This window comes from Sulfitobacter sp. OXR-159 (genome assembly GCF_034377145.1).
GTDB lineage: Bacteria > Pseudomonadota > Alphaproteobacteria > Rhodobacterales > Rhodobacteraceae > Sulfitobacter.
Genome location: NZ_CP139709.1, coordinates 57,672 through 113,899, shown reverse-complemented (window position 1 = coordinate 113,899; position 56,228 = coordinate 57,672). Strand labels below are relative to the sequence as shown.

53 protein-coding genes, 6 pseudogenes and 1 other annotated feature (2 of these 60 cut by a window edge) are annotated in these 56,228 nt (G+C 56.8%); of the genes and pseudogenes, 43 read left to right on the top strand and 16 right to left on the bottom strand.

All coding sequences use genetic code 11. From position 1 onward, the window contains the following. The 8 genes from T8A63_RS19595 to rfbA (T8A63_RS19565) form a co-directional block, all read left to right on the top strand. Positions 1-1,174: the 3' portion of a glycosyltransferase gene (locus tag T8A63_RS19595; RefSeq protein WP_322346139.1), read on the top strand. 32 nt of this gene lie to the left of the window's left edge; 1,174 of the gene's 1,206 nt are visible here — the last part of the coding sequence; its start codon lies beyond the left edge, outside the window; the stop codon is at positions 1,172-1,174. 104 nt (positions 1,175-1,278) lie between these two features. Further along, entirely contained in the window at positions 1,279-1,554 is a 276-nt protein-coding gene (locus T8A63_RS22440; protein WP_416153256.1) for an asparagine synthase-related protein, read from the top strand. Then, the gene (locus T8A63_RS19590) at positions 1,551-2,630 is read left to right on the top strand and encodes a glycosyltransferase family 4 protein (protein ID WP_322346137.1); all 1,080 of its coding nucleotides are present in this window, start codon (positions 1,551-1,553) and stop codon (positions 2,628-2,630) included. The genes T8A63_RS22440 and T8A63_RS19590 overlap by 4 nt, the downstream gene beginning before the upstream one ends. Beyond that, complete coding sequence (locus T8A63_RS19585; protein WP_322346135.1) at positions 2,630-3,700, top strand: EpsG family protein; 1,071 nt, start codon at positions 2,630-2,632, stop codon at positions 3,698-3,700. The genes T8A63_RS19590 and T8A63_RS19585 overlap by 1 nt, the downstream gene beginning before the upstream one ends. Positions 3,701-3,737: 37 nt before the next feature. Further along, the gene (gene rfbC / locus T8A63_RS19580; protein WP_322346132.1) at positions 3,738-4,301 is read left to right on the top strand and encodes a dTDP-4-dehydrorhamnose 3,5-epimerase; all 564 of its coding nucleotides are present in this window, start codon (positions 3,738-3,740) and stop codon (positions 4,299-4,301) included. 5 nt (positions 4,302-4,306) lie between these two features. Then, the gene (gene rfbB / locus T8A63_RS19575; protein ID WP_322346130.1) at positions 4,307-5,353 is read left to right on the top strand and encodes a dTDP-glucose 4,6-dehydratase; all 1,047 of its coding nucleotides are present in this window, start codon (positions 4,307-4,309) and stop codon (positions 5,351-5,353) included. Next, entirely contained in the window at positions 5,350-6,210 is an 861-nt protein-coding gene (gene rfbD / locus T8A63_RS19570; RefSeq protein WP_322346128.1) for a dTDP-4-dehydrorhamnose reductase, read from the top strand. Before rfbB ends, rfbD begins: the two co-directional genes overlap by 4 nt. Further along, positions 6,207-7,079, top strand: coding sequence for a glucose-1-phosphate thymidylyltransferase RfbA (rfbA, locus tag T8A63_RS19565; protein WP_322346126.1), 873 nt, complete (start codon positions 6,207-6,209; stop codon positions 7,077-7,079). Before rfbD ends, rfbA (T8A63_RS19565) begins: the two co-directional genes overlap by 4 nt. A 145-nt stretch (positions 7,080-7,224) precedes the next feature. On the opposite strand, the pseudogene T8A63_RS19560 reads toward rfbA (T8A63_RS19565), so the two are convergent. After that, positions 7,225-7,493 (bottom strand): annotated as a pseudogene (locus T8A63_RS19560) (integrase core domain-containing protein); the annotation flags it as partial. Between the two features lie 49 nt (positions 7,494-7,542). Between T8A63_RS19560 and T8A63_RS19555 the strand changes: the two are divergent. From T8A63_RS19555 to T8A63_RS19545, 3 genes are all read left to right on the top strand, one after another. Next, positions 7,543-8,991 carry a mannose-1-phosphate guanylyltransferase/mannose-6-phosphate isomerase gene (locus T8A63_RS19555; protein ID WP_322346124.1) on the top strand — a complete coding sequence of 483 codons (1,449 nt, stop codon included), beginning with the start codon at positions 7,543-7,545 and terminating at the stop codon, positions 8,989-8,991. Positions 8,992-9,076: 85 nt separating this feature from the next. Further along, positions 9,077-10,252 (top strand): nucleotide sugar dehydrogenase, encoded by a 1,176-nt coding sequence (locus tag T8A63_RS19550; RefSeq protein ID WP_322346122.1) that lies wholly within the window; start codon positions 9,077-9,079, stop codon positions 10,250-10,252. Positions 10,253-10,522: 270 nt separating this feature from the next. Then, positions 10,523-10,921: a VanZ family protein gene (locus T8A63_RS19545; protein WP_322346120.1), complete on the top strand. Its 399-nt coding sequence runs from the start codon at positions 10,523-10,525 to the stop codon at positions 10,919-10,921. A gap of 217 nt (positions 10,922-11,138) precedes the next feature. On the opposite strand, the gene T8A63_RS19540 is transcribed toward T8A63_RS19545, so the two are convergent. Further along, a complete protein-coding gene (locus T8A63_RS19540) occupies positions 11,139-12,182 on the bottom strand; it encodes an IS5 family transposase (RefSeq protein WP_322346119.1) in 1,044 nt (347 codons plus the stop codon). Between the two features lie 570 nt (positions 12,183-12,752). Here T8A63_RS19540 and T8A63_RS19535 point away from each other — a divergent pair. Then, complete coding sequence (locus T8A63_RS19535; RefSeq protein ID WP_322346117.1) at positions 12,753-13,337, top strand: terminase small subunit; 585 nt, start codon at positions 12,753-12,755, stop codon at positions 13,335-13,337. Positions 13,338-13,378: 41 nt separating this feature from the next. On the opposite strand, the gene T8A63_RS19530 is transcribed toward T8A63_RS19535, so the two are convergent. Then, positions 13,379-14,269 (bottom strand): tyrosine-type recombinase/integrase, encoded by an 891-nt coding sequence (locus tag T8A63_RS19530; RefSeq protein ID WP_322346115.1) that lies wholly within the window; start codon positions 14,267-14,269, stop codon positions 13,379-13,381. Between the two features lie 73 nt (positions 14,270-14,342). On the opposite strand from T8A63_RS19530, the gene T8A63_RS19525 reads away from it, so the two are divergent. The 14 genes and pseudogenes from T8A63_RS19525 to T8A63_RS19465 all read left to right on the top strand — a co-directional run bounded on the left by T8A63_RS19525 (position 14,343) and on the right by T8A63_RS19465 (position 23,429). After that, entirely contained in the window at positions 14,343-14,591 is a 249-nt protein-coding gene (locus T8A63_RS19525) for a helix-turn-helix transcriptional regulator (RefSeq protein WP_322346113.1), read from the top strand. Positions 14,592-14,913: 322 nt separating this feature from the next. Then, entirely contained in the window at positions 14,914-15,435 is a 522-nt protein-coding gene (locus T8A63_RS19520) for a hypothetical protein (RefSeq protein ID WP_322346112.1), read from the top strand. Beyond that, complete coding sequence (locus T8A63_RS19515) at positions 15,428-15,937, top strand: hypothetical protein (protein WP_322346110.1); 510 nt, start codon at positions 15,428-15,430, stop codon at positions 15,935-15,937. Before T8A63_RS19520 ends, T8A63_RS19515 begins: the two co-directional genes overlap by 8 nt. Positions 15,938-16,522: 585 nt before the next feature. Next, on the top strand, positions 16,523-17,815 hold the full coding sequence (locus T8A63_RS19510) for an MFS transporter (protein WP_322346108.1): 1,293 nt from the start codon (positions 16,523-16,525) through the stop codon (positions 17,813-17,815). A 232-nt stretch (positions 17,816-18,047) separates the two neighbouring features. Continuing rightward, complete coding sequence (locus tag T8A63_RS19505) at positions 18,048-18,311, top strand: hypothetical protein (protein ID WP_322346383.1); 264 nt, start codon at positions 18,048-18,050, stop codon at positions 18,309-18,311. Continuing rightward, complete coding sequence (locus tag T8A63_RS22435; protein ID WP_416153260.1) at positions 18,298-18,597, top strand: CcdB family protein; 300 nt, start codon at positions 18,298-18,300, stop codon at positions 18,595-18,597. The genes T8A63_RS19505 and T8A63_RS22435 overlap by 14 nt, the downstream gene beginning before the upstream one ends. A gap of 465 nt (positions 18,598-19,062) precedes the next feature. Next, positions 19,063-19,374: a hypothetical protein gene (locus T8A63_RS19500; protein ID WP_322346382.1), complete on the top strand. Its 312-nt coding sequence runs from the start codon at positions 19,063-19,065 to the stop codon at positions 19,372-19,374. A gap of 24 nt (positions 19,375-19,398) precedes the next feature. After that, positions 19,399-20,322, top strand: a pseudogene (locus tag T8A63_RS19495) (sugar phosphate nucleotidyltransferase). 395 nt (positions 20,323-20,717) lie between these two features. Continuing rightward, positions 20,718-20,909, top strand: coding sequence for a hypothetical protein (locus T8A63_RS19490; protein ID WP_322346381.1), 192 nt, complete (start codon positions 20,718-20,720; stop codon positions 20,907-20,909). Between the two features lie 9 nt (positions 20,910-20,918). Then, positions 20,919-21,305 carry a VanZ family protein gene (locus T8A63_RS19485; RefSeq protein WP_322346379.1) on the top strand — a complete coding sequence of 129 codons (387 nt, stop codon included), beginning with the start codon at positions 20,919-20,921 and terminating at the stop codon, positions 21,303-21,305. Between the two features lie 131 nt (positions 21,306-21,436). Continuing rightward, entirely contained in the window at positions 21,437-22,027 is a 591-nt protein-coding gene (locus T8A63_RS19480; RefSeq protein ID WP_322346377.1) for a hypothetical protein, read from the top strand. Positions 22,028-22,154: 127 nt separating this feature from the next. Continuing rightward, on the top strand, positions 22,155-22,598 hold the full coding sequence (locus T8A63_RS19475; RefSeq protein ID WP_322346375.1) for a hypothetical protein: 444 nt from the start codon (positions 22,155-22,157) through the stop codon (positions 22,596-22,598). A 292-nt stretch (positions 22,599-22,890) separates the two neighbouring features. Continuing rightward, positions 22,891-23,133 (top strand): type II toxin-antitoxin system CcdA family antitoxin, encoded by a 243-nt coding sequence (locus T8A63_RS19470; RefSeq protein ID WP_322346373.1) that lies wholly within the window; start codon positions 22,891-22,893, stop codon positions 23,131-23,133. After that, positions 23,133-23,429, top strand: a complete 297-nt coding sequence (locus tag T8A63_RS19465) for a CcdB family protein (protein ID WP_322346371.1) — start codon at positions 23,133-23,135, stop codon at positions 23,427-23,429. The genes T8A63_RS19470 and T8A63_RS19465 overlap by 1 nt, the downstream gene beginning before the upstream one ends. Positions 23,430-23,476: 47 nt before the next feature. Here the strand turns inward: T8A63_RS19465 and T8A63_RS19460 are convergent, their stop codons facing one another. After that, positions 23,477-24,235 (bottom strand): alpha/beta hydrolase, encoded by a 759-nt coding sequence (locus tag T8A63_RS19460; protein WP_322346369.1) that lies wholly within the window; start codon positions 24,233-24,235, stop codon positions 23,477-23,479. A gap of 71 nt (positions 24,236-24,306) precedes the next feature. Next, positions 24,307-25,203 (bottom strand): LysR family transcriptional regulator, encoded by an 897-nt coding sequence (locus T8A63_RS19455; protein WP_322346367.1) that lies wholly within the window; start codon positions 25,201-25,203, stop codon positions 24,307-24,309. A 131-nt stretch (positions 25,204-25,334) separates the two neighbouring features. Between T8A63_RS19455 and T8A63_RS19450 the strand changes: the two genes are divergently transcribed. From T8A63_RS19450 to T8A63_RS19440, 3 genes are read left to right on the top strand one after another with little or no spacing between them, the layout of a single operon-like run. Next, complete coding sequence (locus T8A63_RS19450; RefSeq protein WP_209219519.1) at positions 25,335-25,847, top strand: TRAP transporter small permease subunit; 513 nt, start codon at positions 25,335-25,337, stop codon at positions 25,845-25,847. After that, positions 25,844-27,154: a TRAP transporter large permease gene (locus T8A63_RS19445; protein ID WP_322346364.1), complete on the top strand. Its 1,311-nt coding sequence runs from the start codon at positions 25,844-25,846 to the stop codon at positions 27,152-27,154. Before T8A63_RS19450 ends, T8A63_RS19445 begins: the two co-directional genes overlap by 4 nt. A gap of 28 nt (positions 27,155-27,182) precedes the next feature. Further along, positions 27,183-28,295 carry a C4-dicarboxylate TRAP transporter substrate-binding protein gene (locus T8A63_RS19440; protein WP_322346362.1) on the top strand — a complete coding sequence of 371 codons (1,113 nt, stop codon included), beginning with the start codon at positions 27,183-27,185 and terminating at the stop codon, positions 28,293-28,295. A gap of 43 nt (positions 28,296-28,338) precedes the next feature. Here the strand turns inward: T8A63_RS19440 and T8A63_RS19435 are convergent, their stop codons facing one another. Then, complete coding sequence (locus tag T8A63_RS19435; RefSeq protein WP_322346360.1) at positions 28,339-28,614, bottom strand: amidohydrolase family protein; 276 nt, start codon at positions 28,612-28,614, stop codon at positions 28,339-28,341. Positions 28,615-28,676: 62 nt separating this feature from the next. On the opposite strand from T8A63_RS19435, the gene T8A63_RS19430 reads away from it, so the two are divergent. Next, positions 28,677-29,447, top strand: a complete 771-nt coding sequence (locus tag T8A63_RS19430) for an SDR family oxidoreductase (RefSeq protein ID WP_322346358.1) — start codon at positions 28,677-28,679, stop codon at positions 29,445-29,447. A 312-nt stretch (positions 29,448-29,759) separates the two neighbouring features. Here T8A63_RS19430 and rfbA (T8A63_RS19425) read toward each other — a convergent pair whose 3' ends face one another. The 6 genes and pseudogenes from rfbA (T8A63_RS19425) to T8A63_RS19400 form a co-directional block, all read right to left on the bottom strand. Continuing rightward, the gene (gene rfbA, locus T8A63_RS19425) at positions 29,760-30,629 is read right to left on the bottom strand and encodes a glucose-1-phosphate thymidylyltransferase RfbA (protein WP_322346356.1); all 870 of its coding nucleotides are present in this window, start codon (positions 30,627-30,629) and stop codon (positions 29,760-29,762) included. Next, positions 30,626-31,246: a dTDP-4-dehydrorhamnose 3,5-epimerase family protein gene (locus T8A63_RS19420; RefSeq protein WP_322346355.1), complete on the bottom strand. Its 621-nt coding sequence runs from the start codon at positions 31,244-31,246 to the stop codon at positions 30,626-30,628. The genes rfbA (T8A63_RS19425) and T8A63_RS19420 overlap by 4 nt, the downstream gene beginning before the upstream one ends. A gap of 66 nt (positions 31,247-31,312) precedes the next feature. Then, positions 31,313-31,937 (bottom strand): annotated as a pseudogene (locus T8A63_RS19415) (SDR family NAD(P)-dependent oxidoreductase). Beyond that, entirely contained in the window at positions 31,934-33,250 is a 1,317-nt protein-coding gene (locus T8A63_RS19410) for a TRAP transporter large permease (protein WP_067261229.1), read from the bottom strand. The pseudogene T8A63_RS19415 and the gene T8A63_RS19410 overlap by 4 nt, the downstream one beginning before the upstream one ends. A 4-nt stretch (positions 33,251-33,254) precedes the next feature. Next, positions 33,255-33,734: a TRAP transporter small permease gene (locus T8A63_RS19405; RefSeq protein WP_322346353.1), complete on the bottom strand. Its 480-nt coding sequence runs from the start codon at positions 33,732-33,734 to the stop codon at positions 33,255-33,257. 53 nt (positions 33,735-33,787) lie between these two features. Beyond that, complete coding sequence (locus tag T8A63_RS19400) at positions 33,788-34,792, bottom strand: DctP family TRAP transporter solute-binding subunit (protein WP_322346350.1); 1,005 nt, start codon at positions 34,790-34,792, stop codon at positions 33,788-33,790. Between the two features lie 117 nt (positions 34,793-34,909). Between T8A63_RS19400 and T8A63_RS19395 the strand changes: the two genes are divergently transcribed. The 7 genes from T8A63_RS19395 (at position 34,910) to T8A63_RS19360 (ending at position 42,489) form a co-directional block, all read left to right on the top strand. After that, positions 34,910-35,746: an IclR family transcriptional regulator gene (locus T8A63_RS19395; protein ID WP_322346348.1), complete on the top strand. Its 837-nt coding sequence runs from the start codon at positions 34,910-34,912 to the stop codon at positions 35,744-35,746. Beyond that, on the top strand, positions 35,746-36,915 hold the full coding sequence (locus tag T8A63_RS19390) for an acetyl-CoA acetyltransferase (protein WP_322346387.1): 1,170 nt from the start codon (positions 35,746-35,748) through the stop codon (positions 36,913-36,915). Before T8A63_RS19395 ends, T8A63_RS19390 begins: the two co-directional genes overlap by 1 nt. Further along, entirely contained in the window at positions 36,915-38,480 is a 1,566-nt protein-coding gene (locus T8A63_RS19385) for an acyl-CoA synthetase (protein ID WP_322346346.1), read from the top strand. The genes T8A63_RS19390 and T8A63_RS19385 overlap by 1 nt, the downstream gene beginning before the upstream one ends. Continuing rightward, positions 38,473-39,288: a hypothetical protein gene (locus T8A63_RS19380; protein WP_322346345.1), complete on the top strand. Its 816-nt coding sequence runs from the start codon at positions 38,473-38,475 to the stop codon at positions 39,286-39,288. The genes T8A63_RS19385 and T8A63_RS19380 overlap by 8 nt, the downstream gene beginning before the upstream one ends. A gap of 445 nt (positions 39,289-39,733) precedes the next feature. Next, positions 39,734-40,744, top strand: coding sequence for an IS30 family transposase (locus T8A63_RS19370; RefSeq protein WP_280322806.1), 1,011 nt, complete (start codon positions 39,734-39,736; stop codon positions 40,742-40,744). Positions 40,745-40,857: 113 nt separating this feature from the next. After that, complete coding sequence (locus T8A63_RS19365; protein ID WP_322346342.1) at positions 40,858-42,204, top strand: ISNCY family transposase; 1,347 nt, start codon at positions 40,858-40,860, stop codon at positions 42,202-42,204. Between the two features lie 15 nt (positions 42,205-42,219). After that, positions 42,220-42,489, top strand: a complete 270-nt coding sequence (locus T8A63_RS19360) for a hypothetical protein (protein WP_088636303.1) — start codon at positions 42,220-42,222, stop codon at positions 42,487-42,489. Between the two features lie 690 nt (positions 42,490-43,179). Here the strand turns inward: T8A63_RS19360 and T8A63_RS19355 are convergent. Next, a pseudogene (locus T8A63_RS19355) lies at positions 43,180-44,229 on the bottom strand (IS110 family transposase). A 94-nt stretch (positions 44,230-44,323) separates the two neighbouring features. Here T8A63_RS19355 and T8A63_RS19350 point away from each other — a divergent pair. Next, complete coding sequence (locus T8A63_RS19350; protein WP_322346340.1) at positions 44,324-45,241, top strand: IS30 family transposase; 918 nt, start codon at positions 44,324-44,326, stop codon at positions 45,239-45,241. 639 nt (positions 45,242-45,880) lie between these two features. Here T8A63_RS19350 and T8A63_RS19345 read toward each other — a convergent pair. Continuing rightward, positions 45,881-46,306, bottom strand: a complete 426-nt coding sequence (locus T8A63_RS19345) for a hypothetical protein (RefSeq protein ID WP_322346392.1) — start codon at positions 46,304-46,306, stop codon at positions 45,881-45,883. Then, positions 46,218-47,058: pseudogene (locus T8A63_RS19340) on the bottom strand (IS3 family transposase); the annotation flags it as partial. The gene T8A63_RS19345 and the pseudogene T8A63_RS19340, both read right to left, overlap by 89 nt. Next, positions 46,681-46,794 (bottom strand) — a sequence feature (AL1L pseudoknot). Its footprint overlaps the pseudogene before it by 114 nt. Positions 47,059-47,106: 48 nt before the next feature. Here T8A63_RS19340 and T8A63_RS19335 point away from each other — a divergent pair. Continuing rightward, positions 47,107-47,235, top strand: a pseudogene (locus T8A63_RS19335) (transposase domain-containing protein); the annotation flags it as partial. Between the two features lie 390 nt (positions 47,236-47,625). On the opposite strand, the gene T8A63_RS19330 reads toward T8A63_RS19335, so the two are convergent. Continuing rightward, entirely contained in the window at positions 47,626-49,290 is a 1,665-nt protein-coding gene (locus T8A63_RS19330) for a hypothetical protein (protein ID WP_322346338.1), read from the bottom strand. 809 nt (positions 49,291-50,099) lie between these two features. On the opposite strand from T8A63_RS19330, the gene T8A63_RS19325 reads away from it, so the two are divergent. The 4 genes from T8A63_RS19325 to T8A63_RS19310 all read left to right on the top strand — a co-directional run. Then, positions 50,100-51,830 carry a type I secretion system permease/ATPase gene (locus T8A63_RS19325; protein ID WP_322346337.1) on the top strand — a complete coding sequence of 577 codons (1,731 nt, stop codon included), beginning with the start codon at positions 50,100-50,102 and terminating at the stop codon, positions 51,828-51,830. Between the two features lie 110 nt (positions 51,831-51,940). After that, entirely contained in the window at positions 51,941-53,269 is a 1,329-nt protein-coding gene (locus T8A63_RS19320; RefSeq protein ID WP_322346336.1) for an HlyD family type I secretion periplasmic adaptor subunit, read from the top strand. A gap of 50 nt (positions 53,270-53,319) precedes the next feature. Continuing rightward, complete coding sequence (locus tag T8A63_RS19315; protein WP_322346334.1) at positions 53,320-54,336, top strand: class I SAM-dependent methyltransferase; 1,017 nt, start codon at positions 53,320-53,322, stop codon at positions 54,334-54,336. A 1-nt stretch (position 54,337) separates the two neighbouring features. After that, positions 54,338-56,228, top strand: partial view of a glycosyltransferase gene (locus T8A63_RS19310; protein ID WP_322346332.1) — the 5' portion only. The gene runs 494 nt beyond the window's last position; the window shows 1,891 of its 2,385 coding nt (coding positions 1-1,891); it begins with the start codon at positions 54,338-54,340; the stop codon falls past the right edge of the window.

Genomic DNA, 56,228 nt, shown 5'->3' with positions numbered 1-56,228 from the left:
CTTGTTGGAGCCACTGGGGCAGAGTCAAGTCTTTGCATATCTACGAGGCCTGTCACGCTCACATGCCATCACACTCGTCACCTATGAAAAGCTCGAAGACTGGGCCGATACGGAGGCGATGAGACAAGCGCGTGCAGACTGTGTTGCGCATGGTATCCGCTGGCTGCCGCAAAAGTTTCGACCAGCTCCGAAAATCATTGCTCCTACACTCAGTATGATTCGGATGATTTGGCTAGTGCGCCGGGAAGTGCAACGTGAAAAGATAAATTTGATACACGCCAGATCGTATATCCCAGCCGCGGTCGCGCTGGTCGTCAACCGACTAACCGGGGTGCCATTCCTCTTCGACATGCGCGCCCTTTGGCCGGAAGAGCTGATCACTTCGGGCAGGTTGCGAAGAGGTTCATTGATCCACCGTGTCATCGCACGAACTGAAAGGGCTTGCCTGGCAAAGTCGGCTGGAATAATATCACTAACACATGCGGCAGCTAAATATCTCAGAACTGTTTACCCTAGAGAACTTGTAAACCAGCGCCTCGTCGTAATCCCTACCTGTGCTGATCTAGACCGCTTCGCTCCTCCAGTAAGCAAGCGCACGGGCCCAACTGTGCACGGCTGCATTGGTACCGTCCTGTCGGGCTGGTTCCAAACGGATTGGCTGGCCAACTGGATACGCGTAGCCGCAACTCGCGATCCAAAGGCGCGGTTCACAATTGTGACCCGCGATGATCCAGGAAGGGTCCGCAGGACGCTCGATCCGGAGAGCGAATTCGTGGATCGGTTGAGTATTGGCCCGCGGCTTTCTAAGGAGATGCCGGACGCCGTGGTCGGTCACAATCTTTCGATAATGTTCTATGCAGGCGGTGAAGTTTCTGAACTTGGGCGCTCGCCAACGCGGATGGCCGAGGTGCTAGGTTGCGGACTCCCTGTTGTGGTGAATGAAGGTGTCGGAGACGTCGCCGATATAGTCCGGAAATTCAATGTCGGCGTGATCGCGGAAGACGCAAGCGCCCCGGCCATGGACGCGGCATTCGACGCGCTCCAATCGCTGATGCAAGATCCTGGCCTCCCTGCGCGGTGCCGTGCCACGGCCGAGACTTTATTCTCTCTTGAGTCGGGAACCGAGGCCTATCGCGAAATCTATGCGTCGATCTTAAACGTGAAAGAAGCCTGACGTGCAGCCGACTGGACTTCCTTGCTCCGTACAAGGCGTTGACATTCAACTGCTATGGCGAAGGGTCTGCGAATGAGAATTCGCAATGGTGAGAGTAAATTGAAATGGCGGCAGGTCTTTCACCAGCATGCGCCCCCAGCATCATCGGCCATCCGAAGGTAGGCTTTCCAATACCGCTCAGTCTTTGGTTGCGCGGCCCTTTACGAGACTGGGCCGTAGACCTTACGTCGGACAAACGCCTAGCTAAGGACGGACTGTTCAGCGCCGATATCGTCCGCAAGACTTGGCCAAAGCATCACCCGAGAAGCAGGGATTGGCCAGTCCCGCTCACAATTAAATCACTTTTCCGCGCTTGGTTCACAGGGCAGGTCGAGATATGAACATCCTACTATTGTCACGTTATACTCGTATGGGGGCATCCAGTCGTTTGCGCACGATGCAGTATCTACCTGCGTTAGAGCGTGAAGGATTCAACGTTCAAGTCGCTCCTTTTTTTGACGATACTTATCTACACGCGCTGTACTCAGGACAAAGGAAACACACTTCTGCAGCGACATACCTCTTCAAAAGGATCAGGCAACTTCGGATGCATCCGACTCCCGATATGTTATGGATTGAGAAAGAGGCATTGCCATGGATCCCATGGCTGTTTGAACGGGTAGTTTTACCTCGAGGAGTACCGGTTGTTAGTGATTACGACGACGCGGTTTTTCATCGTTACGATAAGCACAGAATAAGAGCTGTACGAACCATTTTAGGCAGGAAGATCGAAAATGTAATGTCAGCTTCGGCCCTTGTGATGGCCGGCAACTCGTATTTAAGCGATTACGCACGACAAAGTGGAGCCAGGCAGGTTAAAACCGTTCCGACTATTGTCGATATCGATGCCTACCAGATTGGCCTGCATACTGTTAGCAAGAACAAACTAAGCGTAGGCTGGATCGGCACCCCACAGACTTGGCAGGCACTCGCCCACCCAATTCACGATATTCTGACACCATTGCTTAAAGAACGAGACGCGATGTTTCTTGCCGTTGGGGCTGGTATGAAGCCGGAAGTCTGTGGAACTCTCCAAATTCAGCCTTGGACAGAAGACACCGAGGTACAATCGATCCAGAAAATGGATATCGGCGTCATGCCGCTCCCCGATACACCCTGGACGCGCGGCAAGTGTGGATACAAGCTCATCCAATACATGGCGTGCGGGTTACCAGTCGTGGCCTCGCCGGTTGGTGTGAACCGTGATCTTGTCGAGCATGGGGTGAACGGCTTTCTTGCTGAAAGTGACGACGAATGGTGTGCAGCGATCAAAGCTCTGCTGAATGATCCAGACTTGCGTCGACGGATGGGGGAAGCCGGCCGGCAAAAGGTTGAAGCGCGGTATTCCTTGCAGGTCTGGGGTCCGCGTGTGGCACTGATGCTGCGCAGGGTCATAGAAAACAGAGCCACCATCTAATGGTCTATTTCGGCCTCGCCAATATGTTATTCCTCTTGCGCTACGCACTGAACAACGTGGGGGGGAGGGGGCGTCGGGAGGTTTACTACGTCGTTCTTCTGTCGCTTTTTCTGTTCTCGGCCTTCCGGTTCCAAGTTGGCTGCGACTGGTCAGGTTATTATTATCAATACTTGGGTGCAACGGATATAGATTGGCAGCTAATTACGGCTCGCGAGCCAGCTTGGTGGGCTCTCCTTGGTTCGATCAAAGCACTAGGTTTTCCATATCCAGTAGCTAATATTGCCTCCAGCGCCATTTTTTTTATTGGGATCCACGTATTGGCGCGCCGGCAACTTGACCCGCTGGGTTTTCTGGTGTTGTTGTTTCCGATACTGATTATCAATATGCCGATGTCTGGCATCCGGCAAGGGGCTGCCATAGGGCTAATTTGTATCGCCTTTACAGCCTTTATTGATCGGCGTAGGAACTGGTTTGCGATTTGGGTGTTCGTCGCCGCAGGATTCCATTCAAGTGCTTTGGTCTTTCTGCTTCTATTTCCGCTAGCTACCGGGCGTTATACCAAGTCGCGATTGAGCATGGCCGTGGTTCTCGCTATCCCGGGTGTGGCTCTACTTGCTGGTGGAGAAAGTGCAGAGATCGCGACTTCCCGGTACATCGGATCTGGCGCGGAAGCCTTCGGCGCTGTGTTCCGGGTTGGCATCCTTGGACTGTCTGCGCTCTATTTTTTCTGGTTCGTTCGGAAAAAATGGATGCCCAATTTCTCGTATGACTATAGTCTTGTGAGCATTGGCGCGATCGGCATGATGCTGACGTTTCTTCTCCTCCCAGTCTCGACAATCATCGCCGACAGGTTTGGTTATTATTTCATCCCCATCCAAACGATGATCTTTGCGCGGCTACCGTATTTACCCTTTAAATTTAATCCCTCCTTGCATACTTCTTTGCCGTATCTAGGCCTTCTTGTGGTCTTTTTCGTCTGGACACAGATCTCCGGACATTTCAATCAATGTTACATCCCCTATCAAAGTTGGATTTTTGGTTTCCCGGGTGGCGATCTTCTTGATTCATGATATCCACGCGCCACGGTTGCAGAAAACAGGTTATTAAATGATAGAAAGTCATCATACGGACTTGCCGGGAGTATTGATTATTCAACCTGACCGATTCGGTGATCATCGAGGTTTCTTTGCAGAAACCTACAGCCAGCGCGTTTATGCTGAATTGGGAATCAATGAAAATTTTGTACAGGACAACCACTCGTTGTCTGCTGAGACTGGTACGGTGCGGGGGCTACATTTCCAAGGCCCGCCGCGCGCGCAGGCAAAGTTGGTCCGTTGCGGGCGGGGTGCGATCTTTGATGTCGCCGTTGATATCCGGAAAGGTAGTGAGACCTATGGCAAATGGGTTGGCTATGAATTGAGCGCTGAGAATGGCGCGCAACTGTTTATCCCTGCGGGTTTCGCCCATGGTTTTGCCACGCTGCAGCCCGATAGCGAGATCATCTACAAATGCTCGGATTATTACGCGCCAGAAACCGAGGTCGCGCTACGCTGGAATGATCCTGCCATTGGCATCAAGTGGCCCGTACAGGGCGCTGCGATCCTTAGTGATAAGGATTCTGTAGCACCCGTTCTGGCCGATCTAGAAAGCCCGTTTTTTTGGGAAGGGTAAAAAATATGAAAGTTCTTGTCACCGGCGGTGCAGGGTTCATCGGATCAGCGGTGGTACGCCAGGCTATCGCGGCAGGTCATGAAGTAGTTAATCTCGATGCGCTGACCTATGCTGCTTGCATCGAAAATGTCGCCTCCGTAGCCGACAATCCGCTTTATATTTTTGAACATGCCGATATTCGCGATCGAGCGGCCCTAGAGCGGATATTTGCAAAGCATCAGCCTGACGCTGTAATGCATCTGGCCGCCGAAAGCCATGTTGACCGCTCGATCGACGGACCCGGTGCCTTTATTGAGACCAACATCACCGGCACCTATAACATGCTCGAGGAAGCCCGCGCCTATTGGGTCAGTCAAGGCCATTCCGAGAGCTTCCGTTTCCATCATATCTCGACCGATGAGGTCTTCGGTTCGCTACCCGACGATCCTGCGGTGAAATTTACCGAGACTACGCCCTACGATCCGCGTTCGCCCTATTCCGCGTCAAAAGCTGCCAGTGACCACCTAGTGCGCGCCTGGCATGAAACCTACGGTCTGCCAGTAGTCCTAAGCAACTGCTCGAACAACTATGGCCCTTATCATTTCCCGGAAAAACTGGTGCCAGTGATCATCCTCAATGCGTTGGCCGGAAAACCGCTGCCGATCTATGGCAACGGTTCTAACATTCGCGATTGGCTCTATGTCGAGGACCACGCTGATGCACTGCTAACAGTGCTGAGCAATGGCGAGATCGGTCGGAGCTATAACATCGGCGGCGAGAATGAGCGCAGCAATCTTGACCTAGTGCAGACTCTCTGCGCAATTCTCGACGAGCTGCGCCCGGCCAACCGCCCTTATGCAGAACTTATTACCTATGTGGCTGACCGGCCAGGCCACGATGCGCGCTATGCGATTGATCCAAGCCGGATCCGCGACGAGCTTGGCTGGCGGCCTTCAGTAACTGTGGAAGAAGGTTTGCGGCGCACGGTGCAGTGGTATCTCGATAACGAAGAATGGTGGCGCGCGCTGCAAGACCGAGCCGGCGTGGGCGAGCGGCTTGGGGTCTCCGCGTGAAGTTTCTGGTTTTTGGCGAAAGTGGCCAAGTTGCGCGCGAGTTGCAGCGTCTGGGTAGAGATACGGTGATAGCTTTGTCCCGGGCAAATGCGGATTTAAGCAACACTGAGGCCTGCGCTGCAGTGATCGCAACCACCGATGCTGATGCTGTGATCAATGCTGCTGCCTACACTGCTGTGGACCGAGCAGAGGAGGAAGAGGGGCTGGCCCTGCGTATTAATGGAATAGCTCCCGGTGCCATGGCACTTGCCGCGGCCGCGCGCGGTTTGCCGTTCGTGCATATTTCCACTGACTATGTCTTTGACGGCAGCGGTGATCAGCCTTTTGGGGTTGCTGATGCTACCGGCCCACTGGGGGCCTACGGGCGAACGAAACTGGCGGGAGAAAAAGCGGTCCGCGCTGCCGGTGGCGCCTACGCGATCTTTCGGACTTCATGGGTTGTCTCTTCGCATGGGAATAATTTTGTCAAAACCATGCTGCGGCTCGGCGCTGAGCGCGATGCGTTGAACATTGTCGCTGATCAGATCGGCGGGCCCACCCCGGCGGCTGCCATTGCAAGGTCATGCTTTGCAACGGCACGGCAATTACGTGACGATCCGAGCAAAACCGGCACGTACCACCTTTCGGGTGGTTCTGAACTTAGTTGGGCGGATTTTGCCCGCGCCATTTTCGAGGTCTCGGGGATCGACTGCACGGTCAACGACATCCCAAGTAGTACCTATCCGACCCCGGCCAAGCGGCCGCTGAATTCACGGCTCGACAACAGCCGCACGCAAGAGATTTTTGGTTTGGCGCGCCCCGACTGGCGCGAGGGCCTTAATGACATTTTAAAAGATTTGGGAGCATTAGCATCATGAGTACGCGCAAGGGGATCATCTTGTCTGGTGGGTCTGGGACGAGGCTTTATCCAGTTACCATGGGTGTTTCAAAACAACTCCTGCCAGTTTACGATAAGCCTATGGTCTATTACCCTCTCAGCGTGCTGATGCTGGCGGATATTCGTGAGATCGCAGTGATCACAACCCCGCAGGATCAAGAGCAGTTTCGACGCACACTCGGCGACGGCAGCCAATGGGGCCTCTCACTTACCTACATCACCCAGCCGAGCCCCGATGGACTGGCCCAGGCCTTTATCTTGGCAGAAGAATTCCTCGACGGTGCGCCCTCGGCGCTGGTTCTTGGAGATAACATCTTCTATGGCCACGGCCTGCCAGGAATGCTCGCAAAGGCTGACGCAAAGCTAAGCGGCGGTACGGTATTTGGCTACCAGGTTTCCGATCCGGAGCGCTACGGGGTCGTGGATTTCGATGCCGAGGGCCGAGCTAGGTCAATTATTGAAAAGCCTGAAGTGCCGCCTTCGAACTTCGCCGTGACGGGGCTCTATTTTCTCGACGGTAGCGCTCCAGATCGCGCCCGACGGGTGACACCGAGCGCGCGAGGCGAGTTGGAAATTACCTCGTTGCTGGAAATGTACCTGCAAGAAGGCGCGCTTTCGGTTGAACGGATGGGACGTGGTTTTGCTTGGCTCGATACGGGTACTCATGAGAGCCTACTTGATGCGGGCACTTTTGTGCGTACTCTAGAAAAACGACAGGGCCAGCAGGCTGGTTGTTTAGAGGAGATCGCCTACCAACAGGGTTGGATCAACGAGGCTGAATTGGAAGCGCGCGCCGAAATGTTCCAAAAGAACGACTACGGGACCTATCTCAGGCGACTTCTCAAGTAGGCGATCCGGGTAGGGTTCGATCACAGGCCAATTCAATCTAATCTCTTCTCCTCCGGGTAGGGCGTTTCAAGAAAGAAAACGCTCTGCCGCGACATCTGAAGTAGACCGGACCCCGTTTCATCGTACACCCAAACGGTATCAGCTTTAGCCTTTTTGAATTCGCAGGGCGACGCCATTTTACCCCGCTGTGTGGGTTGTCGCCGTTATAGTCCTCGATCCAATCTCCTATCAAACAAAAAAGGCTTCGGCATTGGGTAGTGGGTTCACGCGCACCTAATCGCGCTTGAGCGTGTTTACGAAGGCCTTGGACATGCCGTTGGATTGCGGGGTGGCGTGAAGCATCACTTCAGACCGAGCTGGCGATCAAAGACGCGGTTTTTTTGCCGTGTAGGAGCTGCCATTGTCGTATAAGATCAGACAGCTACTTCCATTCACCGCTGACCGTCTCCTAAAGGAGATTTAGATGACCCATATCGTTCACCCGATCCTTCTGGCTGGCGGTTCCGGTACGCGGCTTTGGCCTCTGTCGCGCAAAAGCTACCCCAAGCAATTTGCGAAACTGATGGGTGAAGAAAGCCTGTTTCAGGCTTCGGCCCAGCGGTTGTCCGGTGGCGGGTTCGCCGCACCAGTAATCCTGACGGGGTCAGATTTCCGTTTTATCGTGACCGAGCAGTTGGCGGCGGTTGAGATTGCGCCTGCGGGCATTCTTATTGAGCCGGAAGGGCGCAACACCGCTCCGGCGATCCTTGCTGCAGCTTTGAGCCTCGCTGCCCGCGCGCCTGAAGCGCTTATGCTTGTGGCACCGTCCGATCATGTGATCCCTGATCCGGATGCTTTCCGGGCCGCCGTGCAGGCCGCGACGCCAGCGGCGCAGGACGGCCAGCTTGTGACATTCGGCATCCGCCCCGACCGGGCCGAGACCGGCTATGGTTGGCTGGAGATGAGCCAGGCACCCGCCGCTGATTTTGGGCCCATCCCGCAGCCCTTGAAGTGCTTTGTTGAAAAGCCTGACCGTGCGACTGCTGAGACAATGCTAAACGGCGGGCAGCACCTGTGGAACGCCGGGATCTTCCTGTTCTCGGTCAAGACGATCATCGCGGCCTTTGAGGCACATGCGCCCGACATGTTGGCGCAGGTCCGGATGGCGGTAGAGCAGGCGGAACAGGACCTCGGTTTTACTCGGCTCGCGCCAGAGCCTTGGGGTCAGATCGAAGACATCTCCATCGACTATGCGGTCATGGAAAAGGCCGATAACCTCACCGTGGTGCCCTATGGCGGGGCGTGGTCGGACCTTGGTGGATGGGATGCGGTCTGGCGCGAAACCGGCCCGGATGAGACCGGCGTGGTCGTGTCGGATTCCGCCACGGCGATTGACTGCGAGAACACCCTACTGCGGGCCGAAGACCCCCAGCAACAGTTGGTGGGCATCGGTCTGAGCGACATCATCGCAGTGGCCATGCCTGATGCGGTTCTGGTGGCCCATAAAGATCGCGCGCAAGACGTGAAAAAAGCCGTTGCCGCGCTCAAGGCCAAGGGGGCTACCCAAGCCGAAACCCTGCCGCGCGATTATCGGCCTTGGGGTTGGTTCGAAAGCCTTGTGGTCGGATCGCGCTTTCAGGTTAAACGGATCGTGGTCCACCCCGGCGCAGCGCTCAGCCTGCAAAGCCATCACCACCGATCCGAACACTGGATCGTAGTGGAGGGAACAGCCCGGGTAACCGTCGGTGACGAAGTAAAGCTCGTGACAGAAAACCAGTCGGTCTATATCCCCCTCGGCGCCACACACCGGATGGAAAACCCAGGAAAGGTGCCAATGGTGCTGATTGAAGTGCAGACTGGCAGCTATCTGGGTGAAGACGACATCATTCGCTACGAAGACGTCTACGCGCGAGGGCAGGGCGCTAAGGGGTAAATATCCCAATGCCGCCTTTCGGAATGACGTCCAAAGATAAACTAAAGTGAGCCGAAGTGTTTCCGGCTCCAAGTAGGGAATACCCATGTCAGATACTAAGATCGCTGTCGCAGGCATCGGATATGTCGGGCTGTCCAACGCGGTCCTTCTGGCGCAAAATAATCAGGTTGCGGCGGTAGATGTAGACCCAGAACGGGTCGCGCAGGTAAATGCGGGGCAATGTCCCATCGTCGATGCCGAGCTCGAAGGTTTCCTGCGCGATAAAGCGCTTCGGCTGACTGCGACCACCGATGCGGCCAAAGCCTATGCGGGGGCGGATTTCGTGGTGGTGGCCACGCCGACCAATTATGACCCAGTCGAAAATTATTTCGACACGTCTAGCGTCGAGGCGGTGATCCGCGCTGTTATTGACGTCAACGATCACGCGACGATTGTAATTAAGTCTACGGTCCCCGTTGGCTATACCGCTCAAATTTCGGCGCAGATCGGCGGCGATCGGATCATCTTTAGCCCTGAATTCCTGCGCGAGGGCAGGGCGCTGCACGACAACCTACACCCGTCGCGGATCATCGTCGGGGAGCGCTCGGCCCGGGCTGAGACCTTTGCCCAGCTCTTGGCCGAAGGCGCGCTGCGCAAAGACATACCGGTTCTCTACACGAATGCCTCTGAGGCTGAGGCGATCAAACTCTTTGCGAATACGTACCTCGCCATGCGCGTGGCCTATTTCAACGAACTCGACAGCTATGCGATGAGCCACGGCATGGACAGCCGGCAGATTATCGAAGGGGTCAGCCTCGATCCACGGATCGGCGCGCATTACAACAACCCCTCTTTCGGCTACGGCGGGTATTGCCTGCCGAAAGACAGCAAGCAGCTCTTGGCGAATTACTCCGAAGTGCCGCAGAACATGATCCGCGCCATCGTCGACGCCAACCGCACCCGCAAGGATTTTATCGCCGACCAGATCCTCGCCCGACGCCCCAGCCGCGTCGGCGTCTATCGGCTGGTGATGAAGGCTGGATCGGATAATTTCCGACAGAGCTCGATCCAGGGCGTGATGAAGCGGATCAAGGCCAAGGGGATCGAAGTTGTAGTCTATGAGCCTGAGATGGCCGAAGAGGAATTCTTTGGCTCGAAAGTGACGCGCAACCTCGTCCGTTTTAAAGAAGAGTGCGATGTCATCTTAGCGAACCGTCGAACGCGCGATCTTGATGACGTTTCGGAAAAAGTCTTTACCCGCGATCTATTCGGGGCTGACTGATGTAAGCACTTTTTACGGTAGGCCGGGATAGGGCGTAGCGGAGTTGGCAGCAATATAAAGGCCCCCCCCCGGATGCGGCGCTCCCTGCCATAAGCTAAACTTTGATGGCATATCTGTCTTGGTCTGACCATGATCGTCACAATGGGGCAGATTTCCGCTAAACGCGAAAATCGCAGTGGCCTGACTAGCAAGCTTACCGCATGTAGCCGTTATGGAATAGCTCGCTAAGCGCTCGTCGCAAGTGACGTCAACAAAGTTCAGGTATTTAAGATGGTTGATTTTCAAACGGCTCCGCTCGACCCTAAGCGCCGCCGGTTGGTCGCGATTTGGCTGACGTTTGGCCTTTCAGCCTGCATTGCCGTAGTGACCCTGATCCCATCGAATGCCGCGCCAGACGTGCCAGGGGGTGACAAAGTGCATCACGTCTTGGCCTTTATGGCTTTGACATTGCCTTCTGCAGCCTTCTACCCGAAAGCACTTCTTCGTGTCGTGCTCGCTGCGGCGTTCTATGCAGGTCTCATCGAGGTCATCCAGCCCTTCGTTGGCCGGTCAGGGGAGATAGCTGACTTCCTGGCGGACCTCCTTGGGATTGCGATCGGAGCAATTATTGGTCTTTTGCTGCATTGGGGAAGCGGATGTTCGTTCATGCTGCGTCGCCAGCGGGATTGATCTTGAGCCCCCAAGAGCAACCTCTCGGCCTCAATTAATTTTCTTTAGGGCACCTCGATTATTGAACAATTTTTGGTAGTTTGGCGGCGCGGGCGGCCTGAAGCAGGATCGTGGCTTTCGTCTGGCAATTGGCAGAGCCTCGCAACCGCTGTATTGCGGCCTTCAAGCCTTGTTTGTCATGCTTTGACGCGTGATCGGTTCTTGGATCGCCCGGTATTCACGCCGGACACGGGTTGATGCGGCGCAGTTGAACGAGGCGTCGCATGTTATATGCGAGGTTCTTCATCCCGATCCTAGCCTTGGCTCGCACCAGACCAATGCTACGCACAAGGGTGCCACCCATGTCGTTGGTCTGTGCGCCGAATACATGTTCCACCCGGACCCGAACGGTGGATTTGGTCCGATTGCTGCCCTTGGCCTGATCTGTGAGAGGTTTGCCGCGTTTCCCCTTACGGTGGATGTGACTTTTCAGCTTCCGCGCGCGCAATTTCGCCTCCGTCTCCTCGGACCGATAGGCCGCATCCGCCCACACACCGGAGCCGGTATTGCCTCGCATCAGCAGGTGATCCACCGCTTGACTGTCATGCAGCGCGGCATCGCTGACGTGATAGCGCCGGACCAGCTTGTGCTTTCGGTCGACGTTCACATGGTTCTTGTAGCCGTAATGGCTCTTGCCGTGCTTTTTCGTCCAGCGCGCGTCCACGTCCTTCTGGCTGCGCTTGGCGGGCTTGTTTTCCCAATGCTCGGGGTTCTCGCCCTTCTTGATTGACGCGTTCTCGTCGCGCGTGTTGTGATTGCGCGGCACCGCCACAATAGAGGCATCAAGAATTTGCCCACCCCGAGCGATATACCCCTGCCGCGCCAAATACCCGTCAAATTGACGAAACAGCTCTTCCACCTTGCCCGCCTGCGCCAGCGCATCGCGATACAGCCACACCGTCTTTGCATCCGGCACCTGGTCCGCAAGGCTAAGTCCCAGAAACCTCATAAAGGACAGCCGGTCACGGACCTGATATTCGATCTGATCGTCCGACAGGTTGTAGAGTGCGCTCAGCACCAGCGTCTTGAACATCAGCACAGTGTCCATCGGCTTGCGGCCTGCGCGCGACTTGCGCTCCGCATCAGGCTTGCGCCAAACCTCATCCAAAATAGAACGAAACTCCTCCCACGGCACGACCGCATCGATCTCAACCAATGGGTCCTTCTTCGCGTCAAGGCTCGCATAGCGGTCGGAAAGATCAAAGAAACCCATCTGCGTCATTGCCGTCTCCCTTGTGCCGGTTCGTCCCATCAAAGATAACGCAGCACCGGGGTTGGGGCAATTTTTAGAGGTGCCCTTTACTGTAGAGACTGCATAACGAAGGTTCGATGGGCCCGATACATCGAGGATTTGGCTGGCTGTCGATATAGCTCAGTATGATCAGCGTCGTTGGTTGCGCCGGAACGACAATCACTGAACCACGCCGGGCTCTTGGCATTCGATCGTTCGGACTATCTGTAGGGTTTGCCCCAATCTAGGATTAGCCGTCTCTTGCCTGCTGCTAACACGTAATGTAGTGTGCGGGCAGATCGCGAGCGCATGATGTGCTTCGGTCGCCTGTAAACTGGGCGCCGACACATCAACGGGGTGCCCTATTCTGTGGAGCGCCATAATGATCAAAACTTACGGTTTGCCGCCCAATACAATATCGGCAGCGGACGTCCTCTCCCATACATCAGTGGACCGCGGTGTCATCTCGAACTGTACCGGTAAATCTGCGATGACCCTTTGCCGGAATGCACAGCGATTTGATAAAATGCCCGATGGTCTCGCGATCGGAGGGTCTTCGACATGAGCATGCAGGCAAGTGACCTTGTCATACCTGACGTAGCGCTTTGGGCGATGCGGCATCGGTTGACACCCCAACAAGCGATTTTCGTTGAAGCCTACCGCCAGGACTTTGACCCAGTGAAAGCGCTTCGCATTGCGGGCTTTTCTGGGCGGAATAAAAAAGCGCTCGCCATGAAGCTGCTGAACCAGCGGAATATCCAAGCGGCTCTCAAGGCCCGCAACGAAGAGCTACATTGCCGCGCTGAGGAAATGCGGGAGGCAGCTTTGGAATGGATTCGGGACATGCTTGAGGCGAATCTTGCTGATATTTTCGATCCAAATGAACGCCCTAGACCTGTTGCCGACTGGCCGGTCATATGGCGGAAGGGCCTCGTCCATTCAGTGAAGGTTCAATCGAAACCGGGCCACAGTGCGACGTTCGAGTTTCAAATCAAGATAAGTGATAGGCTTCGGTTTCTTGAACTCTTGATGCGCCATCTCGGGATGCTCGGTCCTCGCATTAAGCGCAACGAGGATAAGAAACTTTTGGCAGCAGCGCAGGCGGCGCAAAAGAACGCGGATCGGATGGCGCTTCGGAAACCATAAGAGTGGCCGCTCCCGATATCCAGGGCATGGTCAAAAGAGGGTCATGCCTCCCAAACATTTTGCTCAGCATATTCCAAGTAGCGGGCGAGAACATTTACGGACTTCCAGCCACCGGCCCGCATAATGGCTGCGGTATCGAAGCCTTTGCGCAAGAGATCTTGCGCGGCACCGACCCGCATTGAGTGGCCGCTGAACGCGCGGACGTCTTCAGCGGGGTAGCCGGCTTGCTTTGCGGCGGTCTTAACCACCGTCTTGACGGTGGTATCGCTGAGACTGCGGTCTACCGGGCGTTCTTGATAAATCGGGCAGAAAAGCCACTCAATGCTCGGGCCGCGCCAGGCCTGCCAATCCAATACGCGCTGCGCCGTGTCGATAGACGTAAATGCAACACGGCCTTGACCTTCTTGGTCTGCTTTGCTGCGGCGGATCAGCACCCGCAGGGTACCATCGGCCCGCAGCGTAATATCCTCGTCGCGCAATGCGACCAGTTCTGATCTGCGGGTCATCAGTTCATAACCTAGAGACAGCATGGCCGTGTTGCGCAGTCCCCAAGGGGTTTTGGGTTGAACGGCGAGAAAACGTTTTAGGTGCGATGCTGTCAATCCGCGCGCCTGCTGCGGACGCACCGGTTTTGCGCGTCGAACGCGCCGGTAAGCGAGATTGATTGCTTCGTCATGCGTCGGATCTGCAAGCCCCAACAGCCGATGAATCTTGCGGATCGCATATAGGCGACGCCTTACCGTTGACGGTGCCCGGTGCTGGCCTTCGGCTTCCAAGAACGCGCAGACCTGCCCAACGCTTGCAGGAAAGGGATCAATCCGCTCTTCGGCACACCAGGTGACATAGGCTTGCACATCACAATGATATGCGCGCATCGTTGCATCAGAATACGCCCCATCGAGAGTTTCTAATGCTTTGCTCCACTCCACCATACCCGACCCCACCATACCCGATCTCCCATAAGATTCGCTTGGTTATGATAAAAAATATATCATAACTATCGCTATGTCAATTACAGGTCAGCAAATACGGACAGCGCGGGCGGCGCTGAATTGGTCGGTTAAAGATCTCGCCGATGCTACGGGTGTCGGTACCGCGACGATTGTGCGCTATGAGTTGGCGGAGGCCGGCGTGCCGAAGTCCCGCAAAAACAATCTTGAGATACTACGTACTTGTTTCGAGGCTGCCGGGATCGAATTTATCGGCGCCCCCGATGACGCGCCCGGCTTACGGTTCCATCCTTTAAATTCCTGAACTTACCCTGAATGAGTTCAGGGTCAGATTTCTGAGTTGTCCGCAAAAAGGGTTGCGGACGGCTGCGTCTATATCTAGTGTTTGAAGCACATACCGTGCGCATGATGTGCTAGGTCCGATTTCCGCTCAGCGGAGGTGATGTGCAAGATGCCAGTGCCTCCGCTCATTGCAGGGACGCACCAATGCGCATTTCCGGTTCCCCAACGACAATTTTTGTCTGCATAGCACCTACGCGTGCGCCGCCTGGCGTGTTGGTTTGGTCTTTTGCCCCTCGGCAAAGGCCACTTTCAAGAAAACCCAACCCGCCGGAAGGAACCCAGAGATGACTAAAAAGCCCACATCTGTACACCAGAAACGCCAACCCGTCGCGCTTGGGGGGAGCAGAGCGTACCTTGAAGAGATCGAAAGCGAATTCCACGACGTTCTTCAGGCCCGCAGCGCGTTGGAGCGCCGTCGTGCCAGTGAGGTTGCTATCCTGGAAATGGAGCTCAAGCAGCACCGCCGCATGCGCGATACGCGCCTTATGGCATTAGTCCGCGATATGGCGGCGGGCTATTTTTCCACAGGGCAGTTCGTGGTCCGGCCCTATGCTGAAGAACGGTATTTGAAACTCGCCCGAGACCTCGTGGGTGAGGATCCAACGCGCCAGATGAAAGCGGCGGAAAAGCTAGAAGCTGCAGGAACGACGCTGGATGAGCTCTACGCGCGTGCCTATCAAACTCTCGCGGAGGACTTGAGCCATCATGAAAAGTGCATCGCAGGCTTGGAAAAGCGCCGCCGCGAGCTTTTGGACGATTTCGAAGCTCTCCGGGTTATCGCCCCACGGATGCGGTCCAATGGATAAGCGCGACCAAACCGAAGCGGCGCGCGCTGACCCATCCCAAAATGCCCGACGGCACGGGTTAACAGCGCCCGTGCCAACCCAGCAAACGCTGACAATCTACCGCGAGATCCTCAACAATCCCGAACAATGTGCGGCAAGCTACGCGAACCCTAAAGTGACCCGTTTGGCATGGGAGTTCGCGGAGGCCGAGGCCCAGGTCAAGCGCACCAGCGCCGCTGAGCGCGAGCATCTTTTCGGCAGCGCGAGAGCAGACGCCGTTACAAACGACGATTTCCGAAAGGTGGTGCTGGACGTCCCGACATTGCGGGAGATCGTTTTCTCGCAAACGACGGATGTCGCGGCTGCGGTCGCAGCCGCACAGGAGGCAGCATATTGGAAAGCCTATTGGAAAAAGGCAGACCTGCTAAAGCGCTATCGTCGCGAGGCTGAGACTAGAAGAAAGAAAGCGCAGGCCGCTTTTACCAAGGCGCTGGTGAAAGACGATCCTTACCCGCCTGATTGAGTCGGGAGGTTTGCTGGTTAGAGGGGCGCAACCGGGTCCCCGACCTGCCGTAACAAAGCAGCATCTGCTTTCGTTATGGCGCGCTATTTGACAATTGAGAACGATTTAGTCTCGGGGCGCGGAGAGCCTGCGCCCCGAGGCCGCGCGGTATCAGTCTTGGTATCTGGCGCTTGGTCCTCCTGCGAGGGAAGGGGCGATTTCGGTAAAGTCGCCGATAATGTACAAGCCTCTCCCTACGAGATGTTCGCGCGCGCTGGTCTCCCACGCCCGCGTGCCTGCTCTTTGAGAAACAGCTCATGGGTTTGAATTGGGCTGTGACGGGTTTGGAAAACCAAGAGGCAGCTTGCAGCTTGGTGGGCTTTTTTAAGGCTGAGCGACAGCGCAAGCATGATCGCGTTTTCTCCTGATCTCTTTAACGCGACAGCTTCGTGCCTGGAATCGCTGATCAAGCCTGACGTTCGACGACTCTCGGAAAAGGTCTTCGGCCTTCAAGCCGTGGCGGGTGCGGCCCGCAGCGTAGCTGCTGCGTCAGAACCTGTTTTTTGGGGATGTTAAACGCGACAGCTGAACGATATCCATGCCCTCATGATGAGACATTTGCTTCCGTTGACGGCCCTTTTAATGGGGTCATCATTTCTTCTGTTTGCTGGGGGGGTAAACAGTTTGATCTTACCAATCCGAGGCGAGGCCGAAGGATTTACGGCTGCCTCGCTGGGTTTGCTGGGAACCGGATGGGCCGTCGGCTATGTGATGGGATGTTTGCGCACGCCTGCACTGGTGGCCCGTGTAGGACATATTCGAGCGTTTGGCGCCATGTGCGCAATCGCAGCTATCGCCGTTCTGCTCTCGCTCGTCCTTATCACGCCATGGGTCTGGATCCCGGTGCGTGCCTTGTCCGGCTTTTGTTTCGCCGGTGCGGCCATGATCGTGGAAAGTTGGTTGAACGAGCGCGCTGACGCGAAGTCGCGCGGGCGGGTTTTCGGACTCTATACAATGGTCAACCTCTCGGCTACGACTGCCGGGCAGATGGTGCTCACACTGGGGGATACCAACGGCTATTTTTTCTTCGTGCTCGCGGCAATGGTTTATTGTTTGGCCCTGTTGCCGACCGCAATAAGCGCCACCACGACGCCTCGGCCTTTGACTCAAGCCAAGCTTGCGTTAGGCCGGCTTTGGAAGAACTCCCCCATTGCCGTCTTTGCTGTATTGATGGTCGGCGTCTCCAATGCTTCTTTCGGCACTTTGGCCGCGGTTTATGGGGCGCGCATCGGATTGTCTCTAAACGAAATCGCCCTGTTTGCGAGTATCCCGATTCTGGCTGGCGCTGCATCTCAGATCCCCGTCGGCATCGCCTCAGATCGCTATGATCGCCGTAAAGTTCTGATCGCCGTGACAGTCTTTGCCATTCTGGCGGACGGATTGTTCTTGTCCGTCGGGGTGCCGCAGCCCGCTCTGGCGCTGGTAATGTCCGCCCTGTTCGGAGCAACGGTCTATGCCATGTATCCTATCATTGTGGCACATGCGAACGACCACGCTGAACCTGGGTCCTTTATTCAGGTCAGCGGGGGGCTGTTGCTCGTATTTGGGATTGGTTCGATTGTCGGACCCACCGTGGCCGGTGTTGCGATGACCAGATTTGGTGCCTCTACGCTCTTTGCGGTAACGGGAACTGTCCATTTGTCCTTGATCCTGTTCGCGCTTTTGCGGCTTAGGATTGCGCCAGCTGTGGCCTCAAAGGACAAGGTGGCCTTTCAGGCAAAACCCCTCGTACGCGCGTCCACACCAGAGACGGCGGCGCTTGGAGCAGATCAAGAAGAGCTTAATGCTGGCCAGTCAGCGGCGTTTGCGGATGGCCCTTCTTCGCAATCGAAGGATTAGAGATGCTGCCAACAGACAGACCTCTCCCTTCTCAGAGGGGTCTACCGACAGATTGAGTTGCTCGAGTTTCCCGAAACGGGGAAATGCTCGCCTTGAAGTAGAAACATGCCGCGTCATCATGAGCGCTGCATCTGAAAACTGTGGTGAGGCGTGTCGTGGCTACCACACTCGTAACTTGCGGCGCACTTACAGAGGCGCTATATTGTTAGTGCGCAGTAAGACTGGAGATTGCATGAGTAACCTGACCATAAGACTGGACCCCGATGAGAAGTCCCAGCTGAAGGCTTGGGCAAAGGTCAAAGGTGTAAGCACGACCGATTACATCAAAGCCCTTGTCGCCGCAGATATGGCAGCGGGAAGTCCACAAGAACGTGCTGCTGCTTGGTTTCGCGAAAATGAATCCGCGATCGCTGCGGAAGCAGACCTGGTCACAAATAACGGGGTCCCGGGCTCTCATCTGGCTTTGAACCACCCATGGCCTAATGCAGAAGTTTGACGTTTTCGAGATCGCTGGCGATCTTTACCTCGTTGTTCAAGCAGACCATCTATTGGAGCTGAATACGGTCGTTCTGGTGCCGGTCTTGCCCCGTGACGCGCTTCCGGCTCTGACGAAATTTACCGTGGATGTGACAATTGCCGGCAGTCCCTTTCGTGTCCGTACCCACATGCCTCTCACAGTACAGGCAAATCGATTACGGCACCTTGACCCGGTGCATCAGCTCTCTGCGGAGGAGGGGCACCGCGTTATGGATGGCCTTTACGCTATTCTTTGGGGACTCTAGGCAGCAGCCGAACCCCGCATGGTAGATATCTTGAAAGGTTTCGGATTTGGGGCTGTTGCTCGGTTGCTATTAGAGCTTGCGGTTTGCGCGCGGGGGCGGTGAATGCCCCAGGGGACGGTTTGGCCGTATCAGGAGCGTAACAGCAACTTTAGCCGCTCTGGCGCTTCTCCACATTAATTGCCAGACCTTAACACCGTTCCCGAAACGGCCCCCGGCTCACCTTGAAGTTGCGCTACTCCAATTCCCCTAGAACCCTCACTTTCTGCAAGGGCGAGAAAGGCGGCGCGCCGAAGCTCCGTTTCCGTGCAGCATCAGGACCATGACGAAATCATCCAATTCATAGTGCTCGTAGGCTAAGCCCGGCAAATGTCTGTGGCGCGGGCCAAACGCCTGATAACGCCTCCTCTCAAGCGGCCCTGATCTGAGACCAAGCAGCGGCTTAGCTGTTTACCTAACGATAGGGCTGTGGCCAGCCCGTTCGTGCGCGATCTCGACCGCGAGACCTATGACACGAACACCCAGCCTATGCTCAGCCATATCAACGTCGGCACCGGGGTCGATGTGTCAATCATGGAACTGGCGCAGATGGTCGCTTGGGTCACCGGCTTTAAGGGGCGCATTACCAATGATCCCAGCAAGCCAGACGGCACCCTCCGCAAGCCGATGGACATAAATCGTCTGGCGAATATGGGATGGCGTGCCTCAATTGACCTCGAAAAGGGGCTGCAGGAAACCTATGACTGGTTTACCCACGATCAGGATGCCATCCGCCACTGACCTTTTCCCGACAGGATATTTTCAATGGCCCATATTGTTCACCCGATCCTCTTGGCTGGTGGTTCCGGCAAACGGCTTTGGCCGCTATCGCGCAAGAGCGATCCCAAGCAATTTGCGAAACGGATTGGCGAAGAAAGCCTGTTTCAAGCTTCGGCCCAGCGGTTGTCCGGTAAGGGTTTCGCTGCTCCGGTGATCCTGACGGGGTCTAATTTTCCGTTTTCTCGTGACCGAGCAATTGGCGGCGGTCGAGATCGCGCCTGCAAGCATTCTTATTGAGCCGGAAGGGCGCAACACCGCCCCGGCGATCCTTGCGGCAGCTTTGAGTCTTGCCGCCCGCGCGCCTGAAGCGCTGATTCTCGTGGCACCGTCCGATCACGTGATCCCTGATCCGATTCCGCCACGGCGATTGACTGCGAGAACACCCTGCTGCGTGCTGAAGAGCCGCAGCAACAGCTGGTCGGTATCGGTCTGAGTGACATCATTGCGGTCGCCATGCCTGATGCGGTTCTGGTGGCCCATAAAGACCGTGCGCAAGACGTGAAAAAAGCCGTTGCCGCGCTCAAAGCCAAGGGTGCTGCGCAAGCCGAAACCCTGCCGCGCGATTACCGACCCTGGGGTTGGTTCGAAAGCCTCGTAGTCGGCTCGCGCTTTCAGGTTAAACGAATCGTGGTCCACCCGGGTGCGGCGCTCAGCCTGCAAAGCCATCACCACCGATCCGAATGCTGGATCGTAGTGGAGGGAACAGCTCGGGTAACCGTTGGTGACGAAGTAGAACTCGTGACCGAGAACCAATCGGTCTATATCTCCCTCGGCGCCCCGCACCGGATGAAGAACCCTGGTAAGGTGCCGATGGTGCTGATTGAAGTGCAGACCGGCAGCCATCTGGGCGAGGATGATATTATTCGCTACGAAGATGTCTATGCACGGAGGCAGGGGGCGAAGGGATAGACATCCTATTGCCGTCTCCACGTCATGGGTTGGGTCGGGTAGACGCAGCAGCTGGTGGACCTTCCGGATGGCGTAGATGCGACGGCGTACAGTTGAGGGGGCAAGGTCCGACCCTTGTTCGATCAGAAACGCGCAGACCGTATCAACGCTGCCAGGAAAGGCAGCCCGATGGTATTGCGAACACCATAGGATATATGTCTCGATATCTGAATAGTAGGCGCGCATGGTACAAGGCGCATACGCCCCTTCGAGGCGCTTGAGCTCTGCGCACCAATCGGGGATAATATCTGTATGAATAATTTTGGACATGATTGTCCATATAGTGGACATTTTGTGCGCAGTCAATGATAACTGGTTTGCAAATTCGCGCGGCTAGAAGCGCACTGCGGTGGTCGGTGGAAGATCTCGCGAACTCAGCAGGTATTGCTGGAAAGACAGTTCGGCGAATTGAGGCGATCGATGCTGTTCCTGAAAGCACCCTAAAGACGGTTTCCAAGGTCAAATCTTCCCTTGAAGCCGCTGGCATCGAATTTATCGGCACGCCTGAGGATGGCCCGGGCATCCGCATACGCACCCCGAAACGATAGGCGATCGCCATGTTTCCTTCTCACGCAATGGCCTCCAATTGGAAGCGCCGGCGGACGATTTCGATCTGGCTAACAATCGGCTTGGCACTGAGCATTGCCACGCTGACGCTGGTCCCCCTACACGTACCCACAGATGTTCCTGGAACCGACAAGGCGCATCATATCTTGGCTTTCGCGGCATTGGTTCTGCCGAGTACGGCTTGCTACCCCAAAGCCCTTTTTCGAGTGGTTCTTGCGGCCATACTCTATGGGGCGCTGATTGAGATTATACAGCCCTATGTCGGGCGGCACGGTGAGTTCGCTGATTTTCTCTCAGACGTTCTTGGGGTGGGTGTTGGTGCGGCCATGGGCTTTGTTTTGCGCAAGATCTTCATGCGCCGAGACGCCAACACCTAGGATTTCCGCCCTGATTGTCCTCGGGTATGGAAGCCGATGGTTCGCTAGACTTTACAACATCGAGTAGCGGGTTTGAGATTTTCTTGAACATGTAGTAGTGTCGCGTATCAGTGACCAGTCGGAGATGCGACATGTCTAATGATATTTCGGCGCTGCCTGCGCCCCTCGACGCACAGCAAGAACTGCTCGACCAGATCCCGCGCCTTCCAATTCTTCCTGGCGAGAATGCAGCTGCTTTTGAGGATCTGCGGCAGGCGCTCCTGTCTGAACTCAATCCGTCCTCTCCTTATCAAATGTCTCTTGCCGAAAATCTGATCGCCTTGGAATGGGAGATCCACCGGCACCGTTCCCTAAGCGAAGGATTGTTGCGCAAACATTTTCGGGAGGCCGCGCAGGAAGTATGGGAGAAAGATTTGCTAGGAGCGTTTTCCCAGTTCGGAGAGGCTTCGAGCGAAGCAAAGGATTTTGCTGAAGGGCTTTTGGACCCGCTCTCTGAGCAATCGGCGACGTCTCTGGCTTGGTTAGAGGAACGGAATATCGGTGTCAGCGAGATTGCCGCAGCCGCTTATGAAAACGCAGGCAGGGCGCTCGTCCCACATGAGACAAAGCTGGCCGATCTCGAAATTCGCCGCCGCCGGCTGCGCGAAGACTACGATAGACTGAAAGTCGCCAACACCAGGCCGATCGAAGACGCACAATTCGTGGCTGGCCATGGCGACTGATCGTCAGATCAGAGCGAACCGGGCTAACGCCCGGCGAAGCTCTGGCCCGAAGTCGGCAGTGGGGAAGCGTAAGGTCTCGCAGAATGCACGGCGTCATGGGTTAACCACACCTCCCCCGTGGGACCAGGTGACCCGCTGGTACCGTATTATCGTGGGCGATGTTACAGCCCAGCCGAACTTTTCTGGCGGGGAGCCGTTCGAACAGGCAGCCATCCGGTTGGCTGAAGCAGAATCCCGCCTTGAGCGCATCACCAAAGCCGAACGCGATTATTTTCTGGAGATGCATGATCGGGCGGAGCAGGGGGCCGGCGGGATGTCTCGGCTGGAGCGACTCGTGACGCGGTTTGAAGGGAAGGAGCTCGACTACGAAGATGAGGATGTACTGCTCATGTTCGCGGAGAATCCTAAAGGGAATGCATTCCATTCAGGTGCGGCCCGGGTACTAGCCCGCTCAAGCCCCACGAGACCTGCCGCAATGCGGAAGACCCTGAAAACCTTACAGCGGTACCGGCGGGATGCCGAGAGCGCCCGACGAACGGCATTAAAGGCGTGGATCAGGGCGCAAACATGATTTCCAGAAACAAAGCCAAATTCAACCAGAGATTGCTGTAGGGCCGAATTCGACTTTAAGTCACTGATATAACTTTATAAAATTAAAATTTCCAAATTGTATTGAGGACGAACCCCCGATAACGTGCAACATCAGGAGCGTGCGGGTCGATCCGCCCAACGAGGCTCAGAGATGGGTAAAAAACGCGCCTCCTGCAACCCGCCCGGGCATTCGCGCGACTAGGGAGGTGATCCCAGGCCCATTGCATTACACACCAGTCATGTGTATTTTATGTGCGACGTAGGAGAACGATATGCAGACCACAGCCGAAAAGCAGCGCACAAACATTACCCTTACGGCAGAAAATCTCTCTGCCGCCCGGGAATTAGGCTTGAATGTCTCGGCGATCAGCGATGCTGCTGTCGGAGAAGCGGTGCGTGCGGCGCGGGCTGCGGCTTGGGCATCAGACAACGCGGCGGCGATTTCAGAGCGGCGTGCTTGGATTGAGACCAATGGGATGCCGCTGGCGGACGTACAGGTGTTGCGACTCGGCTGATGGCGCAGTTCCACGTCTACCAAGTATCTGGCGGTCGGCTTGTGCTCGACCTTCAGACGGATTTCATCGACACAGGTTCCCGCGTCGTCGCACCTTTGATCCCGATTGCAGGCGGGCCAGGGGTTATAGGACGCCTGGAGCCGGTATTCGAAATTAACGGCGATGCCTATGCCCTGCACACTGCAGAGATGGCGGCGATCCCCTCTGCGTTGCTCAAAGGTCCTCCCATCGCGGACCTTTCCGCATCAGACTATGAAATCCGCGGAGCCCTCGACATGGTCTTTTCGGGGTTCTGAGCGGGCCAATTTGACCAGCCTTCTCCTCCGCGCGCTATCTGATCCGGTTAGGCTAAGAACCCAGCAATCCGCCGCGCGATCTCGCCCCGCTCATAATCCAGCGTCGCTACATGGTAAGACCGCTCTAGCCAAGACAGCCGTATCTCACTTGACCCCACCGAAGTCGCGATACGCAGCGCGTTTTGTGGGTCGACAACATTGTCGCTTCGCGACTGCATAATCTGGATCGGCTGCCGTATCAGCGGCAGCAAGGCGCCGGTCGCATTCGTCAGCAGGAACCGCTCCTTTAGCGTATCGCGTGGGATCCGATCATAGCAGATTTCGGTCATCCCGGGTTCGGCGATGTCGGAGCCGATGCCGGCGATGAACGCTGGCCCGTTTGTTTCGTAAAGCGGCGCCACAACCTCGGGGCGGTAGAGACCGGTTGAGCCATTGATGCTGACCACGCCCTGTGTATTATCGGGCATTCTGGCGGCGAGGTTGAGCGATAGTGTCGCGCCCAAGGATAGCCCGCCGACGATCACTCGCGAGCAGCGTGTGGAGAGGGTGGCGAGAGCGTCCTCTGCAGAGGCGACCCAATCCGCTTGGCCGGTTTTTGCCAAGGCGGCAGGGGTTTCGCCATGTCCCGCAAGACGCGGGCAATATACCGTCGCGCCGCTGGTCTCATGTACTTTTTCCGCGACTTCTCGCACGCTCTGCGGCGTGCTGGTGAAGCCGTGGAAAAAGAGAAATCCGGTATCGCTGCCTTCGAGAAGAAAAGGCTGCGCCTCGGGCAGGTCGAAGGGGGCGATCGGGGTCTGTTTCATAGGCGCATAAGATCGCGCTATCCCCGCGTTACGCAAATACACTTGTGGTATCGTCCGATAACCGAACGCGATCAACCAAGCGGTGGGAAGTGGTTGCGGAACTGACGCAACAGCCCGGTATCTGCCTTGATGCTCCATGCCATCGAGATCGTCGCCTCTGCATCTAGCCCTGCTATCGGCACCAGTTCTAACGCTGCGGGCAGGCTCTCGGCCATGGTCATGGGGAAAAGCGTCACCCCGCGGCGTTCGGCCACGCGTTGCAAAATCACCTGCACGTCCCAAGCCTCATCCACCACCACGGGGGAAAGGCCCGCGCGATCGCAAGCGCTGTCTAGCAGCGCGCGCCATGAGCGCCAGTTTTCTCGCAGCCCCATGACGAAGGGCATCTCTGACAACTCAGTGACGTGCGAAGGGGCTTCGCCGGCGGGGGCGACCACACCGATGCGCGAACTCCAGACGGGCATTTGGTCGATCCCCGGTGCGCCAACGGTGGGATGAGAGAGCAAAAATCCAAGGTCGATCGCACCGGACTTCAAGTTTTTCAGCATGTTATCCGTGGACATGACATGCATCTCGACCTGCACGCCGGGGACGCTGCGGTGGAAGGCATCCAGCGCTTCCGAGATTTGCCGTGAGGTGGCGAGGGCGGAATAGCCCACGATGATATGCCCACGGGCCCCGGCAGCATTCTGGCGTGAAGCGCGGATTGTCCGCTCGAACTGCGCGACCGTCTGGCGCGCATCGTCGAGGAAAACGACGCCTTCCGGTGTGGGGATCACGCGCGGCCCGCTGCGATCGAATATCCGAAACCCCAAATCCACCTCAGTGTCTTTCACGGCTTTCGAAATGGCCGGCTGCGCGATATTGAGCATCTCGGCTGCGGCGCGGAAGCCTTGGGCATCGGCCACGGCCAAAGCGTATCGCAGATGTCGGAGGTCGAGCCTTGTGGGTTTCCTGCCGTCATTCATTGATGCTTCCGTGTTGATCGCGTTTCGTTATCACTCGATCAACCATCGCTATTTGTCAACTGACCCTTCAGCGGTGAGGTTGAATCGGAATTACGGGCCCGGTTCCCGTCTTGGTATGGGGAGGAGGCCCGATGCTGACGCTGTTCAACAGATTATGCTCTTGGCTGATGTTTATCGGCGGCTTCGGTGTCATCGCGATGATGCTGAACATCGTGGCCGATGTCGTCGCTAAACTGGTGTGGAACGCGCCGATCCAAGGCACTGTCGAGATGTCGTCCTACTACTATATGGTCGCGCTGGTCATGCTTCCGATGGCCTTTGTCGAGATGCAGGACCAGCAAATCTCCGTCGATCTGTTGTTCAATCACTTCCCCGCATGGCTTCAGAAACTCGCGTTGCTCTTTAGCTGCCTGGCCGCCGCCGCGATCTTGGCCGTAATGACATGGCGCACCGGGCTGGACGCCATGCGCGCCCTGCGTGTGGGCGAAGTCGTGATGGGCGGACGTGAAGTCATTGTTTGGCCTTCGCGTATGGTTTTGCCGCTCGGCTTCGGCCTTGCCAGTCTCGCCGCGTTGCTGCGGGGTCTGCTGGTGCTGCGCGGGCAGCCTGTCACCCAGTCCGACCTCGATGGGGGCATGTCATGAGCAATCTTGTTATCGGCTGGATCGGTGTGGGCGCGCTGTTCGGCCTGCTGGCCTTTCGGATGTCCATCGGGACCGCCCTTATGGCGGTATCTTTCGTGGGCATTACCGTGATGTTCAACCTACAAGCCGCGTTCGGCATCGTCAGCGCCATGCCCTTCAACTTGATCGGAGACTGGTCACTGACGGCAATCCCGATGTTTCTCTTCATGGGGTTCATCGCCGCCAATACCGGGCTGACGGCGGGCGCGTTCGATTTGCTGCGCGTGATGCTGGCGCGGGTGCCGGGTGGACTGGCTTCGGCCAGTGTTGGCGCTTGCGGGCTCTTCGCGGCCGCTTCTGGCTCTTCCATCGCGACGACCGCTGCAATGTCGAAAATTGCCGTGCCTGAAATGCTAAGGGCGAAATACCACCCCTCGCTGGCCACCGGCGTGGTCGCGGCTTCGGGCACGCTTGGCTCTCTCATTCCGCCGTCGATCCTCATGGTGCTCTACGGCATTTTCACCGAGCAATCGATCGGCCAGCTCTTCATCGCGGGCGTCATTCCCGGTGTACTCTCAGCTTTCGTATATATGGCGATGATCACCGTTCGCGCCACGGTCACGCCCCAGCTGGCCCCGCCCGTGGTCGAACGGATCGACCGGGCGCAAGTGCTGGGCCTGCTATGGTCCGTTTGGCCATTTCCTGTGCTGGTGCTCGGCGTCTTGGGTGGCATCTTCGGCGGTTTCTTCACCCCGACTGAGGCCGGCGCCGTGGGCGCGTTCCTTGCCGCGACGGTTGCTTTGCTGCGCCGCTCGCTGACCCGCAAAGCGCTGGCCGAGGCGATCCGCCAGACGACGCTGGCGACCTCTTCGATCTTCTTTCTCTCCATCGGCGCGGTGATGTTCACCCGTTTCATGGGGCTGTCGGGCGTACCGCGCGCCCTGACGGATATGATGCTGTCGGTTTCGGACAATCAGATCGTGATCATCCTGATGATTGCCGCGCTCTTCGTCATCTTGGGCATGGTCATCGACTCCATCGGTCTCATTCTGCTGACGCTACCGATCCTGCTACCGGTGCTTGAGGCCGCAGACATCAACCTCATTTGGTTCGGCATCATCTGCATCAAGCTTTTGGAGATCGGGCTGGTGACACCGCCGGTCGGCCTGAACCTCTATGTCCTGCACAGCGCGCTCTCTGGCGAGGTAAAGCTGCGCGACATCATCTCGGGCACGACATGGTTCATCGCCATGGACATCGTGACGCTTTTTATCCTGATTGCCTTTCCCGCGATCAGCCTGTTCCTGCCCTCACTCATGGCGCAGTAACGCTTTTTTAACCGGAGGAGACGACAACATGAAACTCAACACATCCATACTGGCCCTCGCGGTCTGCGGCCTCGGCACTGCGGCCGCAGCCCAGAACGCGAACCACTTCTTTGCGGAACGCCATTCGATGGTGCGCGGTCCTTACGTGGAATTTGCCGAACGTGTGGCCGCAGAAACCAATGGGGAGGTGAATCTCACCGTCTTCGCTGGCGGCTCCTTGCTGCCGCCGGCCGCTTCACTGCAAGGCGTGCGCGATGGTGTGGCACAGGTGACATATCACGCCGGCACCTATACGCCGTCCGAACTGCCTGTCGCGAACCTGATCGGCAACTTCGCCTTCTACAACACCGACCCGATGGTCATGGCTTTCGCCTCGACCGAGTTTGGCCTCACCAACGAAGCCGCCTTGGCCGAGTGGAAAGAGAATGGCGTGGTCTTCGGTGGAGGATACTCGACCTCTGAATATTACATGATGTGCAACACGCCCGTCGCCACCTATGAGGATATCCAAGGTAAACGCCTGCGCATGGCCGGGGGCGCCTGGTCGCGTTTTGCCGAACATGTGGGCGCCGTGCCCGTGTCGATCCCCTCAAGCGAGATGTACACCGGCCTCGATACAGGCTCGCTCGATTGCGCCGTGGCGGCCGCTGACGCGCTCGATTCCTTTTCGCTTTCCGATGTGGTGACCCATCTGAACATGCTGGCTGTGGGGAACTATTATGCGGGCTTTGAATGGGGCTATAACCCGACGTTCTGGCAGGGTCTGTCGCAAGAATCGCGCGACGTTTTGTTTGACCAAATGGCCTATTATTTGGCGCAGCACCGGGTTGAGTTCGACAAGGACGTCGACAAAGCGGTATCTGCTGCGAAAGAAGGCGGTATGGAAATTTTCGAGCCCGACCAAGCCCTTAAAGACGCGCTGGCGGAATTCGTCAAAGCGGACGAAGCCGTGCTGATCGAAAACGCCAAAAGCCGCGGGATCGAGAACCCGGAGGCTCTGCTGGAAGACTATAAGCGCATTGTGGACCGCTGGGCCGAACTGCTGGCCGATGTGGATCACACCGATACCGACGCGCTCGCGGCTCTGGCAAAAAGCGAGATCTATGACAAGCTGGACCGTGCAAACTACGGCATGAACTAAGCTTTAGAGCGCAGAAGGGTAGGGGGCGCTGCAATGGTGCCCCTTATCCCGCCCGCATCGGCAACCAACGCCCGCGCGGCGCTTCGGCAACCAGCGCACGATCCCTGACCAATAGCTCACCCCGAGAGAGCACATGGCGCGGCATGCCTTTGACGGTAGTGCCTTCGAAGGGATTGTACCCGGTGTTGTCATGCAGATCATCGGCGCCGTAGGTGTAAGAAGCTTCAGGATCCCAAATCGCTAGATCAGCATCGAAGCCTTCGGCAATCGCGCCTTTGCCATCCAGACCAAAGGCTCGCGCAGGCGCGGTGGCGGTCACTTTGGCGCCGAGGTCGACCGGCTGATCGCGCGACAGGAAAAACGATTGAAGGAATTGAACTGATGGATCTCGAACTCAACGGCAAACGCGCGCTTGTGCTGGGGGCCAACCGGGGCCTCAGCATGGCGATTGCCAAGTCTCTGGCCGCCGAGGGCGCGACCGTCTTTGCCGCCGCGCGCAGCCGCGACAAGATCGCCGACTGGGCGCAAGGCATGGAGAACGTCCACCCCTTTGAATGCGACCTGTCGGACCTTGCCCAGGTCGACGCACTGGCCGATCAGCTGCTGTCGGACGGTGGCGCGGACATTACGGTCAACAACGGCGGCGGCCCGCCCCCGGGCACTGCTCAGGCGGCCGAGCGCGGCCAGTGGCTTGCGCATTTCGAGGCGATGGCGGCCAACCTGTTTCACCTCAACACACGGCTCCTGCCCGAGATGAAGGCACGCGGCTGGGGCCGGATCATCTCGATCACCTTCTCGGGGGTGGAGCAGCCGATCCCGAACCTTGCGCTCAGCAACGGCATCCGCTCGGCGGTGGTGGGCTGGTCGAAGATGCTGGCCAACGAGGTCGCGGGCAACGGGATCACCGTCAACGTGGTCATGCCCGGGCGCATCCACACGCAGCGGGTGGACGAGCTCGACGCCGCCGCGGCAAAGCGCACCGACAGCGACGTAGCCGAGGTGGCCGCCAGGTCCCGCGCCACGATCCCGGTGGGCCGCTACGGCAAACCAGAAGAATTTGCCGATGTAGTCACCTTCCTCGCCTCGGGGCGGGCAGGCTACGTCACCGGGTCGCGCATCCGCATTGACGGCGGCGCGATTAAAGGAGTTTGATCAGGATCGAGCAACGAGAGCAAAGCGCCAAGAAGTGCTTAGGTCGCATTGGTTGCTATATAAAGGGTGCCCACCCGAGGCCTGTTCGCATCAAAAGGGGCCTGTCTAGCGCGCGCAGCGGTACGCCATCGCGCTAGACAGGCCGCCGTCAAGATCTCACTACTTGCGCGCGTAAACGTCCTCGTAGCGAATGATGTCATCCTGACCCAGGTAGGACCGGGCCTGTACTTCGATCCGTCATGTTGACCGAAGCGGACCATCGAAGAAACGCACCTGCAAACCAACCGCGGCGCGCGATTGAGGAGCGCAGGCTTACTTCAACGTGGCAAGATAGCTGCCATAGTCATTCTTAGTGAACATCTCGGCGCGCTCTGCGAGGGCCTCTTGGCTGATCCACCCATTTTTAAAGGCGATCTCTTCCAGACAACCGGTTTGCAAACCCTGTCGTTCGGTCAACGTACGGACGAAATTTCCCGCGTCCAACAGGCTGCCATGGGTGCCGGTATCCAGCCAAACATAGCCGCGCCCCATGCGTTCGACCTGCAGTTTGCCCGCCTGTAGATACATCTCAAGCAGCGAAGTGATCTCCAATTCGCCGCGCGCTGATGGCTGAACCTCTGCTGCATGTTTCGGGGCATCGCCGTCAAGGAAATAGAGACCCGTCACAGCGTACTTCGAGGGCGGCACATCGGGTTTTTCGATGATCTCTCGGGCTATGCCATTAGCGTCAAAGCCGACGACCCCGTAACGTTTTGGGTCAGAGACGTGATAGCCAAACACCGTGCTCCCTTCGATGCGCGCATCTGCGGCGGTCAGCATGTCAGGCAGCCCGTGGCCGAAAAAGATGTTGTCGCCGAGCACCATTGCAGAAGGCGCACCGGCCAGAAAGTCTTCAGCCAGCAGATAGGCTTGCGCTAAACCGTCGGGGCTCTCCTGCACGATGTAGGTCAGTTTGATCCCCCACTGGCTGCCATCGCCGAGCGTTCGGATGAACTGCTCTTGATCCTGCGGCGTAGTGATCATGGCGATGTCACGGATGCCCCCGAGCATGAGGACCGACAGCGGGTAGTAAATCATCGGCTTGTCGTAGATCGGCAGGAGTTGCTTCGAAATTCCCATAGTGATCGGGTAGAGCCTTGTACCAGACCCTCCAGCGAGAATGATGCCTTTGCGTTTACTCATGATCGGCCTCCAAGGTCTGTAAGTATATCTGTAAGCGGCTCACGCCAGTCGGAGCGTGGGATGCCGAAAACCGGCTGTGTGGCGCAACAATCCAGACGAGACTTTAGCGACCTTTGGGCGGGATCGAATGATCGGAAGAGACGATGCCCGTTTCCATGCAATCCAACCCCGTCTCCCCGAAAATTTCTCGAGCGAAATCGGCCCAGCTGACATCCGGTGCGCCGGAGAAATGATCGGTGCTGCTTTTTGGCCGGATAGTCTATCGACCGTCGCGCAATGGTATCACAGGCCGCCGCAATCTCGGCAGCGCCGGTGAGGCGGCCAATCTGGTCGGCGACAATGTTGAGGGCGTCTCGCTCTGCCCCGAGACGCGGGGCCTGAGAATGCCACCCACGTACTGCTCCCATGGCGGCAGAGAGCGAATGATTGTCCTGCGCGAAATCTAAAGCGATTCCATGTTCCGCCAGTATCTTGCGGTTCCAGCTGTCTGAAAAGAACCCTCGTGCAACCCCGAATTTTGCGGGCTTTGAAAAGGGAGCTTCTGGCACGCCGGTTTGGATAACTTCCACAATAGCGTTCCCCTTGACGACTTCTCGTTGTCTCCTAGCAAGCACCATAGTTCTTGTCAGATGACACAACCATAATCGTCGCCAAGTAGCATCTGTTAACGCAAAAGTTCCCAGTTAGCCCCGCAGCGCAGGCAAACCCACGCCCGTGGCGTCGAACCCGCCGTCGGATGCAACGACCTGCCCAGTTACATAGCTCGCGCGTTCGCTTGCAAGGAAACATATGACGTCCGCGATTTCGCGCGGATCCCGACTTCGCCAAGTTCTGCCGCTTGCTGTTTGGTCAGATGTATCACCGCGGCCTTGGACGTGCCATAGGCGATCCGTAGGGTCGAGGCGCGCAGGCCAGAGATCGAGGCAATGTTGATGATGGCACCACCGCGCGTAGAAAGTAGTGGAAGGCAGGTTTGGGACATTAAAAATACGCGCCAAGGTTGGTATCCATGACACGACGCCAGTGGGAAAAGTCCGTCTCGGCCAGAGGCCCGAAGTCGGCGACGCCCGCGTTGTTAACCAGAATGTCGAGGCGGCCGAAGGTCTGTTTAATCTCTGCGATGGCCTGCGCGACTTGCTGTGGGATTGAAACATCGCAGGTGATAGGGAGGGAGGCCGCGGCCTCTGCCAGTTCTTCCGCATCGCGGTCGAGCATGACGACGCGGCGGCCTTCGGCGTGGAAAAACGCGGCAGTGGCAAGGCCGATGCCGCGGGCGGCACCGGTAATCAGGGCAACGGTATCGTTCATTTCAGCACCTCAGGCAGGAAGAGAGAGAGGGCAGGGATCGCTGCCACGATGGCAAGGCCGATGACGCTGATCGCGAGGAACGGTAAAGCGGCGCGGGCGATATGCTCCAAGGGTTGACGTGTGATGTTCGCGGCGACGTAGAGGTTGATCCCGACGGGCGGAGTGATAAGGCCGATGGCGAGGTTCACCATCACCAGCACGCCGAACCAGACCGGATCCCAGCCAAGTTCGCGCACCACGGGCAGGAAGATCGGCAGGGAGATGAACATCACGGTGACCGGGTCCATGAACATGCCCGCGATTAAGAGGATCAGCATGATGACCATCAAGATCACCCCGCCATTGTCCGACAGGCTGAGCAATTGGCCTGAGTATTGGCCAACGAGGTCTTCGACCGTCACGACCCATCCGAACAGGCTGGCATAGGCGACGACCAACATGACGACGGCGGAGGAGGAAGCAGCCTCGGTCAGGGCGTCGTAAAGGGCGCGGATGGAGAGCGTTCGATAGGCAAAAGCGCCCACGGCGATGGCATAGACGGTGGCGACGAGGGCGGCTTCGGTCGGGGTGAAGATGCCGGAGTAGATACCGCCAAGGATGACAACCGGGGTCATCAGGCCCCAGAATGACTCGCGGAAGCTTTGCCCAAGATCGCGCCAATAGCCTTTACTGGGCGGCGCGGGGGAGAGTTTGTCCAACTCCGCTCGGTTGGTCGATTTGATGAAGGGTAGAATGATCAGCATTAGCACGCCCATGAAGAGGCCCGGAATGATCGCGGCGATAAACAGTGCGGAAATGGAGGTCTCGGCGATAACGCCATAGATCACAAGGCCGATGGAGGGCGGGATGACGATGGAGAAGGCTGCGCCCGTGCAGACCAAAGCGGCGGCGGCAGCGCGGGGATAGCCGTCTTCTTGCATGCCCTTGATGATCATCGGGCCGATGGCCGCGACGGAGGCCGGGCCCGAGCCCGACACTGCCCCCCAGAAGAGGCAGACCACGGTGCCGACGACACCCATGCCGCCGGGCAGGTTGCCGATGAGGATGCGAAAGAAACGGATCATCCGCTCTGCGATGCCGAGGGTGCCCATCAAAGTCCCGGCGAGGATGAAGAAGGGAATGGCGAGCAGGGCGTATTTCGCGATGCCGGTGGCGATCAGATCGCCCGCAAGGTCAAAGCCAAAGCCGATCTGCCACATGGCATACATGGCCGAAAGGCCGAGCGCGAAGGCCACGGGCACGCGCAGGGCCATCAGCAGGAAGAAGGCGATGATCATCTGGGTGCCGGCACCCATGCCAAAGATATCTAACATTGGACTATGCTCGCGGTTCTTGTCGCGTCGCGCGCCATATTTCTGCGGCATGTTGCAGGTAACGGATGATGATCAAGGCAAAGCCTAAGGGCAGGCCGATCTGATACCACCACGCGGGCACGCCGAGCGCATAGCTGCGGATGCCGCTGCCGATCTGGTTCATTAAGGTGGCCCAAGAGAACCATGCCGAAGCCGCCAGCAGCAGAACCGAAAGGATCACCGACAGCAGGAACACGGCCCGGGCCGCGGGGCGGGGTAGGAAATCCTGAACGATCGTGACCGCCAAATGCTGCCCCCGCCGCGCAGCAATCGCGGCGCCAAAGACGGTGAGCAGCAGAAAGCCGTTGGTCAGCAGCTCTTCCGAGGCGGCGAAGGAATAATGCGTGGCGTAGCGGACCACCACATTAATGAAACCGATCAGCGTCATGCCAAGAAACAGCACGGCGCAGACGATCTTTTCAAATTCGTTCAGCAGAAATCGCATGGCTCTGACCCTCCCGGATCGGCGCGGCTCCGGAGCAGGGCCGCGCCGAGGCTTTAGTTCGCGGGTGTCGCGGCGATGGCGTCTTGGAAGCTACCGACAATGTCGGTGCCCACCTTGGCGGCCCAAGTGTCGAAGGCGGGTTTGGTTGCTTCGCGGAAGGCGGCCAGTTCCTCTTCGGAGGGCTCGTAGACCTCCATCCCCTTGTCACGCAGGAAGGCAACGCCTTTGGCGGTGCCTTCGCGGGTGATCTCGCGCTGGTATTCCATGGCTTCGGTCGCTGCTGCGCGCATCTGCTCTTGGGTCGCCTCGTCCAGATCGCCCCAGACTTGGGTCGAAACGCCGAGGAAGATCGGGTCATAGGAGTAGTGCCAAGCGGTCAGGTGTTTTTGCACCTCAAAGACCTGCTGTGGAATGATCACGGCCCCAATCGGGTTTTCCTGACCATCGACCACGCCCTGTTGAAGCGCGGTCATCGTCTCGCCCCATTGCATCTGCTGCGGGTTGGCGCCGAGCGCGTTCATTACGTCGATATACATCGGCCCGGCGACGCGCATGTTCAGCCCCTTCATATCTTCGGGGGTCTTGATCGGGCGGACGTTGTTGGTGACCTCGCGAAAACCGTTCTCACCCCAAGCCAGCACTTCGATGCCCTTTTCGCGCAGGATGTCTTCGAGCAGTTTCGCCGGTTCGCCTTGGGTGGTCGCGTCTACCTGATCGTAGTTGGCATAGAGATAGGGGAGCGAGAACACGGCCATCTCGGGCACCAAGGGGGTCACGTTGATCGCCGAGGTGACGACGAGGTCAAGCGCCCCGCGGCCCACCATCTCGGCCTGTTTCATCTGGTCGCCGCCAGAGAGCTGCGCATTGGGGAAGACGCGCACGTCATAGGCGCCATCGGTTTTCTCGGACAGAAGTTCGCCGAATTTTTCGGCCCCCTTGTGCCAAGTTGTGGTGTCGCCGGTGTTATGCGACAGGCGCAGGGTGTCGGCGCTGACCGCGCCGGAGAAGACGGCGGTTGCAAATATTGCGGCGAAACCCGCCTTTGAAATCATTTTCATAATAGTTCCTCCCTCATTGAGCCATAATGTGGAACAGAGTTCGGCGGTTCGGGCAAGATATTTCTTGCATTCAATGCAGGAATGCGCAGTTCTTTCCGTCGAAGCCCCGGAATTCCGATGCAAGAGGTCCATATTATGAACGTCGGAGATCAGGCGACCCCCGCCAGCGGCAGTCAAGCGGTGGATCGTGCCCTTGCGCTTTTGCAGATCACCGGGCGCGCAGCGGGGCGGGGCGCGTCTTTGTCGGAGTTGATCGAGGCCTCGGGTCTGGGCAAGCCCACAGTGCGGCGACTGATGCTTGCGCTGATCCGGCGCGGTCTGGTGGAGCAGGATAGCGCCTCGCGGCTCTATTTTCTGGGGGAGGAAAGCTATGTCCTTGGCACGCTCGCGACCCCGCGCCATGGGCTGTTGGAGATTGCGGCGGATGCGGCCGTGCGGCTTGCGCAGGTGAGCGGTGATACGGCCTTCGTCAACATGCGGCGCGGCTCGGCCGCGGTTTGTTTGCACCGCGAAGACGGCGCTTTTCCGATCCGAACCCATGCGCTTGAGACCGGCGCGCAGCACCCTTTGGGCATCGGCGCGGGCTCCCTCGCGATGCTGAGCGCGCTGCCGGATGCGGAAGTCGAGATGGTGCTCAAAGACAATGCCGAACGGATGGCCAGCGATTACCCGGATTATGACGCCGACCTTCTGCGCAGTGACGTCGCGCGAACACGGGAGCGGGGTTTTGCGCTGAACCCCGGGCGGATCGTGCCGGGCAGTTGGGGCATTGGTGTGGCCCTTTGCCGCCCCGACGGATCCGTGGCGGGGGCCATGTCGATCGCCGCGATTGAAAGCCGAATGCTGCCGCCGCGCGATGGCGAACTGGCGGAATTGTTAAAGCGCGAAGCGCGGGCAATTGAAATCCGGTTGGCGCGCAGGATGCCGCAGCCGGTACTGGAGGAGGATGAATGATGACGGACCCCTATATCGTGGGCTGGGCCCATAGCGCCTTTGGCAAAAGCGAAGCGCCCGATACCGAAGCGCTGATGGCCGAGGTGACCGGACCGGCCTTGACCCATGCGGGCGTCGATGCCGAAGACGTGGATGGCATCTTTGTCGGTGTCTTCAATAACGGCTTCTCGGATCAGGATTTTCAGGGCGCGCTCGTCGGCATGGGGAATGAGGCTTTGGCCCGCGTCCCCGCCACCCGCTATGAAAACGCTTGCGCCACCGGATCCGCCGCCTTGCACGGGGCGATGGATTTCATCGCCAGTGGTCGGGGCAAGATCGCTTTGGTTGTCGGGGCCGAGAAGATGACCGCCACGCCGGGCGCAGAGGTGGGGGACATCCTGCTCGGCGCCTCTTACCGGGCAGAGGAAGCGGGCGTTGGCGGTGGTTTTGCCGGGCTTTTTGGGCAGATCGCGGGCAGCTATTTCCAGCGCTACGGCGATCAGTCCGAAGCGCTCGCGATGATCGCCGCGAAGAACCATCACAACGGAATGCAAAACCCGCTTGCCCATATGCAGCGGGATTTCGATCTGGCCTTTTGCAATACGGTGTCCGAGAAGAACCCCCTCGTGGCCGGCCCCCTGCGGCGCATGGATTGCTCGCTGGTCTCAGACGGGGCGGCGGCGATGGTCGTGGCGGCACCCGAGGTGGCGGCCCAGTTGCAGCGCGCCATCCGTTTCCGCGCCCGCAGCCATACCAACGAACCGCTGGCGCTGTCGCGGCGGGACATCACCCGTTTTGACGGCGCGCGCCGGGCGTGGGCGCAGGCCTTCGCGGCAAGTGGCCTGACGCTGGACGATCTGAGCCTCGTGGAGACCCACGACTGTTTTACCGTGGCGGAGCTGCTGGAATACGAGGCGATGGGTTTGACCGAGCCGGGTCAAGGCAGCCGCGCCATTCGCGAGGGCTGGACCGCCAGGGAGGGGCGCCTGCCGGTGAACCCCTCGGGCGGGTTGAAGTCGAAGGGCCATCCGATTGGGGCCACGGGCGTGTCGATGCACGTCATGGCGGCGATGCAGTTGATGGGCGAGGCGGGCGGCATGCAGATCCCCGATGCCGAGCTTGCCGGGGTCTTTAACATGGGCGGGGCGGCGGTTGCCTCCTATGCCTCGATCCTCGAGCGGGTGGCGTGATGCAGCCTGTTTCTACCCGCGTCATGAACCTCTCGCAGTTTTTGACAGACTCCGCGCGGCGTCAGCCTGAGGAGATCGGGCTGGTCTGGGGCGAAGATACTTGGGCTTGGTCCGAGTTGGAGGCCCGCGCCACCGCCTTCGCCGCCGCCCTGCATGGCCGTTACGGCATGCGCAAGGGTGACCGCTTGTTGGTGCAATCCGCCAACTGCAACCAGATGTTCGAGGCGGCTTTTGCCTGCTGGAAACTTGGTTGCGTTTGGGTGCCCGCCAACTTCCGCCAAACGCCGGAAGAGGTCGCCTGGCTCGCCATGTCTTCGGGGGCCAAAGGGCTGTTGGCGGGGGCCGAGTTCGCCGGGCATATCGCGGCCTGCAAGGATGTCGAATTCACCGTCACGATCGGCGGTGAGGGGGAGGGCGATTACGACGCGCTCGTGACGGAGTTCGCGGAGGTGCCGGTTGCCGTGGCCGCGGTGGATCGCGACGATCCCGCGTGGTTCTTCTTTACCTCCGGCACGACCGGCAAGCCCAAGGCGGCGGTGTTGACCCATGGCCAGCTGGCATTTGTGATCACGAACCATCTGTGCGACCTGATGCCGGGGACGGGGCCGGATGATGCGTCCATCGTGGTCGCGCCGCTGTCGCATGGGGCGGGTATTCATCAATTGACGCAGGTGGCCCATGGGGTGAAAACCATTCTCCCCGGTGGGGCTAGGTTCGACCCCACCGAAGTTTGGCGTTTGGTGGCCAAATGGCGCGTGACGAATGCCTTTACCGTGCCGACGATTGTGAAGATGCTGGTCGAACATCCTTCGGTTCACGAACACGACCACTCCAGCCTGCGCTACATGATCTATGCCGGTGCGCCGATGTACCGCGCCGACCAAATCCGTGCGATCGAGGTTCTGGGCCCTGTTCTGGTGCAGTATTTCGGTTTGGGCGAGGTGACGGGAAATATCACCGTGCTGCCGCCCGCGCACCACTCTGCCGACGATGCCGTGATGCGGATCGGAACCTGTGGCTTTGCCCGCACGGGGATGCAGGTTCAGGTGCAGGATGCCATGGGGCAAGAGATCGCAACGGGCGAGACCGGTGAGGTTGCCGTTATTGGCCCGGCGGTTTTTGCGGGTTACCACAACAACCCCGAAGCCAATGCCAAAGCCTTCCGCGACGGCTGGTTCCTGACCGGTGATCTCGGGCATATGGACGCCGAAGGCTTTCTTTATCTCACCGATCGCGCGTCGGACATGTATATTTCAGGCGGGTCCAACATCTACCCGCGCGAGATCGAGGAGAAAATCCTGCAGCACCCGGCCATCAGCGAATGCGCCGTACTGGGAATGCCGGACCCGACATGGGGCGAGGTCGGGATCGCGGTTTGCGTCGCCGAGGGTGCCGCGCCTGAGGCCGATGCGTTGCTGGCGTGGCTGGGGGATAAGGTGCCGCGCTACAAAATGCCGAAAACTGTGGTCTTCTGGGATGAGATGCCGAAATCGGGCTATGGCAAGATCACCAAGAAGTTAATCCGCGCCGAACTGGCCGAACGTGGCGCGCTTGCGGATGTCTGAGACACCAATGGTGCAACACCCCGGTCCGACAGAGGCGGCGCGTGTCAGTGCGCTGCCCTGCCGGGCGGTGCATCGCCGGGTGACATTGCCTGCGGGGGCGACGCTTTTTGAGGCGATGACGGAAGCGGCGGATGGCGCGGGCGCGTGGTTCGACCTGACTGATCTGCCTGTCGAAAAGCTCACCTTCGTGCGCCCCGCAACCTCGCCGGATGATCGCCATGTGGCGTGGTACAGCGCGGAGACGGAGTTGCGAGATGCCGTAATCGAACGGGCCGGTGCGCATCTAGGGCGGCGGAATGGCGCGGCATTCGCGCATATTCACGGGATGTGGCGGGCGGAAGACGGAGCCTGTCATGCGGGGCATCTCTTGGCGGAGAAGGCGGTCCTATCTGAGGATCATACCGTGGATGTTTGGCTGCTCGAAGGCGCCATGCTCGAAACCGCGCCGAATGCCGAGACAGAGTTCACCCTGTTTCGTCCCGTCGCTACAGGACAGGTGGACAACCCGAACGCTGTGCTTGGAGTGATCCGGCCCAACGAAGTGATCGAAGACGGCATAGAGAAATGCGCGGCGGTTTTTGGCTCGTCTGCCAGCGCGGTGAAAGGCCTGGGGAGTTTCGTCGGCACGCAATTGCAGGGGCAGCCAGCATTGATGGATATTGCGACCGAAGTACTTTTGTTTGGGGAAAATGGACGCTGCGCGATTTCCGTAGGGCTTCAGGGGTCGCCGGTGAGGGGGGAACTCACAGCGCGTGCTAACCGGGTCTGCGTGACCTTCGAGGTGCTTTTGCTGTCGCAGGCGGAGTGAGCAGATTCGCCGAAATGAAAATGCAGGCCGTGTGGTCGTCGCGGCAAGCAGGCAAAAGTCAACTGCGCGAAGCGGTCATTCCGTCGCGAGAAAGCCGATGATGTCGCCTAGAAACTGAACTCATTTCTCAAGCTGTTCGACCTCAACAAACTCATTGGGCTTATACGCTTGCTCAATCGACCCCGGCTCCACGATCACTGCACGGATCCCGCCAATCTGTTAGAACACCTTGCCTTCGAAATTATATGAGACCTTGCTGCACCATGCTGAAAGAAGAGCGGCGAGCGGGGGTGTTTGGTGTGTTGGGTGCATTGTGTCACGTAAAGCACCGGTTGGCGATTTAGTACCATAATTCATATTATTGGAGTTAAAGATGTAGCAAGGTGGATTCACAAACGAAGTGCAAAATATGTACGAATACAGAGAGTTGCATGGAGTATGAAGAATGGGAACCCACTACTGTCACCTGAAGCTGGACGAACGTCGCAAGCTTGCAAAGTGGCTTGAAGCCAAAATGCCGATTTCAGAGATCGCGGATCGACTGGGTCGCGACCCGTCCACGATCTACCGAGACATTAAGCGTAATCGGTACACGGACAACGAACTGCTTGAGCTAAATGGGTATCACGCGCTCGTCGCTCAGGACAAATATGAGCAGCGCCGTGCGATCCATCGCAAGATGATCATCCACCCTGATTTGAAAGCCGCTATCGAAAACCGCCTGAAGGCTGGCTGGTCGCCCGAACAGATAGCCGGCAGGATGCGGCTCGAACGGCACCCGATCCGCGTGAGTCACGAGACGATCTATCGCTTTGCCTATTCCAAAGACGGTCGCGAGGAACAGTTCTACCGCCATCTCCCTGAGCATCGTCGCCACCGTCGGCCGCGTGGTTACCGCAGGCACAACAGAACCCACATATTTGACAGTCAAAGCCTGTCACACAGGCCTGAGCGTGTCTCAAAACGCTTAGAATTCGGCCATTGGGAGTGCGACTTGATGATGTTCCGCAAGGAGCATGGGAAGGTAAACGTGACGTCACTGGTGGAGCGCGTCAGCCGCTATGCCGTCGTGATGCGTAATGAAGATCGCCAATCCAAACCGATCATGGAGTCTCTGATCAACGGGTTGGCTCCCCTGCCCGCCGATGCGCGCCAGTCGATTACCTTCGACCGCGGCACCGAGTTCTCGGCCTGGAAATATCTCAAGGCCGGGATCGGAGCGGATGCCTGGTTCTGTGACCCGCAAGCGCCCTATCAGAAAGGCACTGTTGAGAATACGAACAACAGGCTGCGTCGATACCTTCCAAGATCAACCGCACCGACGGCGCTGACAAATCGATATTTGAGGTCGATTTGCCACCGCCTCAACGCAACGCCGCGCAAGTGCCTTGGCTACCGGACGCCCGCTGAGGTCTTTGAAAGCAACCTGATGGAAATACAGAACCGGTTGGAGTAAAACGACATATCAAGAACTGCACTTCACCGTGAGTTCACACAAAGCAGTAATGTCACCCATCGGCAAAGCAGAAGTGTCACTCTCCTTGCATACGGTAGCGAGGATTAGTGGACATGGGATGGGTGACGATGAGTGAGCGCGAGTTGAACCGCGTTGAGGTTTTGGCGCAGGTCGACGATGGTCGGCTGACGGTAGCTAATGCGGCGAACATGTTGGATCTGACACGGCGGCAAGTGTTTCGGCTTTTAAAGCGATACCGCCAGGACGGCGCCTCAGCGATCCGGCATAAGTCGCGTGGGCGCGCGCCGAACAACCAAATCCACTCAGCCAAACGCGATTATGCGCTGACCGTCATCAAGGAACATTATCCGGACTTCGGGCCGACGCTTGCGGCTGAGATGTTGGCCGAACATCATGGGTTAAAGGTCTCGCGTGAGACGGTGCGCAAGTGGATGGTTGAAGATGGCATCTGGCTGTCTGGCAAGCAGCGCCGCCAGTTTCATCAACCTCGCCTGCGCCGGGAATGCTTCGGTGAGCTGATCCAGATCGACGGCTCGGACCATCGCTGGTTTGAAGACCGCGCACCACCTTGCACCCTGCTTGTGTTCATTGATGACGCGACCAGCACGCTCATGGAACTGCGGTTTGTGAAGTCAGAGAGCACGTTCAGCTACTTTGAAGCTTTGGAAAGCTATCTGCACAAACACGGTCGCCCGGTCGCGTTCTATTCTGACAAGCACACGGTGTTCCGTGTCTCCAAAGAGGACGCCAAGGGTGGTGCGCGGATCACCCAGTTTGGTCGGGCGCTGAGTGAGCTGAACATCGAGATTCTCTGCGCCAATTCGAGCCAGGCCAAAGGCCGTGTCGAACGCGCCAACCGCACGTTGCAGGATCGGCTGGTCAAGGAACTGCGCATCGCGGGCATTTCAGACATGGAAGCTGGAAACGCCTATTTGCAAGGCTTCAAAGGCCGCCACAACGCCAGGTTCGCCAAGGCCCCGGCCAGGTCGGACAACCTGCATCGCGCGCTCAATGTCGAGCCGGATCGGCTGGCAGATGTGCTGTGCTGGCGCGAGAACCGCTATGTCGGCAGGCAGTTGACGTTCTCCTACGACCGCAAGCGGATCATGCTCGAAGAGAGTGACATCACGCGCGGGCTGGTTGGCAAATACGTGGACACCTACGCCTTTGTTGATGGCCGGTTCGAGGTGCGCTCCAAAGGCCGCTCCCTGCCCTACACAGTCTTCGACATGGATCAGCGCGTCACCCATGCGGCAATCACCAGCAACAAAAACCTGAGCGCAGTTCTGGAACACATCAAGGAGATGCAGGACGCCGCGCCGCCAAAGCCGAAGGTGCGGACAAATTCCGAGAAGATGGGTTATAAACCGAATGGGCGGCGTCCTGGCAGGCCCTCAGGGTCGAAAGCCAAGAAGAAGATTGCGCAGGCGGCGGAATAGGCCAAAATCGACGGTATGACTGAGGACGAGCCAGAGATCATCTTTTCCGAATACACCCAGACCGTCACCATCGACGGGCATCACTTTGACGTCGAGATTTACAAGACCAGCATCGATCCCGGCTGGATCCTGTCAGTTGAGAACCAATTCGGCACGTTGACGATTTCAGACAATCCGCCCTTCTTTGGTGATGTCCTTGCGTGGCGTGCCTTTGAAAAGATCGTGCGCGAAGACGGCGTCAGAGCATTCTACAATCAGACCGAACAACGGAAGCTGGGTCTCTAAGCCAATCCCCGCAAGGCTTTTCAGCCCTTCGATATGTGGGGTCTCCGGGCTGCAAAGCCTTGCTACCGTCGCGCCCAGTAGTGACATTCCTGCTTTGCAAACCCAGTGACATTTCTGAATGGTGTTTACAAAAGATGTAGCCGGGCGCGCGCTACCCTCAAGTGCGACTCTTGTTAGAAAACAGTAGTTTATCTAATGAGAGGAATCGGTATGGGAGCCGTTTACGACCAACTGAGTATCACAGAACGACGCAAGATAGAACGCTTCCGTCATGGGGCTTTAGTGGTCAAGCCGGAATCGGCGCAAAAATTCCGCTGCGATTCACCAGTATGGCTGCAGCATATAAGACGCGGGGGCGCGGAGACCGGAAATCTCGGAGCGCAGCCCGCGTCGCACGCCCCGTAAGGTCGTCCATATTGCTCTATACTCCTTCGGCAGCAACGAAGCTTGCAATCTCAGCCCTCACACCGGTGTCATGCTTCCGTCCGTGGTTGGCACGCAGGGCCACCTACATGATGTCGGTGAGATCGGTTCCTGGATGCCTATCTGGAAAACGCGCTCGAACGGATTGCTCGGCGGCGGCGTCATATCCGGCGTTGCCAGGAACCGCGTCCCGGTGGGGACCTCGTCTTGGCAGGCTGAATCCTGCCAGGAGCTGTTGTTCCTCCTCTTTCCGATCGTGTCGCAAGGTCAGGCGGTAGCCGCTGTACCTGAGGCTTCGTTTGAACACCGCCTCATGCGGAACTCCGTGCCATCCAGCCACATGCGGTGCAGCACAACCCCGATGCGTCTTGCGACCGCCACGGTGGCGCGTTTCTGCCCCCGGCGCTTGGCGACCTGTAATCCCCACGCCTTGAGCCAGCACGGTTTTGCTCGGTGCATCAGTACGGTTGCCGCGTTGAACAACGCTGTTCGCAATGACGCATCACCCGCTTTTGTGATCCGACCAGAAACGTCCCGTTCGCCAGACTGCTCTCTCCGCGGTGTCAGACCAGCCCATGGGCCGATATCGCGCGACGAGTGGAATCGCCTTGGATCATCAATCGCCGACCGGACCGTCAGCGCGACTACGGCGCCGACGCCAGGCATGGTCATCATTAGTCTACAGGCATCGTCATGACGTGCGAGTGCGAGGACCCGACGCTCGAGGGCAGAAAGTTCACTACGCAGTACTGCTCGGGCCCTCAGGATCGCTGCAGATGCAGCCTCCAAAGCAGAGTTTCCTGCTACCAGTTCTCGGATCCGCGCTTTGTAGCGGATTTTGCTGACAGGACCGAGCTTCAGCCCGAAGTTGCGCAACACTCCCCGGAGCGATTGCTCGATATCCAGCAACGCTTTCTGAACCGCCTTGCGAGCGCTGAGAAGAACGCGCATCTCTTGCGCCGAAACCGATTTGCAATGGACCGGCCTGAACCAGCCCATGCGCAGCAGCCGCGCGATACCCTCGGCATCGCGTCGGTCGGTCTTGACAGGCATCGCCTTTAAGACCGCCTTTACCTGGCGCGTTTCCATCAGAATGGGCTTGAAGCCTGCCTCTTGCAAGCCACGATGGAGCCATTGTGACAGTGGTCCGGCCTCGAGGCCGATCGCTTCTATGGGCCATGGCAGATCACTTAAGAACGAGATGTAAGCTTCAGGTTCGCTTACGATCTGCGCTTGCTTCAGGATCTACCCACGTTCGTCGAGTACGCAGACTGCTGAACTCGCGAGCGAAACGTCGATACCAACGAAAATCTTCATGTCATCCTCCACTGAGATGTGAAAGCGCCAGAGTATCAGAACCTGGCCTCCCCATGACGGCATCTGGAGACACGCGAAGGTCCCAGTTGACGAGATGGCGCGCGTTCTGAAGCGCAGCAGATCAACGATATTCCGCGAGCTAAAGCGCAACCATTTCTCGGACGAGAGCATGCCGGGATGCGATGGCTATTACGGTGCCGCTGCCCACCTGATGCAAGCGGAACGTCGTGCTCGAGAGCGCAAGCTGATCAAACATCCTGAACTTCGCAAGCGCGTGATCAAGCGTATCAAGAACGGTTGGACACCAGAGCAGATCAGTAACCGTATGATCCACGAGCGCGCTCCCCTCAGGGTCTGCCAGGAAACCATCTATCGCTACATCTATTCCAAGGAAGGTCAGCGCGAAGACCTGTGGTGGTATCTACCGACCCACCGTGTCGCCCGCAGACCGCGTCGCACCAGAAGGCGCAGAGAACCCAAATTCCACCGCGATGTCAGCATTCTGTTCCGACCCGATGATGTCGCTCATCGCCGTCAGTTCGGTCATTGGGAAGCTGATTTGATGCTGTTCAAACAAAAGCTTGGCCAGAACAACGTCACCTCACTGGTTGAGCGCGTCAGCCGCTTCACCGTGATCCTGAAGAACCCGAACAAGCGCACCAAACCGGTCATGGGAAAGATAATGAAGTCTCTCGAAGACCTCCCCCTCGTCGCCCGTCGGTCCATCACTTTTGACCGCGGAACCGAGTTTGTCAGTTGGCCACACCTACAAGCCGAGATTGGAACCCAGACGTGGTTCTGCGACCCCTCCAGCCCCTGGCAGAAAGGCACAGTCGAGAACACTAACCGACGCCTTCGAAGGTGGCTGCCCCGCAAACGCGACATCCGGCAATGCACAGATCACGATACGAAGATGATCTGTGATCGTCTCAACAATACGCCGCGCAAGTGCCTCGGATGGAAGACGCCAGCCGAGGTCTTTCGCGAAAAGATGTTGGAGGAAATACGATGACGCCCCTACCCTGATCCCAACTTGAGTCGCAGTTCAGGTATCGCTCGCAGAGATCGTTTTTCGGGGGCACTTCATGAGCGCTCATCTCCCGAATAGAACGCACTCCGCGACCTATTTCTTCAGAAATATCACAAGAACAGTTACCTACACAACTCAGTTAGACTACCCAAATGGCTAGGTTTGCCTGGCTTGGAGCGCCGGGCAACCTAGCCGAAAAAAAATACCGCCTAGCCATCAAGGGTGTATCAGCATGCCTACAGTCATGTTCAAATCCTTCTGAAAACTTGGGCGGCCCGAAAGCAGGGCCGTCAGGAACTTCTAAAAGAATAGTGCTTTGGACCTCCTTCCATGCGCTAGAAATGTCCTTTTGGAAAACATAAAGAATGAGAATTGGCGCAATATACCTGCAATGTTCAGCTCAACACCGAAAATTGGCATGCTGTGTCTTTAGGGTGAATTTTATAACTACCACATAATGCCAATAATAGCTGAATGACGCGAAAATCTTTTGCGAAAGCAATACTTCTGGAGAGTAACATGAAGAACTTTTTTATCTTATGCTTGGCAGGGGGGATTATTTCAGGCTGCGCAGAGGAAGAAGTAAATGAACGCTGTGCGCCTCCCAAACACGTAAACGGCTTAAAAACAGGCGTCCTGTACGATTTGCCGGTTGCGAATGATTGCGCACCTTCCACGACACCGGTGACCTTTGTATCGCCGGATGACCAATACCCCCAGGTCGGGAATGGAAACGACGTTGACCCTGGAGACAGCGAGGATGGCAACGACGGCACCGATGGTGTGGATGGTAATGACGGCAGCGATGGCGAGGATGGGAACGACGGCACCGATGGCGTGGATGGTAATGACGGAAACGATGGGGGGGATGGTAACGAGGGCAACAATGGTGGAAGCGGCGGTGGAGCGAGTGCAGGCGCCGGTAGCAATGGAAGTGGCGGCAGCGGCGGTGGAGCCAGTGCAGGCATCGGCGCGAATGCCGGTGGGTTGTGCGGCACACGCGCCAGCCCACGATGTGACGGGCGAAGGCATCGATGGCAAACGCAACGTAGACGAAGCCCTGTCACGTCGCCACATAGGTGAAGTCGCTGACCCAGAGCATGTCCGGCACAGGCGTCTTGAACTGGCGGTTCACCCTGTCCAGCGGACAGAGTTGAGACTTGCCCGGGATCGTCGTCCTGGTTTTTTTGCCAAGAATGATGCCTTCGATCCTAATATCCTTCATCAGCCGGGCAACGGTACAGCGTGCAATATCAAAGCCTTCGCGGCGCATCTGATGCCAGACCTTGCGAACGCCCTAGACCTTGTAGTTCTTCTCCCAAACGCGTTCGATCTCGGGCTTCAAGGCAATATCCCGCTTCGCCCGATCCGACAGCAGCTCGGGGGTTCGCCCACTTGGCCATGTGATCGTAGAACGTGGAAGGGGCAATCGGCAGGTGCTTGCAGATCGGCTTGACCCCGATATTACTGTTCTCTTCGATAAAGGCGATCATGTCTTGGACCGACGGTCGAGCTCCGCCTGAGCAAAATATACAGATTTTCTTTCGCAGGATCTCATTGGCATGCTTCAGTTCACGGTTCTCGCGTTCCAGTGCCTTCATTTTTTCGGACATCTCGGTCGCCACGATCCACCTCGGCCTTCTTGGCCCATTCGTTCAGCGTCTGCGGCGCACACCCGATCTTCGACGAAATCGACGGGGTCGCAAACCAGTGGCTCTCATGCCGGCCTTGATTGTCCAAAACCATGCGAGCCACACGTTTGCGCACTTTAGGGAATACTTGTTCGTTGTCTTGCTCATGATGCTACATCCCACTCAGGAATTGGAGCCTCTGGCAAACCCGGTGCGGTTCATTATGCCTACCTGCGCGACCCCTTCACCAAGCTCGCCCACGGTCATCTCGACCAAGACATCGATGCTTTAATGCCATGGGCCTACGCTGTGACAGCATCCCCTCACAATGAGCTCATCCGGTAGTCTCCAGTGAGCTCATTCTGGGCACTCACGACAGCGAAAACCTGACCGTAAGCTGATTCACAATGGGGCGCGGACGGCGCATACAGATCACCTTATTTCGCGCTATGCCTTGAAGGTAAATGTCGCCCAGGCGTATTGCGTTAAGTCAGATCTCTGCACTTAATTCGATTAAAAGTTATTACTGGTAACCTGTAGTTGTGTTTTCGGTTGCGGTCAAAGCGGTATTTTTTGTATTTTATTTTTTTATTTATGTTCTTTTTCAGATACTTAGTTGATTTTTTGTTTTTCTATAGATTTAGGCAAGCGAATTCTCAGTGGTTCCAAAGTGGCCCCTGGATTTTTCTGTTTTTTAAAGGGACCAGTGCTTTTCAACGGGCTACCTGCCTATGTTTAGGCAATAAGGTCAAATTGAGCCATATCGCTTTTGAAGCCAATGGTAGAGATGACCCCTCCATCATCAAAAGACCAGCTTTTTGCATAGACTTCATACGTATCGCTGCCTTCTTCGAAAGCACCCATGTGAATGAAAATGATTTCTGTGTCTAGGTTGACGACCTTAATATCGTCATAGGTATGTAGCAAGAAATCGAGGAACTCTGTAGCTTTCAAATCGAAGGCACCATAGCCCTGACGATTATCAATCGAGCTTACCGGTGCTGAAGAGACTTTAGCCTCACCTGTGTCTAGCAGCTGGTCCAGTTCGTTTTTGGCGATTTTATCAAGGCTGGAGATTTCAAAGCTTTCGAAATCCTCATCAAAGCTCTGGAAAAAGCTAACTTCTTCCAAACTTTCAGCCTGTAAAATTCCGGAAGTCTTAGCGGGGATTTCCTCAGAAACATCGCTACTTTCTTCAGACTGAACTACTTCTGCGTTTCGCAGGTCTGGTTCTGAAGTCGGCTCTGGCTTGACATATGAAACCTTGGCTATTTGTTCCACTTGAGCTTCCGCCAATACTTTGATTTTTGTAGGAGCCTCGGCTTCTGGATCAATGTTAGGAGCTGCTGGCTTTACCTCGTCGCTAACTAGGTCGGAGGACGCAAGTTCACGTTGTTGCAGTTTCACGGTTTCTGAGGCCACCAACAGAGCGGCTTCTTTCGACTTAACATCTACAAGCGCGGCAGAAAGACTGTCCAAGCTTACCTTTTGGATAGAGGCATCATCGCTTGCTGTTTCTAGGACACTTCCTGCTGGGAGAGGCAATCCGACCGCGAGCGCAACTAGGCTGAGGCTAACGCCGGCGACCTTTGCGCCATGGCCTGAAAGGCCTACTGCTACTTCGCGGTTTGAAGAGGAGTGTAACGATGTTTTCGCGGCCTCTCGAATAGATGGCGATGGAGACACTTTGGGCGTAAGAGCGGAAAGCTCTTCTTGGGGAACCGTATGCGCCACAAACTCATCATTGAGCGGGGGGACCATATCTCCTGGTGCATCTTCCGTAACCGCTGGGGTTGCTGCAATCAGTTCATCGGCCATTAGGTATACGGACCAGACCAATGCCGCTAATGCCGCCGCGGGGTGTATGAAGGCCACACCTTGGTTGTTTCTTGCGAGAGAAACAACGTTTTGACCTGCTTGAGCCACCGGTTGCACGCGTCGTGAGAACTCTGAGACCAGATCGTGCAGACTGTCACCTTTAATAGGTTCTTCCTGCAGTTGGCTTGTAACGAGGTAGAAGCCATCAAAGCGGCTGAAGTGAACTAGGACCTCATTTTGGCCGTCCATAAAAACAAACCAAGGGTCCCCTTCATCAGTGATGCCATGATCGACTTGGGTCGTGACACCCGCAAGGGCGAGTATTCTTTGAGTACGGTAAAGATCTGCCAGTTCTTGGTTGGTCCAGCCCGATGCAGGAGTGCAGGTGTTCTGGCGCTGCGGGAAAAAAGAAACATTCGCTTCTGGTGCATCCTGCCCGAGATCGACGGTATTTTCTTCATGGATGCGGTCATAAAGCTCCGCCATGTCTAAGCTACTGCAAGCATCATCTGCTTTGGTCAGGCCGAAAGCCGTTAAAGAGCTCGACGTAGCCGGCTGGGGGAAGCGAATAATATCAGACATCAAATAATTCCTTTGCACCAGCATATCACTCTTGGGGCAAAGTCCAAGACGTTATGGCGCCCTATCGTGGGGGGGGGGGGGGGGGGCTATTGCCCCCGCGCAACACGCTGCCGGTAGCATTCGCTTCTACTGTGCAGGGAAGCGTCGGCGCACCTTGCCTGTGGCCTGCCGTGGGCTCTTACACGATAGCTTAAGCGGGCACTTTCCAATTGGGCTTTAACAAAGGGAGGGCGACGTCTTCCAGTCAGGTAAGCCCAACCGAAGTTCACGAGCAACCAAAATGGTCTCAGCCCAAATGCAAGAAACAACATTAAACCAATGAGAGCCATAGACCTCTTTTTGAAAACACTTCCGTCCCATGCCGCAAGTTGCCCTCGAAAAGCGTCAACACTATGGTCGACCCTCATTCTCGTTCTGGGGGGGGACTATGCGGCGCACCAGCTGCGGAAAGTCTCCGATCAGTATGTCTTTCTTTAGCCCGCCTCTCCTTCAACGGGCCCTCACTTATCGCACAACGCAACAGCAGGTAGCGGGGAGGTCGGATGGCCGTTCAGCGATGTTAAGCTTGAAGAGCGCGTTCCGAGACGTTAGCCGTTGCAATTAATCTGTTGGGTTGATCAAATCGGGCTTCGGCTAGGTTCGCCAAGCACCATGATCGGTATGCGCCGATTGAACGCGATGTGGTTCGGAAGACCACCTTCAGAGCACGGCCCAAAGGCATATTTTGCGTTGATACGGCGCGTGACCTTTAACGAAAAAGTGTTTATAGCAAGACGACTATATTTCGTAGCGAAAGATGTTTTTACCCTATGAGTGCCAGTAACCCGCTTCAGCAGGCTTACAAGAAGTTTCGTGCCATCTTCGGGGCGACGATCCTGTTTAGCTTTTTTGTGAACTTGCTCATGTTCGTGGGCCCCCTTTATATGCTGCAAATCTATGACCGGGTCCTGGCCAGCCGAAATGAGATGACACTTGTGATGATTACGGTCATCGCCGTGGCGCTTCTGATCACCTACGGTGTTTTGGAGTTTATTCGCTCGCGAATGCTTGTACGGGCGGGACTGCAGTTTGACAGCATTCTATCGCGGCCGTTGTTTGATCGCGTAGCGCGCATGCAACTGGTCAATCCCACCAGTGGCGCACGCACGGCTCTGGGGGATGCAGACAAAGTGCGCAGCTTCATTACAGGGCAAGGTGTATTGGCTTTCTTCGACGTGCCATGGACACCAATTTTTCTGGCTCTGTGTTTTGCATTCCATCCGTGGCTCGGCGGGGTGGCCGCAGGCGGAACTGTTGTGATCTTCATCCTCGCTTTGCTCAATGAGTACTTGACCCGAAACGCGCTGCAATCGGCCAACGTTGAAGGCCAGCAAGCCTCGGAATTTGCCGGCGCGACAATGCAAAATGCTGAAGTCATTCGCGCCATGGGGATGCAAGACGCTTTGGCGGAGCGCTGGAAGGCCAAACGTAATGGGATGCTTATCTCGCAAGCGCAAGCCAGTGATTGGGCGGGCGCCGTTATGTCGAGCTCAAAATTCGTAAGAATGGCGCTTCAAGTCGCCATTCTGGGCACCGGCGCATACCTTGCAATGCGGGGGCTGATCTCCCCAGGCGTTATGATCGCTGCATCTATCGTGATGGGGCGCGCCTTGGCACCAGTAGAGCAAGCGGTTGGTCAGTGGAAAGAGTTCGTCGCTGCCCGTCAATCTCATGCGCGCTTAAAGAAGCTTTTTTCCGCTGTACCAGAAGAGCCGACACGACTTTACCAGGCCCAACCTAAAGGCCACCTTCAAGCTGAAAGCGTAAGTACCGTTGTTCCAGGTACGCGTGATACGATTTTGCGCGGGGTAAGCTTTGAACTGCCGGCGGGCAAGACGCTGGCACTCATTGGCCCTAGTGGATCAGGAAAGTCGACGCTGGCACGTCATCTGGTGGGAGTGGGAGATCCAATTAGTGGGGCCATCCGTTTGGACAAAGTGGAGCTCCCTCACTGGGATCGCAACCAGCTTGGTCAGGCCATTGGCTATCTTCCTCAAGATGTGAAGCTCTTCTCCGGTACAGTTGCAGAGAACATTGCACGTTTCTCAGACAGCGCCACCGATGAAGAGATTATCGCTGCCGCGAGACTTGCCGGCGCGCATGAAATGATTTCAGGGCTCAACGAGGGGTATGCCACCCAAATCGGAAGCGGCGGAAGCCGGCTTTCTGGTGGCCAACGCCAACGCGTGGGGCTGGCCCGCGCATTGTTTGGAAACCCTTGCTTGATCGTGTTGGATGAGCCGAATGCGAACCTTGATAGCGAAGGTGAAGAAGCCTTGGCGCGTTGTCTGAGCCAGCTCAAGAGTGAAGGTAAGTCTATTGTTCTCGTGACGCACAAGGCCAATATCCTGAGTGCGACTGACTATACACTAATCTTGAGGGATGGCGCCGTACAGCGGTTCGTGGCAACGAAGGAACTTCTGCAGCCTCAACAGCAATCACCCCAACAAAAGCCCCAACAGCCTCCCCAAGCTGTTTCGTTGTCGACTGCAAAGCTGTAAATTTTGGCGGGATCGTACCGAACGCATGTCAAGCGCTGGTTCGATCTCACTTAAAATGGCAAAGCAGCATCATCTATATATCAAGCCTCCAAAATACTTAGGATCCTGTCGTGGCAACAGCACAATCAACATTGGTTGCGGGCCAACTTACGAAGATGGCAAACCCGCGCAAATACTCCTGGGCGGGCTACGTCATTCTGCTCATCACTTTCGGTGTGTTGGGCATCTGGGCCTATTTTGCGATCATCGCGAGTGCTGTCGTAGCACCAGGGGTCGTGGCGCTAGAAAGCGACCGCAAAGTGGTGCAACATTTTGAAGGCGGCATTGTCCAAGATATTTTGGTGCGCGAAGCTGATTTCGTAGAACAGGGCGATCCGTTGATCGTTCTCGACAATATTCAGGTCAACTCAGAAATAGCCGTTCTCGAACAACGCAAAGCCACATCCGAGGCCCTAATCGCTCGGTTGGAAGCGGAACAGACATTTGCTGAGGAAGTGTCTTTTCCCGAAGAGCTGCTGAACGCGGAAGATGCGCACGTCAAAAGCGCCGTAGAGGCGCAACGCAATATTTTTGAGGACCGCCGATCAATCTACCTATCGCAGGCCGAGATTTTGGAGTTCCGCGCAGAGCAGCTAAATGGCCAAGCTGAAGGGTATGAAGTCCAGCTCGAAGCTTTGAAACGCCGCCAAGCTCTGCGCAGCGAGCTTTTTGAGCGAATGCGTACGGGTGAAGAGCGAGGTGTGGTTGAGAGTAACCGACTTTCAGACATGGAAGATGAGGTTATACAGATTGAGGCAAGCATTGGCACTTCCATGTCGGAGATTGCTCAAGTCAAAGCTGCAGCAGGTGAAGCACGGCTCAATATTCTCAAGCTGAAACAAGAATATAGTGAACGCGCCAATAGTGAGCTTAAGACAGCACGCTCAGAGCTTTCTGAGATTATTGAAAAATTGACTGTGGCGGAGGACCGGATGCGCCGCACGACAATCTCTGCGCCCACTACCGGCAAAGTACAAAGCTTGGCTGTCACGACCCGGGGCTCAGTCATTCGCTCAGGTGAGATTCTTATGGAGATTGTTCCCAGCGACGAGACCCTTCTCATTGATGCAAAAGTAGCCCCGGTTGATGTAGATAATGTGCGCCCAGGGCTCGAAACCGAAGTCCGGTTTTCCGCATTCAAGGCCAAACTGTCGAAGTTGGTCTTGGGGGAAGTCCTTTCCATCTCTACAGATGTGGTAACCACGACAGACGCCAATGAAGCACCCTATTATTTGGCGCGGATCAAAGTTCCAGATGAGAACCTGACAGATGAGATCCGAGAAGGCCTAACCGCAGGTATGCCAGCAGATGTAGTCATTCTGACAGGAGAGCGTAGCGTGCTGCAATACATGCTGGATCCGCTGTCTGAGGCTATCTTCACAAGCCTGCGCGAAGAGTAAAACTGTAAAGCAGATAGACATTTTACTCTGGGGGGAAGGCAAAAGTTCTGATGGAAAATCATGTGAGTAAAATTAAGCGTGCTGGCAACTATATAGCGGCACTTTTTAAACTTGGCCGTACCGAGCGCATGGCCAAGGAAGCACATCGCAACATGCGTGATATTGAGGAGCGGTTTAACAGCTGGGAGATACGAGAACGCCAGCTGCGCAATGGTATCAAGCAAATGGTACAAAGCGATACCCAGGCTTTGATGGCCCGCAATGCTGAGCTCGCGCGCAACTTCGTAGAGCTCTCTCGGCGCTTGGATCAGGTTTTACTCACAACCCGGAGCGATCAAGCGCCTTCTGTACAAGCCGATCAATCCGCCTCGAATGAGAGCGGCATTGGCGCCGTCATGGACAGTTTTTATCATAAGTTGGAAAACAAATACCGCGGCACCACATCTGATATCCGCAACAGGTTACGCATCTACCTTCCCGATGTTGAAAGCGCCGTTATTCGCACCAAGGGCAAACCCGTTATGGACATTGGCTGCGGCCGGGGGGAGTGGCTCGGCCTTCTGAATGATGCTGGCATTACGGCCATTGGCATTGATACCAACCCCGTGCAGATCGGAGATGTGCAAGATAAAGGATTGGATGCGCGGCAAGGCGATGCTCGAAGCGCCCTTACTGCAGCTGAAGACAATTCAGTCGCATGTATTACTGCACATCACCTTATTGAACACCTTCCCTTCAAGGAAGTTTTATGGATCACCCGGGAAGCCATGCGTGTGCTGGCTCCAGGAGGGCTATTGCTGTTTGAAACGCCAAATGTGCGTAACGTTCTAGTCGGGGCCACATCCTTTCATAATGACCCGACGCACTTAAATCCCATGACCGACCCGGTCCTGACAGTCTTATTTGAGACCATCGGCTTTCATCCGATCGAGACACGTCATTTGCATCCTCATGAGAAGCTCGCCGAATTTATGGCCAAGCCGAATTTCGATCCAGAGCTCGCCAACCTCATGTTTGGCGCCCAAGATCTCGCCATTCTCGGCCATAAACCTCTGCAGGAGACTTAAGATGCGTGTGGGTGTGGTTCGAACGCAAGTGCCCTTTGTCACGGGGGGTGCAGAACGCCATGCCGCTGGCTTGGTTAACGCGCTGCGCCAATATGGCCATGAAGCATGCGAGATCACCTTGCCATTCAAGTGGTATCCGGTCGAGACACTCACAGACAGCATCCTATCCGCAAAACTGACGGATCTATCGCAAGCGGAAGGCGTCCCTATCGATATGATGATCGGGCTTAAATTCCCGGCTTATCTCGCGCGGCATCCCAATCCGGTTTTTTGGCTTATCCATCAACACCGTCAGGCCTACGACATGTGGGATGCAGGCACTTCTGATTTGTTGGACGTGCCAGAAGGGATGATGGCGCGTGACATGATTCGGGCCGAAGACCGCGCTACTTTTGCACGCAGTAAGCGGCCAATCTATGCGAACTCTCAAAATGTCGCCGGGCGGCTAAAGAAGTACCTCGGACTGCAATCCACGCCACTTTATCATCCGCCACCAATCGCAGATCGGCTGACCCAAGGGGACTTTGGAGATTACCTCTTCGCGCCAGGACGGTTGAACCCCTCCAAGCGGGTCGACCTCATGCTGCGCGCATTGGCCAAAGCGCCCAGATCTCTTCGTCTGGTCATTGCAGGGGTGCCTGAGAACCCTGCCTATCTCGATGAACTTCGTGGTTTGGCAACTGCTTTAGGTGTGTCTGGGCGCGTCGATTGGTTGGGAGGCATCGATAATGACACGATGGTTCGTTACTATGCGCAAGCCCGCGCTATTGTCTTTACGCCCCAAGATGAAGATCTCGGCTACATTACGTTAGAGGCAATGCTTGCTGGCAAACCGGTCATCACAACCACCGATGCAGGTGGACCCTTGGAGTTCGTCTCGGACCAGCGCGAGGGTTTGATTGCCTCACCGGATGCAGAGGCTCTCTCCCAAGCCTTCGGCGCCCTTTACGAAGATAAAGGCTTGGCTGAAACATTGGGTCAAGCTGGCCTAAAACGCTATCAAGATATGAACATCTCTTGGGAGCATGTGGTGGAAACGCTGACCGGTGAAACAGCGAAGCCCGCCCCCGGCCCTGCACAGATTGAAGCTCTAGAAGAAAAAGCCGCAGCAACACCGGCAGAGGAAGCTGTCGCCCGGGTTCAAGCTGCGGTGGCCCCTCCCCCAGCTCCGCATTTGCCCTTCAACTCAATCACGGATGTTTTGAGCGCCTATGCGTTCGATACCATGCCCGCTAAAGACGGGGCTGGTCCGGCCCCAGTGGAGCCTGGTCTGGCACAATATCTGGGCACGCATTGGACGCGCTACCTGACCACATTGCATCATGTCATCGATTGCGCTCCCCAGAGCATACTCGACGTAGGGGTTTTCCCGCCTTTGGCATTTGAAGCCATGGTAGCCAATGCTCTGCCGGAGGCCAAGATGAGCGGGATCTGGGAGGGCCCCAATCCCTATGCGCAGTCGGTTAAAAGTCTCAACCCCGCTTATCCTGATTTTGATATCGAACTGCGCCCTGCCAATATCGAACGCGATATCATGCCCTATGAAGACGCTGAGTTTGACATGGTGCTGGGGATGGAAATCTTTGAGCACCTTGCTCTCGATCCGCACTTCTTTTTGTCTCAAGCGGCGCGTGTGTTGCGGCCCGGAGGGCATATCATTCTGACCACGCCCAACGTTGGCAGTCACCGTGGCGTCCAAAAGATGCTCGATGGTCGATCGCCCTATAGCTTTGGTCTATTCGTCCCCACGGGCGGCGTTTATGGCCGTCACAACCGTGAATACACACCTCGAGAGGTTGAGGCACTCGCCCACGGCGCCGGATTTGAAACCCACTATTTGGGCACCGCTGATGTTTATGAGGACTACGTTGATCCCGCGACTGCGGCGTTAA

What these genes read in the sequence shown, in the direction of transcription:
- T8A63_RS22440 (WP_416153256.1), top strand. Translation starts at nt 1,279, where the DNA reads ATGGCGGCAGGTCTTTCACCAGCATGCGCCCCCAGCATCATCGGCCAT.
- T8A63_RS19590 (WP_322346137.1), top strand. Translation starts at nt 1,551, where the DNA reads ATGAACATCCTACTATTGTCACGTTATACTCGTATGGGGGCATCCAGT.
- T8A63_RS19585 (WP_322346135.1), top strand. Translation starts at nt 2,630, where the DNA reads ATGGTCTATTTCGGCCTCGCCAATATGTTATTCCTCTTGCGCTACGCA.
- rfbC (WP_322346132.1), top strand. Translation starts at nt 3,738, where the DNA reads ATGATAGAAAGTCATCATACGGACTTGCCGGGAGTATTGATTATTCAA.
- rfbB (WP_322346130.1), top strand. Translation starts at nt 4,307, where the DNA reads ATGAAAGTTCTTGTCACCGGCGGTGCAGGGTTCATCGGATCAGCGGTG.
- rfbA (WP_322346126.1), top strand. Translation starts at nt 6,207, where the DNA reads ATGAGTACGCGCAAGGGGATCATCTTGTCTGGTGGGTCTGGGACGAGG.
- T8A63_RS19555 (WP_322346124.1), top strand. Translation starts at nt 7,543, where the DNA reads ATGACCCATATCGTTCACCCGATCCTTCTGGCTGGCGGTTCCGGTACG.
- T8A63_RS19550 (WP_322346122.1), top strand. Translation starts at nt 9,077, where the DNA reads ATGTCAGATACTAAGATCGCTGTCGCAGGCATCGGATATGTCGGGCTG.
- T8A63_RS19545 (WP_322346120.1), top strand. Translation starts at nt 10,523, where the DNA reads ATGGTTGATTTTCAAACGGCTCCGCTCGACCCTAAGCGCCGCCGGTTG.
- T8A63_RS19540 (WP_322346119.1), bottom strand. Translation starts at nt 12,182, where the DNA reads ATGACGCAGATGGGTTTCTTTGATCTTTCCGACCGCTATGCGAGCCTT.
- T8A63_RS19535 (WP_322346117.1), top strand. Translation starts at nt 12,753, where the DNA reads ATGAGCATGCAGGCAAGTGACCTTGTCATACCTGACGTAGCGCTTTGG.
- T8A63_RS19530 (WP_322346115.1), bottom strand. Translation starts at nt 14,269, where the DNA reads ATGGTGGAGTGGAGCAAAGCATTAGAAACTCTCGATGGGGCGTATTCT.
- T8A63_RS19525 (WP_322346113.1), top strand. Translation starts at nt 14,343, where the DNA reads ATGTCAATTACAGGTCAGCAAATACGGACAGCGCGGGCGGCGCTGAAT.
- T8A63_RS19520 (WP_322346112.1), top strand. Translation starts at nt 14,914, where the DNA reads ATGACTAAAAAGCCCACATCTGTACACCAGAAACGCCAACCCGTCGCG.
- T8A63_RS19515 (WP_322346110.1), top strand. Translation starts at nt 15,428, where the DNA reads ATGGATAAGCGCGACCAAACCGAAGCGGCGCGCGCTGACCCATCCCAA.
- T8A63_RS19510 (WP_322346108.1), top strand. Translation starts at nt 16,523, where the DNA reads ATGATGAGACATTTGCTTCCGTTGACGGCCCTTTTAATGGGGTCATCA.
- T8A63_RS19505 (WP_322346383.1), top strand. Translation starts at nt 18,048, where the DNA reads ATGAGTAACCTGACCATAAGACTGGACCCCGATGAGAAGTCCCAGCTG.
- T8A63_RS22435 (WP_416153260.1), top strand. Translation starts at nt 18,298, where the DNA reads ATGCAGAAGTTTGACGTTTTCGAGATCGCTGGCGATCTTTACCTCGTT.
- T8A63_RS19485 (WP_322346379.1), top strand. Translation starts at nt 20,919, where the DNA reads ATGTTTCCTTCTCACGCAATGGCCTCCAATTGGAAGCGCCGGCGGACG.
- T8A63_RS19480 (WP_322346377.1), top strand. Translation starts at nt 21,437, where the DNA reads ATGTCTAATGATATTTCGGCGCTGCCTGCGCCCCTCGACGCACAGCAA.
- T8A63_RS19470 (WP_322346373.1), top strand. Translation starts at nt 22,891, where the DNA reads ATGCAGACCACAGCCGAAAAGCAGCGCACAAACATTACCCTTACGGCA.
- T8A63_RS19465 (WP_322346371.1), top strand. Translation starts at nt 23,133, where the DNA reads ATGGCGCAGTTCCACGTCTACCAAGTATCTGGCGGTCGGCTTGTGCTC.
- T8A63_RS19460 (WP_322346369.1), bottom strand. Translation starts at nt 24,235, where the DNA reads ATGAAACAGACCCCGATCGCCCCCTTCGACCTGCCCGAGGCGCAGCCT.
- T8A63_RS19455 (WP_322346367.1), bottom strand. Translation starts at nt 25,203, where the DNA reads ATGAATGACGGCAGGAAACCCACAAGGCTCGACCTCCGACATCTGCGA.
- T8A63_RS19450 (WP_209219519.1), top strand. Translation starts at nt 25,335, where the DNA reads ATGCTGACGCTGTTCAACAGATTATGCTCTTGGCTGATGTTTATCGGC.
- T8A63_RS19445 (WP_322346364.1), top strand. Translation starts at nt 25,844, where the DNA reads ATGAGCAATCTTGTTATCGGCTGGATCGGTGTGGGCGCGCTGTTCGGC.
- T8A63_RS19440 (WP_322346362.1), top strand. Translation starts at nt 27,183, where the DNA reads ATGAAACTCAACACATCCATACTGGCCCTCGCGGTCTGCGGCCTCGGC.
- T8A63_RS19430 (WP_322346358.1), top strand. Translation starts at nt 28,677, where the DNA reads ATGGATCTCGAACTCAACGGCAAACGCGCGCTTGTGCTGGGGGCCAAC.
- rfbA (WP_322346356.1), bottom strand. Translation starts at nt 30,629, where the DNA reads ATGAGTAAACGCAAAGGCATCATTCTCGCTGGAGGGTCTGGTACAAGG.
- T8A63_RS19420 (WP_322346355.1), bottom strand. Translation starts at nt 31,246, where the DNA reads ATGGTGCTTGCTAGGAGACAACGAGAAGTCGTCAAGGGGAACGCTATT.
- T8A63_RS19410 (WP_067261229.1), bottom strand. Translation starts at nt 33,250, where the DNA reads ATGTTAGATATCTTTGGCATGGGTGCCGGCACCCAGATGATCATCGCC.
- T8A63_RS19405 (WP_322346353.1), bottom strand. Translation starts at nt 33,734, where the DNA reads ATGCGATTTCTGCTGAACGAATTTGAAAAGATCGTCTGCGCCGTGCTG.
- T8A63_RS19400 (WP_322346350.1), bottom strand. Translation starts at nt 34,792, where the DNA reads ATGAAAATGATTTCAAAGGCGGGTTTCGCCGCAATATTTGCAACCGCC.
- T8A63_RS19395 (WP_322346348.1), top strand. Translation starts at nt 34,910, where the DNA reads ATGCAAGAGGTCCATATTATGAACGTCGGAGATCAGGCGACCCCCGCC.
- T8A63_RS19390 (WP_322346387.1), top strand. Translation starts at nt 35,746, where the DNA reads ATGACGGACCCCTATATCGTGGGCTGGGCCCATAGCGCCTTTGGCAAA.
- T8A63_RS19385 (WP_322346346.1), top strand. Translation starts at nt 36,915, where the DNA reads ATGCAGCCTGTTTCTACCCGCGTCATGAACCTCTCGCAGTTTTTGACA.
- T8A63_RS19380 (WP_322346345.1), top strand. Translation starts at nt 38,473, where the DNA reads ATGTCTGAGACACCAATGGTGCAACACCCCGGTCCGACAGAGGCGGCG.
- T8A63_RS19370 (WP_280322806.1), top strand. Translation starts at nt 39,734, where the DNA reads ATGGGAACCCACTACTGTCACCTGAAGCTGGACGAACGTCGCAAGCTT.
- T8A63_RS19365 (WP_322346342.1), top strand. Translation starts at nt 40,858, where the DNA reads ATGGGATGGGTGACGATGAGTGAGCGCGAGTTGAACCGCGTTGAGGTT.
- T8A63_RS19360 (WP_088636303.1), top strand. Translation starts at nt 42,220, where the DNA reads ATGACTGAGGACGAGCCAGAGATCATCTTTTCCGAATACACCCAGACC.
- T8A63_RS19350 (WP_322346340.1), top strand. Translation starts at nt 44,324, where the DNA reads ATGGCGCGCGTTCTGAAGCGCAGCAGATCAACGATATTCCGCGAGCTA.
- T8A63_RS19330 (WP_322346338.1), bottom strand. Translation starts at nt 49,290, where the DNA reads ATGTCTGATATTATTCGCTTCCCCCAGCCGGCTACGTCGAGCTCTTTA.
- T8A63_RS19325 (WP_322346337.1), top strand. Translation starts at nt 50,100, where the DNA reads ATGAGTGCCAGTAACCCGCTTCAGCAGGCTTACAAGAAGTTTCGTGCC.
- T8A63_RS19315 (WP_322346334.1), top strand. Translation starts at nt 53,320, where the DNA reads ATGGAAAATCATGTGAGTAAAATTAAGCGTGCTGGCAACTATATAGCG.